A 55,990-nucleotide genomic window follows, 5' to 3' on the forward strand; every position below is an offset into this window, starting at 1 on the left:
CATCGCGGTTCTGTTGCCGGCACCAGCCCCAGTTCCGGCTGGACTGCTCGCCGCCTACCACGCCTTTTTCGATCAGCGCGACTTTGACGCCGCGCTTCGCGAGAAACCACGCTGTGAATACGCCGACAATGCCCGCGCCTATCACGACGACGTCGGCGCTCTCGGGTAGCGCCGGGGTGGAATCAATGCGGGTCAACGGTACGCGCATCTGTGAAAGCTCCTTCGTGAGTCGCGTGTCGGGTGATCGTCTGTCGGCAAGTTTACCTGTCGCAACGCCTAGAACATCGCCTGGCTAACGAGCCCGTACAACCGGTAGACCGGATCGGGGGCGCCTTGATGCGCGACGGCGGGTGCGTTGCGGACCATCTTCACTATGCTATCGACGCACTTCAGTCCTTGTGCAACCAGCCATTCGGCCAGACTCGAGCCCGAGGGCACGTCGATTCGAATGAATTGACCTTCGCGGCCGTTCAGCCAATAGCCGATCAAGGCTTTTGCGCGAAGATCGTCGGGTGAGCGCATCGCGACCATCGGACCGATCACCAAGCCTCTGCCGAAGCGTCGAAGGTTCGAGAAGCCAATGATCTCGCCGTCACGTTCGAGCACCACGTTTTTGCCCATTTCCAGCAATGCCGACAGCATCGGTTTTCGTTCAAGGCCCGAAGCGCGCGTCGCGAGTTCGATGAGCGCGGGGAAATCGGCGGGAGTCGCGGCACGCAGCCGTTCACCGTCGGGCAGCGTGACAGGCCGAGTTTCGCCGACGTTGCCCTGAAACTGTTGGAGCGTATCGCACACGTTGAAGCCGAGCTTTTCGTAGAGCGGACGACCTGCCGGCGTGGCGTGCAGGAACGTAATGCGCGGTCCCAATTCTTCGAGCAACAGCTCCATCAGCTTGCGGCCGATGCCGCGCCCCTGATGTTCCGGCGACACGATCACGAGACCGAGCGAGCCGCGCTCCGTGCCGTATTTCCAGCACAACGCCGTGCCAACCACCACGCCGTTTTCTTCGGCGGTAAATCCCGTTCCCTGCTCGGCGGCGAACTGCCAGTCCTCTGGCCGGTGCGGCCAGCTACATGCCAGCGACAGAGCATGAGCCGTCGGAATATCCGCCGCGGTGAAGTTTCGATAGTGAAGCGCTTGCGATGAAGGCGTAACGTTCACGGCACCAGTATTGTTCATTGAATCTCCTTGCCAATCCTGCGCTTCAGATCTCGGACTTCAGCGAGCCAAGATCAATCACAAACCGATATTTAACGTCGCTTCTGAGCATCCGGTCGAAGGCTTCGTTGACCTGTTGAATATCGATCATTTCTATTTCGCAAGTGATGCCATGCTTGCCGCAAAAATCGAGCATTTCCTGCGTTTCTGCAATCCCGCCGATAAACGAGCCCGCCACAGTTTTGCGTTTGGACATCATCGGCGAAGAGTTCAGCGCCGGTTCGACGGGACCGAAATATCCCACCAGCACCAGCGTGCCGCCGGAATCGAGCGTGGCGACGTAAGGGTTGAGGTCGTGTTGATACGGAATGGTGTCGATGATCAGATCAAAGCGGCTCTTTGCCGCCGCCATCTGTTCGACATCGCCCGATAGCACGACATCACGGGCGCCCAGCGCGCGGGCATCTGTTTCTTTACCCGCCGATCGCGTGATCAGCGTCACGTCCGCGCCCATGGCGCTGGCCAGCTTGATGGCCATATGACCGAGCCCGCCGAGTCCGATGACGGCAACCCGCGACCCTTCACCGACATTCCAGTGGCGCAAAGGCGAATACGTGGTGATGCCGGCACACAGCAACGGTGCCGCGCCCTTGAGATCAAGGTTATCCGGCATTCTGAGGACGAACTTTTCCGACACGATGATCTGGTCGGAATAGCCGCCTTGCGTGCGGGACTGATCGTGGCGGTCGGTATTGTTGTAGGTCGAGGTCGCGCCGCTTTCGCAATACTGCTCGAAGCCATTCCGGCATGTCTTGCAATGCTGGCAGGAATCGACCATGCAACCCACGCCTACATGGTCTCCTACCTTGAAGCGCGTCGCTTCGGCGCCGAGCTCCTTGACCCTGCCGACGATCTCATGGCCCGGCACGATAGGATATTTGGCGTTGCCCCAATTGTTGCGCGTGGTATGCAGATCCGAATGACAAACACCGCAATACAGCACCTCGATCACGACATCATCGCTTCTGAGGCTGCGGCGCTCGAAGTCGAACAGACTCAATGGCGTCGTCGCCGATGTGGCAGCGTATCCTCGTGCAGCCCGTACCATCTGTCTGTCCTCGATTAATCCGTCTTGAGCCTGCTGGTGTCGAGAAGCTTGCGGTCGGCTCGAAGAGCCCACGGATCAGCAAGATTTCACGGGCGCTACACGGCCCGATAGAGTCTTATGTTACGTGAGCGAGGTCACACTACGACGTTCGAAAAAAATTTGAAAAGAGTACGAAAACCGCGTTTGGCGTGCCTCGCGCAGCATTTTATGTGGCGCGCTCATCGGCGCGACTCGCTGGAGCGGCGAATGACCAGCCGTGGCAGCCCGCGCCGTTGCTTGCTCAACCTGGTACAACAGCGTTTCTGCCGCCGCGTTTAGCCGCATACAGCGCGGCATCCGCCTTATTTGTCAGCTCGGCAAGCGATCGAGGATATGCACGTCGGCCAGTGGCGCAGCCGATGCTTACCGTAAACCGCGCCAACGATTCGGAAACATCGATTGGCCCGGTTTCGACCTCATGGCGTATCGCTTCAGCGACCTGCATCGCTCCAGTTTCATCGGTGTCGGGCAACACGACGACGAATTCCTCGCCGCCGTACCGCGCGGTAAGGTCGCCACGGCGACACGCATGCCGTCTGATACACGTAGCTAGATGTTTTAATGCGAGGTCGCCTTGTGCGTGGCCGTAACTATCGTTGTATTGCTTGAAATGATCGGCATCGATGAAAAGCACCGACAGGCAGCTCTCGTTGCGACGAAGCCTCTCCCACTCGTTTTCCAGAAACTCATCAAGGGCGCGGCGGTTTCTGACACCGGTCAGCGGGTCTGTCTGGGTAAGTTCGGTCAGCAGGACCTGTGTCTTCACATGCTCGCGGAGCGCAAACGCAAGCAGCCATACGACTACGCAAAACGCAATGCCTATGGTTGCAGTGGAGACGCCGACCATCCAGGCCATGCGTCTGGAGCCGGCCAATATATCGATTTCCGCGGGTGCGACGACGGCGATGAGGGGCGTGCCGGGAATACGCTGAAAGGTATATAAACGAACTGTTCCGTCGATAGACGATCGCGCGGCATAGAAACCGGAATCGTGGTTCACCATACGCGAGAAAAAAGTCGCCGATTTGATCGTCTGAGCCGTGCTGAGAGGGGGATTTCTTGCTATCACCGTACCGTCGGTACGGACGATCGCGGTTACTCCGTGAGGGCCCACATCGAGCTTTGAAAGAAGCTGACGGAAGTAGGCAAGATCGATCGCCACCATGACGACACCGCCGAATGAGCCATCGGGCTGGTTGATCCGTCTGGACAACGCAATGGCTTCCACTCCGCTTCTTGAACGTGCACGGTAAGGTGATGACAGATAAAGCCCCACGTTTGCCGACTCGCGGTGAACCACGAAATAGTCCCGGTCACTAAAATTCCAGTGATGGGAAGTCCCGCAGCAGCCATCGATTAACCAACCTTTACCGTCTGTGACGCCCGCACCGGTCAAATACCTGGCTGAGGTGCTGTTAAAGAATATTTGATGCCGTACTGCGGAGTCCATGCTTTGCACAGCTGGATTCTGCCAGGCTGCGATCAAGGTCAGAAGGGCGTTGTCGGACGTTTCAAAGGTCCGCTCGATGTTGCTGACGAGGACGGAGGTAACGTTTCCAGATGTGTCGTGTGCATGGTCCAGTGCCTGGTTCCTTGCGGCCTGAAGCGTGGCGAGGCTGATCGCTGTCACCGCGAGTGCCATCAAAGTGCCCAGAACGCCGACGATCAAGGAATGTCGGCCTGCCCATACAGCGAGCTTTCCGTTGGAAATGGAAACAGACACGGTAAGGTTCTTATGAATGTGCCCGGTTCAACCGTCGCGACATCAGGGCCTTTTCGACGAAGGCATCGGGGATAGTCTGGCGATTGCGGTGAGCCGTTCGAAGCTGGAAAAAATTGCCACTAGCTGCGATAACGGCATCGCCGGAAATAAATGTAGGGCGTTTGCCCGACCGATTGCGGGCCGGTCGAACGCCTCGAACGTTTACTTCGTATCGATCTTCGCGAGGGCCGAGCGCAAAGCGAGGAGATAGCTCTGCAATCCGAATCCACTAATCTGTCCTTTGACGATTCCCGCGAAAACCGAATGATGCCATGTGTTCAATCGAGGGGAACGGTAAGCTGGTCGATGAGGGACCGCGTCCCGGGCCGGATGCCACGCCACCATGCGAATGCTTCTGCCGCCTGTTCCACCAGCATGCCGACACCGTCCGCGATGCCCAGCACGCCCGCATTGCGCGCGAGGCGCAGGAAGGGAGTCAGTCCCTTGCCGTAGGCCAGTTCGTAGGCCGCTCCTTTCGGGTTGAACACATTCGGGGGAACCGGCGGTAACTCACCGGTGAGGCTGGCCGACGTGGCGTTCACCACCAGGTCGAAGCCGCTCATCGCTGCAAGGTCTTTGTAGCCGCAGGCGATAAGTGAGGCGCGCGCTCCGGCTTGCGCCACCAGCGCCTCGGCTTTGGCCACGTCGCGGTTTGCAATGACCAGTTCAACGGGCCGCGCCGCGAGGAAGGGAAGCAACGCCCCGCGCATCGCGCCACCGGCGCCAAGAACCAGCACGCGCTTGCCGGTCATCGGCAGGTCGAGATTGACTTCGATATCGCGCACCAGTCCCACGCCGTCGAAGTTTTCCGCCACGATCCGGCCGTCTTCGAACTTCAGCGCGTTGGCCGCTCCGGCCAGTTGCGCTCGCTCACTGCGCTCATCGGCCATCGCGAACGCCTTCAGCTTGAAGGGCGCCGTGACGTTCATTCCTTTGCCGCCCGCGGCCCTGAAAGCGTTGACGGTTTCGGCAAACGCCTCCTGCGGGCTCAATGGACCTTCGATGGCCGTATAGGACATGTCCTGCTGCGTCTCTTGCGCAAAGAGACCGTGAATCAATGGGGATTTCGTGTGGCCGATCGGGTTGCCGATCACCGCGTACTGGTCAGTCATCTTGGCCTCGCGTTTGAATACAGCACGCCGTCGGTCTGCATGGCGTCGATTTCGGCAGCGCCGAAGCCCAGTGACCGCGCGACCTCCGCGTTGTGCTGGCCAAGGTCGGGCGCGACCTCGCGGATCGTCGTATCGCAGTCGGAGAAGCGAAACGGCAGGTTCGGCAGACGCAGCGTGCCGTAGCGCGGATGCTGCTGCTCGACCACCATGCCCCGCGCGACGATCTGCGGATCGGCGAGCACTTCGTCGATGCGCTGTACCTTCGCGCAAGGCACGTCGATGCCATCGAGCAGTTCCAGCACCTGGGCCACCGGCCGGCTGGCAACCCAGGGCTGGACCACGGACAGAATCTCCAACCGGTTGGCATTGCGTCCCGCGCCGTCATGGAAACGCGTGTCGGCTCCGAAGCCGGACGGTCCGCCATGGGCCTCCACAAGGCCGGCAAAGCGTTTCCACGCGTCGTCCACCTGCGCCGCGATGACGAGGTCGCCATCGGCGGCACGGAACACGCCATAGAGCGTCGAAGTGGGCATGTCGTGACCAGTCTGTTCTGGAACGACGCCTTGTAGCGTGTAGCACTGCACCGCGTATTCGTGCATCGACACCAGCGTGTCGTAGAGCGCCATGTCGATGTGCTGCCCCCGGCCGCTCTTCACGCGACCCAGCAGCGCCGCGTTGATGGCCGCTACGGCGTGGATGCCCGTGTACATATCGCCGAGCGAGATGCGCATCAGCGGCGGCGGCTCGCCGGGCGTGCCGATCATCTGCATGATGCCGCTCTTCGCTTCGGCAATCAGGCCGAAGCCGGCGCGATGCGCATCCGGTCCCGTATGGCCATAGGCCGAGATCGAGCAGTACACCAGTTGCGGATTTCGCGCGGACAGCTCCGCATAGCCCAGCCCGAGCTTGTCCAGAGCGCCCGGCCGGTAGTTCTCGACGAATACGTCCGCCGAATCGCACAGGCGCTGCATGAAGTCCTTGCCGCGCGGGTCCTTCATGTTGACGCTGACGCCACGCTTGCCCATGTTGAGTTGCAGGAAGTAGCCGCTTTGTTCGTCATCGAGCACGGTGGCATGCTGGCGCCCCGCGTCGCCGTTGCCGGGGCGCTCCACCTTGATGACTTCGGCGCCGAGCGCTGCGAGACACCGTCCCACGTACGGGCCTGCCAGAAAGTGGCTGTAGTCGACGACGCGAATACCTTCTAGAGGACGGGCTTGCATCAGAACGCTCCTGGTCGGCGCGGCACCATCAGGCGATGCTCACCGTGCTGGACGACCTGGCCGTCCTCATTGATCAACTCGGACGGCAACACAACGATGCCCCAGCCGGGTCGGCTCTTGCTCGCCCGCATCGCGCCCACGCGGAATTTCACGTGCAGCACGTCGTTGACCTTGATGGGCAGATTGAAGTCCCAGGTCCAGCCGAGCGACATCCCCGGAAGGAAGCGGTAGTCGCTTTGAGTCTTGAGCCCATCGGCGATGGACAGTCCAAACAGGCCGTGTGCCACGATCGAGCCGAAGTGGCTCGCGTTCGCGTATTCCTCGTCCACATGCACTGGCGTGTGATCGCCAGTGAGATCGGCGTAGGCCAGAATGCGTTCTTTAGTCACCGTGTAGGTCGGGCTCACGCACTTGTCGCCTTCGCTGGCGTCGTCCCAATATTTATCGATGATGGTCATGTCACACCTGCGCGCGTGGGTCGATCTCAAGTGCCCGCGCGACGCACGAGGCCGGCTTCGCCTGGATCAGTTCGACGGCGAGGCCGTCCGGCAGGCGCAACCAGTTGCGCCCCTGTGGCATTTCGCTGACGCCGTACCGTTGTGCGGCGGCCAGCGCGGCCTCCATGTCTTCACACATCACGCCGAGGTGGCCGAGCCGGCCCTCAGGCGCGTCATAGTCCGGGTTATGGATGAATTGCAAACCGCCAAGCGTCCAGTACTGCCGGGGTTCCTCGCGCGTGCCGTCGACCTCGCGCATCGTCATGCCGAGCACGTCTTCGAAAAAGCGGATGTGCCAGTGAATGTCCTTCACCCAGATGGCGACATGTTCCAGATAGGCCTTGCTGCCGTTCATGCGGTTGTCTCCTTGGTCCCATGCAACTCGTTGCTGTGTTGTCGGTCGGTCATGGCGCGCTCGATGCCCTTGATGCAGGCCACCAGCGTCGCGTTGACCGGGGTCGGCACACCGTGCCGTTGTCCCCAGCGCACGACCGCGCCGTTGATAAAGTCGATTTCGGTGATGGAGCCTTTTTCGAGGCTTTGCAGCATCGAGGTCTTGAAGGCAGGGGACAGTCCTTCGCCGGCGAGGGCCCACGCTCGTTCGGGGTCCGTGGTGGACAGCGTCACACCAGCGGCCCGGGCGACGGCCATCGCTTCGGCGACTGCTGCGAGCGCGGTCGCCTTCAGAAGCGGCTCGTCGTAGAGCTGGCCGTAGGTCAAACCCGTGGTGCCCGTCAGCGCGCCGGTCGCCACATTGACGAGGAGCTTGTCCCACATCGTGCCGACGATGTTGTCGCTGACCGTGGTGGCCAGTCCGGCGGCAGTGAAGGTTTCGGCAATCGCGATAGCGCGGGAAGTGACTTCACCATCGAGTTCGCCAATGTAAGTGGCCTTGCCGGCGACGCCCGACTCGATGTGTCCCGGGCTGCGCATTACCCCGCCGACGTATGTCTTGCCGGCCAGCACCCGCTCCCGGCCCACGATGTCGGCGAGAACGTCCTCGTGTCCAAGGCCGTTCTGCAGCGAAAGGACCCGCGTTTCGGGTCCGATCAGCTCCATTGCGCCGCGCATCGCGGCTTCGGTGTGGAACGACTTGACCAGCACGACGACCAGATCCACGGCGCCAGCCTCCGCGGCCCGCGTGGTGGCCCGGACGCTTAGCTGGCGGGAACCATTGGGATCGTCCACCCGCAGACCATCGCGTCGCATGGCCGCCACGTGCGCCACCGACCGGTTCAGCAGCCAGACCTCGTTGCCGCCTTCGGTGAGTGCCGCGCCAATCGCACAGCCCAGTGCGCCTGCGCCCAGAATCGCAATCTTCACTGCCGTCTCCTTAATGTGGAGACGAAGATACGATCCGGCGTTCATATCGGCAATGCAATGGATACAATGACGTCATTGCGCGAGACAATACAGACATGGATTCGACTGAACTCCCCGATCTGAAGCTATTGCAGCTGTTCGATCTGCTCTACGACGTGCGCAGCGTCACCCGCGTGGCCGAGCAGCTTGGACAGAGCCAGCCAACCATCAGCATCTGGTTAGGTCGATTGCGGGAGCATCTGCAGGACCCGTTATTCATCCGCACGCCGGGCGGCATGGCGCCGACGCCGCAAGCCGATGCGCTCATCGGGCCATGCCGGGAGATCCTCGAATCGCTCCGGCGCTTCGTGGCGTGGGAGATCGCCTTCGATCCGGCCACCGCAAAACGGCGGTTTCGTATCTGCATGACCGACGCCAGTCACATCACGTTGCTTCCGCGGATGCTGGCGCATGTTCGCGCGCAGGCACCGGGCGTGCGTCTTGAAGCCGCCAGAATCGACGGCAATACGGAACGCGCGCTGGAATCGGGTGAAGCCGACCTCGCGATCGGTCACGTGCCCTGGCTGGGCGGCGGGATTTATCAGCAGCAGCTATACACGCAGGATTGGGTGTGCCTGACGAATCGCCATCACCCGCGGCTGCGCGCGAGGTTGAGGCTGAAGCAATACAGCGCGGAGGGGCATGTCGCGATTACGGCGGGGACGGGCGCGCAGCTGTTGGAACAAGGGCTGGCGCGCGCCCACGTCGAACGCGATGTCGTGCTGGAGCTACCGGGTTTTCTCGGACTCGGAGCAATTATCAGGAGCACCGACCTGATCGCCACGTTGCCGCGACACATCGGCGAGACGCTGGCGAAGGTCAATGATCTGGCGGTCCATCCGTGCCCGGTTCCCGTGGACGGTTTTGCCGTTCGGCAGCATTGGCACGCGAGGTATCACCACGAAGCGGGCAATCGCTGGCTCCGCGCCGTGATGGTGCAATTGTTTGGAGCCTCGGGTTGATCAGGCACCTACCTCGAAGGGTCTCGAATCGATCTATTACCGATGCGCCGGCTCGTGAACGGAGGTCCGCTTTACTGAAGATCGCACGTTCCGTTAGCTGCAAGCACGGACAACTTCGGTGGGAGCATGTCGTCCAACTGCTTGCACGTTCCTTCCAGCCGCCTTTGCAGTTCGATGATCGCGGGCAGTTGAAAGTCATGCACATCGGGGACGGCGCTGCCTCGACGTCGACAGACCTGAATCGCCACGTCCAGCGCGCGCGAGCGCGTGTCGATCAGCAGTGCAAGCGCTTCGTCAAGCAGGCGTCTCTGCGACGCTGACAGGCGGAAGTCTTTCACGCCATCCTGCGGCGTTGCTTTGGGTGCGTTTGTGTCCATGGGAAACGGTTCCTGATCCCCTCGGGAGTCTGAGATTCCTGCGCCGCGTCGGCCTTTCAATCGGTTGCAGCAAGCCGGGCTTGTTACATGATCGCGCCGCGCAGCCAGGGCACGAACTCACGATCGCCCATGCCGTTCTGTTCGCTGTGGGTCTTCGTACCCGACGCGATGTCCAGCATGAGTTGAAATACCTGCGCGCCGGCCTGTTCGACGGTAAGCGGACCATCTACGATCTGACCGCAATTGAAATCCATATCCGCGCGCATCCGCTCGAACAAGCCCGTGGTTGTCGCGAGCTTGATGGTTGGCACCGGCTTCGAACCGAACACCGAACCGCGCCCGGTCGTAAAGCAGACCAGATTGGCACCGCCCGCAATCTGACCGGTCGCGGACACGGGGTCGTAGCCCGGCGTGTCCATGAAGACCAGGCCGGATTCCGACACCCGCTCGGCATATTCGTAGACCGCATTGAGCGCGGTACTTCCGCCTTTCGAAACCGCGCCCAGCGATTTCTCCAGAATGGTCGTGATGCCGCGCCTTGTTGCCGGGCGAGGGGTTGTTGTTCATGTCGCCGCCTGCTTCGGCGGCATACCGCTCCCACCAGCGCAGCTTGTCGAGCAGTCGCCCGGCGACGTCGGACGATACCGCCCGTGCGGTCAGCAGATGTTCCGCGCCATAGATCTCCGGCGTCTCGGAGAGGATCGCCGTGCCGCCATGGCGGACGATGAGATCGACGGCTGCGCCGAGAGCGGGGTTCGCTGTGATTCCCGAATAGCCGTCCGAGCCGCCGCATTGCAGCCCCACTTTCAAACGCGCGGCAGGGACCTCGATGCGCCTTATGCGGCTGGCCGCCGACAGCATCTCCCGGACGATGGCGATACCGCGCGCCACCGTCTCGCGTACGCCGCCTTCATCCTGTATGACAAGGGTTTCGACACGGGCGGGGCTGCCGGCTTCGAGGGACTTCGTGAGACCGCTGACCTGATTCACCTCGCAACCGAGGCCCACGAGCAGCACGCCCGCGAAGTTCGGGTTGCAGGCGTAGCCGGTCAGCGTGCGGCGCAGCAAGGCCATGCCGTCACCCGTGGCGGACATTCCGCATCCGCTCTGATGGGTAATCGCGACGACGCCGTCCACCGTGCTGAACGGGCTCATGGCGTCGCCCCTGAAGGCGTCCGCGATCGCGTGACAGACGCTCGCGGAACAGTTGACGCTGGCGATCACCCCGATGTAGTTGCGTGTTCCAACCTGTCCATCCGCGCGCACGAACCCCTGAAACGTTTCCGGCCGCTCCATGGGTGCGAGGCCGTGAACCCCGTCGTTATGCGTGGCGCGATGCGGATGATGCTCCGGCATGCCGACGTTGTGGACGTGCACATGCTCGCCCGGCTCGACGTCGACGAGCGCGATACCGATCGTCTGCCGGTATTTGGTCACGGCGCTGCCGCGCGCGATGCGCCGGATAGCCAGCTTGTGGCCGGCCGCAATGGAATCTCTGACGACGACCCGTTGCCCGCCCGCTTCAACCGGCATGCCCGCCTCGAGCGCCCGCAATGCCACCGCCACGTTGTCGTCGCTGTGAAGAATGACGACCGTCTGATCTGTCATGATGCGTCCGCCCTTTGCGTTGAGGACGTCAGTCCATGCCGTGCGAGCGTTTCGCGCAGACGCGTCTGACCGGATTCGACCGACAGCGAGTCGGCGAGCTCTAACAGTGGCAGGATTCGCCGCCGGACCTTCTCGCCATGGTGATTGGCGATGTCCGCGATGCGGTGATCGAGGTACGGATTGAGAAACCGTTCGCGCACGCTCGCGACGTACTGCGTGGCGCGAGCGCGCAAATCCATCGCAATGAAGACGGGCAACACTTCGTTCTCCCACACCGCCTCGATGCCGTCGCGCAGCGACCCATCGTTCATTGCATCGAAGACCGTCTCGGTGGCGCTTCGGCGCTGCGCGAGCCATTGGTCAGCGAGCCACGTATGCCCGAGGTTGAGAAAGAACAGCTTGAGTCGCTCGTAGCTGCGCAGGTCGTCAGTCAGTGCGATGTTTTCATGCATACACGGCAGTTCCATGCCCGCGCGCCGCTCGATCGCCCACAGCGCATAGGGTTCGGCCACCGCGCCTACCGGTTCGATCGGTTCCGATACGATGCGGTCGACCAGCGAGTTGACCCAGATGCATCGCTGCGACAGATAGGCGACAAACGGCGCCGGCAGCGCCCATTGTCGAGCCAGGCCGATCACCAGATCGCGTAGCGTGTCCCCGTTGCTGGCGACGAGTTCGCACGGAAAGATCGAGATGCCTGAGTCAGGCCGTTCACGCCACCGTGCATGAAGGAGCGTGAGCAACTTCGCGGGATAGCTGAGCGGTGCCTGTTCCTCCAACGCCAGAAGGGCCGGCGAATCACGCTCGTCGAGGCGATAGCCCACGTCGCCCGTGTTCGACACGATCACGCGTACGTCGTGAATCGCCGCGTGCCGTATCGTCGCCCAGTCGCGATTGGCAATCCAGGCAGCGCGGATGGCGCGGCAATCGACGACCGTGTCCACGATCGCGCCGCCCTCCATGCCGCGGATTTTCACCGGATAACTGGCTGCCTGGGCCAGTGCGGCGATGCGCGCCTGGCTGGACGGGTTGTCGGTCGTCTGCACCACGCAGATGCCGCCGATTGCGTCGCCCCGCTCAAGCGCCTGCGAAACGAACAGTGCGACATGGGCCTGGAGGAACCGGCTGGTGCCAAACTGAAGAATAGGTTCACTCATCTCGAACGATTCCACCACGAGGTTCGGTTAGCACTCGACCAGCGCCTTGACGACGGTTTGTCCGGGCTCCATCAGTTTCGGGAACTCGGTGGGTACGTCCGAGAGGCTCATGCGGTGAGTATTGAGCGCCTTGTCGGGGATGCGGCCCGCGCGCATCGCGTCGAGGACCGTTTCGAAGTCTTCCGCGGTCGCGTTGCGGCTGCCGAGCAGGGTCGCCTCGCGCTTGTGGAACTCCGGATCGGAGAATGCGATCTCGCCCGGGACGATCGAAATCAGCACATATTTTCCGCCGTGGGCGATGAACTCAAAGCCGCGGTTCATCGCCTTGATGTTGCCCGTCGCATCGAACACCACGTCGAAGAACTCGCCATCGGTGAGCGCCGACAATTCGTCGACGTCATTCGGCCCGATCTGAACTGTCGACACCGCAATGTGCTCGCGGCAGAACGCAAGACGATCGGCGCGCGTGTCGAGGCAGGCGACGTGTGCGCCGCGCAGGTTCGCGAACAGCATGGCCGCCATGCCGATTGGTCCGGCGCCGACGACGAGAACGCGCTGGCCGGCCGTCACATCGGCGCGGCGCACCGCGTGCGCGCCGATGGCGAGGAACTCGAGCATTGCCGCCTGATCCAGTGTCACGCCGTCGGCCTTGTGCACGAACTGCGCGGGCACCGACAGATATTCCGTCAACGCGCCGTCGCGATGCACGCCGAGCACCTTGATGTTGACGCAGCAGTTGGTTTTACCCTGTCTGCAGGCAATGCATTTTCCACACGACAGATAGGGCATCACATAGACCGCATCGCCGGGCACGACGTGCGCGCCGGGATCAGCCTCGGCGACGATGGCTGACAACTCGTGCCCCATGACTCTCGGGTATTGCAGGTAGGGCTGATTGCCCGAATAGATGTGCATGTCCGTGCCGCAGATACCGACGCGGCGAACCCGCAGCAGCACTTCACCTTCAGCGCGGCGCGGCGGTTCGCGTTCTTCATGGCGCAGTACGCCGGGCGATTCGCAAATGACGCTAAGCATTTTGGCATCCTCTCTATTGGAATTGTCGATCGTCGGACGGATGATCGATTCTGTAAAAATGGCATGCATTGCCGCCAAAAACGCTGGCGTGCGCTTCGGGACCGAGGAAGCGGTCGCAGCATTGTTCGCACCAGGCGAGCCAGTCGCCGTAGCCACCAAAATGACTGGCAAGTCTGGACACGGGCCAGTCGCTGCCCCACATCAGCCGTGACGCCCCGAACCACTCACATACGGCGCGCACGTACGGCTCGACAAGCGTGAGGTCGGGATGGGGACCGGCTTCCGTCCAGAGTCCGGAGAGCTTGCAATGGACGTTGGGCAGTTCGGCAAGGCGGCTCATCGCGACGCGCCACGGTTCAGACTGGCTGGACACGATCGGCGGCTTTGCCGCGTGGTCGATCACGATGCGCAGGCGAGGGTATCGGCGTGCGAACGCGAGCAACGCGTGCAGATGGCGAGGCGTGACGAGCGCGTCGAAACTGAGATCGTGTTCGAGCATCGCCTCAACCGCAGGTTCGACCATCGCGTCGTCGATCCAGCGGTCATCCTCGAGATCCTGCAGCATGGGTCGAACGCCGCGAAATTTTGGCTGCCGGGCCAGCGTGGCAAGACTGGCCGACGCCCCGGCGGACTTCAGGTCCACCCATCCGACGACTGCCGCCACGACGCTCGATGCGCACGCGATGTCGAGCAGATAGCGCGTGTCTTCCGGCGTCGGCAGTGACTGGACCAGCACTGTGCGCTGAATGTTGGAGCGCGCGAGGATAGGCTCGAGGTCCTGCGCACCGAAGTCCCGGTAGATGGCATCCAGCGTGTGCGGCGGCCAGTAACCGTCGCGACTCGCAATCCGCCAGAAGTGCTGGTGGGCGTCGATTCGGAGCGTCACGCGCAGACCTCCGGGATCGGGGCCGCTTCTGCGATTAGCCCCTCGCGCTGCAAGGCCTGCCACAGTTCCGGCGGAAGCGGCGTTTCGAGCCATGCGATGTTCTGCTGCAACTGCGCAATACTGCTCGCGCCGATTACGCAGGACACCACGGCCGGATGCGCCAGTGGGAACTGGAGAGCCGCGGCAGCGAGCGGAACCTCGAACCGGCTGCAGACGGCGGCGAGACGCGCGACCCTGTCCGCTACTTCGACCGGCGCGTCGGCATAGTTGAACTTGCCGTTGCCCACGAGTACGCCGGAGTTGAACACGCCGCCGGCGACGATCCGAGTGTCGTTGCGCGCACATCGATCGAGTAATGGAGCGAGCGCTTCCTGTTCGAGCAGCGTGTAGCGGCCCGCCAGCAGGATGAGGTCGAGATCGGCTTCCTGCATCGCGTCGACGGCGACCTGCCATTCGTTGATGCCGAGCCCGATCGCGGCAACGGCCTGGCACTCGCGCAGTTCGGCGAGCGCCCGGAATCCGCCGCCCCGGGTCAGTTGTTCCCAGTAGCGTGAATGCTGATCGCCATGCGTGGCAACGCCGATATCGTGGACATAGAGGACGTCGATCGTCCGCATGCCGAGACGTTGCTGACTATCTTCGTACGAGCGCATGATGCCGTCGAACGTATAGTCGAAATGAGGCCGGAAAGGCAGGGGGTGTGCCCACCCGCCGTCGCCGGGCTGGACGGTGGCATCGGGCCGCATGAGCCGCCCGACCTTGGTGCTCAGTACGTAGCGCTCCCGTTCACGCCTCTGCAGCGAATGTCCGACTCGCCGCTCGGAGAGCGTATAGCCGTAGAACGGCGCCGTGTCGAAATAACGGATGCCGGCGTCCCACGCCCAGTCGACCAGCGCGGTGGCCTGTTCGGCCGACATAGGCTTGTAGAGTCCGCCGAGTTGTGAGCAGCCGAGGCCCAGCGTGGTCATCGCCAATCCGCTTCGTGGCAGCGCGTGCGTTGCAATGGCTTTCATCGAGGGTATGTCTGAATGGAGGAGGTGCCGGCGGACGGCCGCAAAAGACGCCACGCCGGCGTGTTCATTAGTAGAGAACGTTCTTTGCTTCGGATGAGTCGAGATTCTGTTTTTCGACCATCATGACGCCCGTGTCCACCTGCTTCGAGACCGGTTTGCGCTCGATCACATTGACGAGGGTCTGGATGCCCTTGTAGCCCATCTGGTAGGAGCTCTGAACCGCGATTGCCTGAATCGTGCCGTCGCGAACGAACCCTTGCAGGTCCTGGTTGCCGTCGAAGCCGATCGCTATGATCTTGCCGCTTTTACCGGACTGGGTCAGCGCGCGCCCCATCCCCACGGCGGTCGGCTCGTTCGCGCCGAAAATGCCCTTGAGGTCCGGATTGGCCGACAGGACGTCGGTCGTCTGATTCAGCGCGGTTGCCATCTGCGATTGCGAATAGAACGGTCCGACCACCTGCAGCTTCGAATGCGCCGTGATGTACTTGCGGAATCCGCCGACGCGGCCGATTTCCGAGCCTGCGCCCGGCACGTACGACATGATCGCGACCTTGCCGGTTTGTCCGACACGATCGATCATCGCCTGCGCACAGAGTTCGCCGGCTTTCGTGTTGTCGGTCGACAGGAACGACTGGTAATACTGCTTGCCCGCGTCGGACACGGTCGAGTCGATCAGCACCACGGGAATATGGGCTTCCCACGCTTTCTTCATGGCCGGAACGAGCGCATCGGGGTCGGACGGCGCCAGCACGATGCCTGCGACATGCCGGTTCACGGCGTTCTCGACCATGTTGACTTCATCCGCGATGGCGGACTCGGCCGCGGGGCCCTGGAAGGTCATCGTGTATCCCTTCGCATCGGCCATGGCGGCCGTGGCGCCTTTTTGCACGTTCTGCCAGTAGTTGGAGTTCGCCGTTTTCACGATCACGGCAATTTCGCCGCCCGCCGCCTGCGCGTACGCGCTGAACATTGCACACATCGCCGCGGCCGCAGCCAGCACGGATAACTTTTTCATGTCTCGCTCCTTGATTGTGGTTGGGACTTCGTCTTCTGATTACAACTTCCGGTTTCGGAGTTGATCGATCCATACGGTGCCGAGAATGACGACACCAATGATGATCTGCTGGATGAAGCTCGATACGCCGTTCATATTCAGACCGTTGCGCAGCACGCCGATCACGAATGCGCCGATGGCGGTGCCGGAGATCGTGCCGACGCCCCCCATCAGGGACGTGCCGCCGATTACCGCGCTTGCGATGGCGTCGAGCTCGTACATCACGCCCTCGTTCGGCTGCGCGGTGACGAGGCGCGACATCAGTACGCAGCCGGTGGCGCCGGCGAGCAGTCCGGAGAGCACGTAGGTGAAGAGCTTGACGCCCTGCACGTTGACGCCGGAGAGTCGCGCGGCTTCCGCGTTCGAGCCGACGGCGTAAATGTGACGGCCCAGCGACGTTCGCGAAAGCAGGATGGAGACAGCTGCGAACAGGACCACCATGATCACGACGGGGTACGGAATGCCTGGAAAGATGGTGTCCGGAAAACCGTCTGCGCCGATGTGGGAGATCCTGAAGAGGGCGCCGTTGCCCAGTTCGCCGAACGCGTCGCCGAGCCCCGAGACCGGTCTTGCGCCGGTGATCTGCAGGGCGAGACCGCGCGCGACCAGCATCATCCCGAGCGTCGCGATGAACGGCGGCAGCCCCATGCGCGTGACGCAGATACCGTTGACCCATCCGCAGGCGGCGCCGACGAGCATGCCGCCGAGCATCGCGACAGGTATGGGTACGCCTGCCTTGACCAGCAGGGCGGCCGCGACGCCCGCGAGCGCCAGCACCGAGCCGACCGACAGATCGATACCGCCGGTGATGATGACGCACGTTGCGGCCACGCCGAGATACGCGATGGACGTGACCTGAAGCGCAACCGTCATCAGGTTGCCGACCGAGAAAAATGCCGCGCTGGTCAACGAAAACGCGACGATCAGCACCACGAGGCTGCCCAGTGCGGCGAATTTCTGGATCAGGTCGCGGCGTCGCTGCTGTACCTGCCTGTCGAGAGCCTGGTTAGGGCCCGATGTGATTTCAAGCATGACTTCTCCCTGATGCATGGTGCAAGATCTCCTCCTGACTGGTCTGTCTGGTCTCAAGGACCGCGGTGATACGCCCTTCGTGAAACACGGCGATACGATCAGTCATGCCAAGCAATTCGGGCAGCTCCGAACTGATCAGGACGACACCGACGCCGTCCGCCGCGAGTCTGTCCATCAGGCCGTAGATCGCGTATTTCGCGCCGACGTCGATGCCGCGGGTCGGCTCGTCGAAAAACAGAATGCGCGAACCGCGATACAGCCATTTGCTGATGACGATCTTCTGTTGATTGCCACCGGACAGATTTCTCGCGATCTGCCTGACCGTCGGTGTACGGATGCCGAGTTCGCGAACGTAGCGCTCGGCGATGGCCGTCTCTTCGGAGAAACGCAGAAAGCCGCGCGACGAGATGGCCCGCACGTTGGCCAGTGTGATGTTTGCGGAAACCGGCATCGAAAGGGCGAGGCCGTCTTTCTTGCGGTCTTCGGAGAGGTATGCGATTCCGTGGCGAATGGCCTCGCGCGGTGAACCGATCGCGACAGGCTCGTCGCCCAGCATGATCGAACCGGAATCGGGCCGCTCGGCGCCAAAGATCGCGCGGGCGGTTTCGGTGCGCCCCGCGCCCATCAGACCGGCGAAGCCGAGAATCTCGCCCTTGCGCAGTTCGAACGAAAGCGGGCCGAAAACGCCTGCCCTTTGCAGATCGCGCACGCGCAGCAGGATCTGATCCGAGGGAGTGGACTGGCGTGGCGGATAGGCATCGTCGAGCGGGCGACCGACCATTCGGGCCACGATTTCGTTGACCGTGGTCGAGGCGAAATCGCTCGTTGCAATGTGACGGCCATCGCGCAGCACCGTGACGCGGTCCACGATTTCAGCCATCTCATCGAGCCGATGCGAGATGTAAAGAATCGCCACCCCGCCAGCGCGCAGTTCCCTGATGATTCGGAACAGCTGGACCGTTTCCGATTCGGTCAGCGAGGACGTGGGCTCGTCCATGATGAGCACGCGCGCATCCAGAGACAGCGCCTTTGCAATCTCCACCATCTGCTGTTGCGCAAGCGAAAGCGCGCCGACGAGCGTGTTCGGCGACACGTTCAGCCCGATGCGTTGCAGACACCGCTGTGCGTTGCTATTGAGCGTGCGGTAATCCACGAACGGGCCGCGTTTGGGTTCGCGCGCGAGGTAGATGTTTTCCGCGACCGACAGGTGCGGGACAAGGTTCAGTTCCTGGTGAATGATCGCAATGCCTGCGGCCTGCGCGTCGGCGGTGGACGAGAACTGCACGGGCGCACCGCGGTAGCGGACCACGCCTTCATCCGCGCGATACTGGCCGCTGATGATTTTCATCAATGTCGACTTGCCCGCGCCGTTTTCGCCGCACACGGCATGGACTTCGCCGGCGCATAGATCGAGGTCGATGCCATCGAGGGCGACGACTCCTGGAAAGCGCTTGCTCACACCTTTGAGTTGCAGGATCTCGCGGGATGCAGGCGGCTCAGGCGCAGGACCGGGCCCGCGCTGCGTGGCATTCGTCAATCTCGTCTCCATTTCGTCAGGATTTGCGGCAGATCGCCAAACCGCGGGCGGTTCAACTGGCCAGTCCAATTTGACGAAATTAAAGCGCAGAATTGAGCGAATGGTCAAGCCAATATCATATTATCGCACTGGCCAGTCCAATAAGGAAAACCCTTGTATGGGCTCAATGCGAAGACAGTATTGGCTTCTGCGGCTATGCTAGACTCTGTCTGGTCCGTTTTTTTGCAGGCTAGCGACAGGAAAAAATCCCGGAATATGAAGCAGACAGAATCAAAGCGGCTTTACCAATCTGTTGCCACGCAGATTCTTGCGCTCATCCGCGAGGGCGAACTTGCGCCCGGCGCGCGTCTGCCACCGGAGCGTGAGCTCGCCATCCGGTTGGGCGTATCGCGCCCTTCGTTGCGTGAGGCGTTAATCGCACTGGAGATCGGCGGGCAGGTTGAAATACGTGTCGGGTCCGGGGTCTACGTCCGAAATCCAGGCGACGGCGGCGAAAACGTGGTTCCAGCCCTTGGAGAAAGCCCGTCGGAATTGATGCAGGCCAGGGCGGCAATCGAGGGGACGGTCATCGTTCTGGCCGCCGGTAAGTTTTCGGCTGCCGCGCTCGACAAATTGCGCCGCACGGTCGACCGGATGAAACGACTGGCAGTGGAAGGAAAGTCACCCATCGATGCCGACCGGCAATTCCACATGCTGATCGCAGAGACGGCGGGCAATTCGGTGCTTACCCGGTTCGTCGCGGAAATGTTCGACAGCCGGCACGACCCGATCGCCGCGGCGATTCGTGGCCACGCGGAAAGCACTGAGACGTGGTCGGCGGCGGTGGGAGAGCACGAAGAAATTCTCAAGGCGCTGCAGGCCGCCGATCCACTTGCCGCGCAGGCTGCCATGCGGACGCATCTCAAGGCATCCGAGGAGCGCTGGATAGTCGGTGCGTTGCAGCAAAGGCGCGTTTAGCGTTTGGGTTGTGGCAGTTGTCCAACCCGGCCTGAATCGGTGAAGGAATGTGCCGATCGATCAGGTCGTAGAACTGATTAATCCGGCGTTACGCGGCTGGGTGAATTACTTCGCCGGTTGAAATCAAAAAACTGTAACTGACCTACTGGATGCCAGACGTTGAGAGACTTCTCGCAGGAACAAGTGAAGCTTTGGCGAGCCGCAGTAGGCGACGTTGAAGCGAAACCAGACTGTCTCTAGCGGTTGCTCGAGCGAAAAAAGTTCTCCGCGAGATAGCGCAATGCCGGCTTCCAGGCCTAGAGCCGTAATAACCTCACCATTGAACTGTGGCGACGGTTTTACGCGCCAGCCCGCGCTGACAAACAGGCCGTCTCGAGGCGTCGCCAATGGCGTCATTCCGACGTCGGAGAGTATCGCAAGGAACTGTTCGCGCTCGTTTGAAAGGCGCAGCCGTAACCTCTCAATGTAACGGCGATGGCCCGGATCGGACAGAACCTCGTATATGCAACGCTCGTTTAGTTCCGAGGTGGTCAGGCCGCACGTCATCTTGACACGAACGATCTCCGACACAAGTCGAGCAGGGCAGAGGATATACCCAATACGCAGGGAGGGCGCGACGGTCTTTGAGAAGCCGCCGAGACAGACCACCCTGTTAAGGCCGTCCAGAGACGCGAGGGATGGGTCAGTCGGCGCAGCCAGATCTCTGAAGATGTCGTCCTCTATGATGAGGAAATCGTATTGTTCAGCCAGTGCAATGATTCGGTAACACTGCGACGGCGTCAGGGTGGTGGACAACGGGTTGTGTAACACCGTGTTGACGAAAATGGCCTTGGGGCTATGCATCGCCGCCAACGCGCCAAGCTGCTCGACATCCAAGCCGTCTTGCGTTCGCCGTACCGGGACCATCCGGATGCCACAGTTCTGCAGCAAGTGGTGAATGTTGAAATACGTCGGATCTTCCACCAGAACCGTGTCACCGGGCTTCAAAAAGCTTCTCACGACGAGGTCGAGGCCATGCGACACTCCGTTCGTCAGTATGACCTGTTCCTGCGCGACGGCGCAGAATCGTTCCGTGAATCCACGGGAAAGCAGCTGTCTCAGACGCTGAAAGCCCAACGGGTGACCGTAGCCCACAAGGCGCTCTGCCGGCATTTTGATCGCTTGCCTGACCGCCTGAAGAATCAGACTTTCGCTGCACCATTCAGGAGGCAGGACGCCAGATCCGGCGGCAAGTAGCTCCGGGTTCTGATTCCAGACGAGCAAGGGCAGCCAGGCGTCCGCCGAAACCTCGACCAACTTCGATGTTTCTTCGGACAAGCCCGGGGCCTGGACGACACGTGCATTGACGAAATAGCCCGCTCCCGGTCGGGAGCTCAAAACTCGTTTGGAAACGAGCACGTCGTAAGCCTCGGTCACCGTAAAGGTGCTTACGCCTAGCTGCTTTGCAAGTTCTCTGACGGAAGGCGTCTTGGTACCGGCCCTTAAACGGCCCGACTCGACCATTTGTTCCAGTTTGCAGACGATTTGATCGACCAGGCTGATGCCACGCTGGCGCTCGACACGCAATTCTTCCAGAAGTGTCGAGTCGCGAGCACTTGAGGCCGGCGTATTTGTCGCACTCGCTCTGAACTGACTTTCTGGCATTTTGTCCCTCACAGGAACGTTTCGATTAGCGGTGCTGCACCGAAGAGCAGATGTATTGATCGAGTCGACGGAGTTAGCAGGTTGCTGAAATACCGTTGTCAGTGTGACGGGAAGCAGTTTTTAGGGGTGGCGAGCCCTTACCGGAATCGCGCGAGCGGCTTGCAGGACTTCCTATGAGGTCGATAATTTTTTGTGAGTTCCAACCCGAGGTATACCTCGCTTTTTTTCAAGTCAATTTTCCACGTGGTAAAAACTTTGTCAATCCGTAGAACGACGGCCGCGGCCTATGTCACATGGGGTGCGCTAATTGAACGCATGCTTTGCGAAAACCCGGTGCAGTTCTGGCCCACCAACGATACGACATACGTTTTGCGATATGGTTAAACGCAATTCGACCAGAACCCTGGAGCCTGGCGATTGGCTGGACGAGCGAAATGCAGCGCGGGTTGACGAGATTCCGGAGCTTGTCGTCGGCGCGAGCTTCGCGGTCTTCACCATCGTTGCTCTCCCTCGGCACAGAGCGCAGTAGCAAGAAATCGGCAATACGATTGGAAACTCAACGGAGCGAAATCATAATCTGTAATCCTCTCTAGTTGGTCGGTTATTGTCGATCAATCTTATTCGGCGGGAGGGAGCAGAAACAGTGCTGACTCGCAGAATTTGTTAGTCGGTCGTCTGAGAGACTACTGGCACTATGCGCCTTCAATATCTAACTTTTTGGCCGTGCGCTGAACCGCCGGGTGCATCAGGCTAGTGTAGATCGCAATTGCAAGAAAGACCCCAACAAACCACGCGTAGTTGTAGATTTCCCTGAAACCGGCCGGTACCCAGCTGAACGAGACCGGGAACGCCACGGCCAGAAAGCCGGGAAGATTGGGCAGCACTGAAATCACCAGCGCGATTAGCGCGGCTGGATTCCATCCGTTCTTGAAGCTATATCGACCATTCTCCTTGAACAGATCCGCGACGTCGATGTGGTTGCGTCGAATGATCCAATAATCGGCAAGCATGATTCCGAGTACCGGTCCAAGCAGCGCGCTGTAACCGATCAACCACGTAAAAATGAACCCCTGGGTAGATGCAATCAACTTCCACGGCATTAGCAGGACACCGATGACGGCGGTAAGGTAGCCGCCGCCGCTAAAATTGAGGTATCGGGGGAAGATTGCCGCGAAGTCGTAGGCGGGGCCAACGGTGTTCGCAGCAAGGTTCACGCACAACGTATCGAGCGTGATTATTGCGAGACCGATAGCAACAGCGATTCCTTGCAGTCTGCCGGCGAGATCAACAGGATCCCAGATTGCCTTTCCATATATGGTGACGGTGGCTGAGGTGACTGCGACACCAATGAAGGCCAAGCCAGCCATTGGAAGGGGAAGTCCGATCGCCTGGCCGAGACACTGGTCGCGTTGACTTTTCGCAAACCTGGTAAAGTCGGGGATGTTCAGGGCTAGCGTCGACCAGAATCCGATCATCGCGGTGATTGACGGCCAGAAGACAGACCAGAACTGACCGGCCTTTCTGCCGCCTTGGACAAACTGTGAAGGTGCGGAGAGGATCGGACCGAAGCCGCCCGCACGGTCATACGCCCACCATAACAGCGCGAGAACAATGATAATTTTGACCGGTGCAGTAACCGTTTCGATCCATCGAATTGACTCCGGGCCACGGGAAATAAAGTAAAGATGCATTGCCCAGAACATTAGGAAACAGATCAGGTGTGCCAGGTCAATGCCGAGCGATTCGATTACGGGCCCCGCTAACGCCCCGTGGAAAAGAATGTTGCCGATCGCATAGATCGCGCTTCCACCCACCCAGCATTGGATGCCAAACCATCCGCAAGCGACCAGTGCTCTGAGAAGAGCGGGAAGCTTGCTGCCCCGCGTGCCGAATGACGAACGCACCATTACGGCAAATGGGACTCCGTACTTTGCGCCGGAATGGCCAATCAGCAGCATCGGAATGAGAACAATCGCGTTTCCGAGCAGTACAAGCCCTACGGCTTGCAAAGCAGACATTCCCTGCTCAATCAGACCGGAGGCCAGGATGTAACACGGTATGCACATCACCATTCCCGTCCAGAGGGCCGCGTAGTGCCGCCAACGCCACGAACGCTGTGCAACGCTCGTCGGCGCTATATCCTCGTTCCATAGATCGGAGCGTTCGTTCGTTGTATTCGACATACTCTGTATCTCCATGTTGAATCTATTTTTGACGCATCGGCGACTGTCAGCAGCAGCGGGGCTGCAAGTCCGGACCAATGAGCTGTATCTGCAAAAAGTCGCTTCGCGCCAGCGCAGTCTTGACGCTTTCGTCTAACGGAAACCAAGCATTGCACGACCTCTGCCTGAGAAAGATCGTCCATGTCTAAAAATGCCGGGAACATGTGCAGGAGGCAGATTAATCGCGCAAGCGTCATGTGGATCTGGACAAACTGTCGTGCCCGAAATCTCTTGACAGTGTGGCGCCGACATGTGGCGGGCGATTGAGGGCTGCAAGGTTCGATGAACTGTGTCGGTCTCGGCACTAATACAGTTCGACTCGAAGACATTCACGGTAGCTCCAGAAAGCCGCGTCCGTCTATTTAACGAATTGACCTCATGCCTTAATCTGCCTTGGTGAAAAACGGCTTACCGCGGTTCAGGAATGAAAAATGGGCGACAAATCTTTGTATTTGCGTGCGGCGAACGAGAAATTAGCTGCGCCACCGCGCTTGCATGTATTAGGCAACTCACGGTGTTCGCGGGGCACGGCGTGTTTGTCGAATCACAAATCGTTGATTGGTCGCAGATCATTTTCTTTTCCATCACCGTGACGGCGCGTGGCGAATGTATCCCGCCTGATTGCTGACTCACTTGCGCGGATGCCTACTATGGTGGCTACGGCGCATTACGGTGGGGACGCGCGTTCGAACCGGATTGCATGTCCAATGCGCGGCGGTGAAAGGTCCGGCAATCTCTCAAGCAACAGGGTGGACATTGAAGGAACGCGGGAAAAACACCGGAATGTGTAAGGGGTAACTCGAATGAAATTAAAGCGAATCATGGTGGTTGGAGGTAATGTTGCCGGACTCAAGGCAACCGAAGCGCTTCGTCACAAGGGCTTCGATGGCGAGATCTTCTTTGTAAGCGCTGAGCCTCACTTGCCCTATGACCGTCCGCCTCTCTCCAAGCAGATACTCACCGGGGAATTGCAACCGGAAGCACTGCCTTATAGGGACATGAAATGGTTTGCCGATAACAAGGTCGAACTGTTGTTCGGAAAACCGGCCACGTGTCTTGATTTGCACGAGAAGAGAGTGACCGTCGATGGCAGTGACATCGGTTTTGACGGAATGGTTATAGCCACCGGGGCGCGCGCCCGTGAACTGCAGTTGGGGCGAGCGTTGCGAGGCATCCACACATTAAGGACGATTGACGACGCATTGAAGTTGAGGGAAGAGTTAGTGCCGGGCGCACATGTGGTCGTTATCGGTGCAGGCTTTATTGGCGCTGAAGTCGCATCCAGCGCGCTTTCCCGGGGATCGAAGGTAACCGTGCTGGAAGCCGCGAGCGCGCCCTTGACGCGCGCACTGGGCTCGCGACTAGGCAAACTTTTTGGGGAAATCCACGCACAAAATGGGGTAAAGCTAACGTGCTCCGCGCAGGTGTGCGGCTTTCGCGGGACAGACAGAGTCACGGCGGTATCCCTTGCAGATGGCAGCGAAATTCCTGCCGACGTAGTAGTGATTGGTATTGGCATTACCCCAAATACCGAATGGTTAGCACAGTCGGGCCTCAACATATCGGATGGACTTGTATGTGACATGAAGTTAAACACAGGTCACGAAAATGTCTATGCGGCAGGCGACGTTGCGCGCTGGCCGAACGAATGGACTCAGACAACGATGCGAAGCGAGCAGTGGACCACCGCTGCCGATCAGGGAAAGCATGCGGCGCTGAATCTGCTGGCCGGCCGAGAACATGCCAAAGCGTTCTCCTGCGTTCCGTATTTCTGGTCAGATCAATACGGTGCCCGTATCCAATCCCTAGGACGCACTGATTCTGACGTGATAATGATCAGCGGCTCTCCGGATGCTCGTCCATTTATCGGCGCATATCGTGACAAGCATCGGCTAGCCGGCGTAATAACGGTAAATGCGCCGCGAGCATTCGCGATCCTGCGGAAAAAATTAGCCGAAAACTCATCGTTTGAAGACGCAGTGAGAAGCGTTGAGCAATATCCGGCGACCGCGTAATTATTGAACTTATGAGTACCGGGTCGGGCCGGTTTGTTTTGCGAAAAACTAACTGGGACAGGATCGATCGCGATACGACAGGTTTGTTTGCCAGCCATCACCTGCCGGAACTGCTGTTGGATGCGCGGTGCCGGGTGGTAACATTTGTTGTCATCCTTATCGACCGTTTGCCCGGTACCTCCGCATGCCAGACAGTTTCGACCAGCTCGCCGCCCTGATCCGGGCGCGCTTTTCCGAACTGAGTCCGCAGTTCCAGATGGGAGCGGGTTTCCTGCTCGATCATCCCGACGAGGTCGCGGTCTCGTCCATGCGCAAGGTGGCGGAAAGGGCGCAAGTGCAACCGGCTTCGCTGGTGCGCCTGTCGCAGCAACTCGGTTTCCCCGGCTGGAACGAATTGCGTAACCTGTTCGTCGCGCGCGTGCGCACGCGCCCCGAGCCGCTCACGAGCCGCGCCCGCTCGCTCGTCAAATCGAAAGACGCGCTGGCGAACGACCTGCTGGTCGCGCAGCAGCACAACCTCGAAGTTACCGCCGCGCATAACGGCCGCGTGATCGTTGAAGCCGCGCGTTTGTTGCGGCGCGCGCCGCACGTTCACGTGGCCGGCTTCCGGTCCTGTTACGCGGTGGCGTTCGGTCTCGTGTACGGTTACCGGCTGTTCCGTTCCTCGGTGTCCTTGCTCAACGGCGAGGCCGGCACGCTGGAAATGCAACTGCGCACCATCGAGCGTGACAGCGCGACCATCGTGATCAGTTTCGCGCCGTATTCGGTGGAGGCCGCGCGCGTGGCCGAAGCCGCGCTGGAAAAAGGCAGCAAGCTGATTGCCATCACCGACAGCGCCGTCTCGCCGATCGCCTTGAACGCCGACAAGGTGCTGATCTTTTCGCACGAGAGCCCCTCGTTCTTTCCGTCGCTGGTGGCGGCTACGGCGCTGGCCGAGTCGCTGGTCGCGCATCTGCTCGCGCTGGAAGGCGCGGATGCGGTCGAACAGCTCGCCATCGCGGAGCAGTCGCTGCACGCGAAGGGCGCATACGTGCCTTGAACTTTCCTGTTTGATTGGGCCGCGGTCTTCTGCGAAAGCAGGACCGCTCCATCTGGATCGGTGTTGCATCGCTTGACAACAAATGTTGTTTTGACGTATAAATACGTACCGATTGTTGAGCCGGTGCGATGGTGACGTCGAGGCAGGTGTGTCGATGAAACTTTGCCGGCAAAGGCAGTTCGCATTCGACACCTTCATCGCCCGCACGGCATCTGAACGAGCCGGCGCTCAAGCGCTTGCCGCCATCACAGGAAACCGAAACACCATGTCCACTGTTTTTCATCGTTCGCCTAAACAGTCGCTGCCGGTCGCCGTCGCGGGCGACGGCATCGAGATCATCGATTCCACCGGCAAGCGCTATATCGACGCGTCGGGCGGCGCCGCCGTCTCGTGTCTCGGCCACAGCAACCAGCGCGTGATCGACGCGATCAAACGGCAAGCGCAGCAGTTGCCGTATGCGCATACGTCGTTCTTCACCACCGCGCCTGCCGAAGAACTCGCCGACCGGCTGGTCGCGAGCGCGCCGCAGGGGCTCGAACATGTGTATTTCGTGTCGGGCGGCTCCGAGGCGGTCGAGGCGGCGCTGAAGCTCGCGCGCCAGTTTTTCGTGGAGAAGGGCGAGCCGCAGCGCCGCCATTTCATCGCGCGTCGGCAGAGTTATCACGGCAACACGCTCGGCGCGCTGGCGATCGGCGGCAATGCATGGCGCCGCGAGCCGTTCCTGCCGATTCTGATCGAAGCGCATCACGTGAGTCCGTGTTACGCGTATCGCGAGCAGCACGCCGATGAAACCGAAGAGGCCTTCGCGCAGCGTCTCGCCGACGAACTCGAGCAAAAGATTCTCGAACTCGGCGCGGACACGGTCGCGGCCTTCGTCGCGGAAACGGTGGTCGGCGCGACGGCCGGCGCAGTGCCGCCGGTGAGCGAGTACTTCCGCAAGATTCGCGCGGTGTGCGATCGCTACGGCGTGCTGCTGATTCTCGACGAGATCATGTCGGGCATGGGCCGCACCGGCTACCTGTTCGCCTGCGAGGAAGACGGCGTGGCGCCGGACATCCTGACCATCGCCAAAGGGCTCGGCGCGGGCTATCAGCCGATCGGCGCGACGCTCGTGAGCGACCGGATCTATCAGGCGATCGTCGCCGGCTCGGGGTTCTTTCAGCACGGTCATACCTACATCGGCCACGCCACCGCCTGCGCCGCGGCGCTCGAAGTGCAGCGCGTGATCGAGGATGACAAACTGCTGCCCAACGTGCTGGCGCGCGGCGAACAATTGCGTGGCCAACTGCGCGAGCATTACGCGCAGCATCCGCATATCGGCGACGTGCGCGGCCGGGGGCTGTTCGTCGGCGTGGAACTGGTCAAGGAGCGCGCCGGCAAAACGCCGTTCGACGCCCGGCTCAAGCTGCACGCGGCAATCCGGCGCGAGGCGTTCGCACGTGGTTTGATGGTGTATCCGATGGGCGGCACCGTGGACGGCCAGATCGGCGATCATGTGCTGCTGGCGCCGCCGTTCATCTGCACCGAGCGCGACATCGACGAGATTGTCAGCCGGTTCACGGATGCGGTCGGCGGCGCGCTCGCCGCCGTTTGAACACTCCGACACCACCACTCACGAGAACGATCATGACCGAGCGTTTGCCTCACTTCGACCCGTCCGCCGCCACGCCCGAGCAGAAAGCGGTGCTCGACGAAATTCTGTCCGGTCCGCGCGGCAATCTGAACGGGCCATTTCTCGGCTGGATTCATAGTCCGGAACTGGCGCAGCAGGCGCAACGTCTGGGCGCGTTCTGCCGTTATCGGACGGGTTTGCCGCTGCGTCTGTCGGAGTTGGCGATTCTGGTGACCGCGGCGCGCTGGCAGGCGCAGGCGGAGTGGTACATCCACTATCCGATCGCGTTGCAAGCCGGCGTGTCCGCAGCGGATGCCGAGACGATTCGCAAGGGAAAGCGCCCGGATTTCGCGGACGCCGACGACGCGTTGATCCACGACTTCGCGAGCGAGCTGTACGACACCAAACGCGTTTCGGACGCGATCTATGCGAAGGCGGTCGAACGCTTCGGACATCAGGTGGTCATCAACCTGGTGGGTCTGCTCGGCTATTACGCGTTGGTGGCCATGACGCTGAACGTGTTCGGCATGCGCGCGCTCGGGCAGGAGAGCTTGCCGTTCGCTGAGTAGGCGGGCGGCATGGCGGCGCCGTTGCGCAATTGCGCGCACGCTGCCAGAGGCAATTTCGGCGCGGCCGGCGTCGGCTTCCATCGCCGCTTCTTTTACAACGGTCGCCCCACTTTTCCGCTGCACGGTAAGCACAATACAAAGCGCCCCGGTTTGCGAACTTCGCAACCGGGGCGCTTTTTTACTGCGACTACACCTTCACCTTCCATTCACTGCCTGCACTAGTAAGAGCCGCATCGCGAACCACGCGGCCTACCAGCTTACTGACCGCGATACGTCGAGAACAGGCCTTGCTGCACCGAATCCCGCGCGCCGGCATCCGATGAAACCGCCTTCACGCCGCCGACGTCCTGCGAACCCTGCGCCACAGCGGCCACGGTCGTTGCGTTTTGCGGCACGGTCTTCGGATAGTCGGTGTCGTTCTGGTTCAGGAGGCCCGCTTTTTGCGCGGCAACCAGTTCAGCGCGCACTTGCGCGCGGGTCACCGGACCATTCGCCTGCTGCGCGAACGAAACAGCCGGGACAACCAGCGCCGAAGCGATAACGACTGCGGAAATAAGCGATTTCATGATGACCTCCAGTATTCGAGTGTTGGTGAGATCGGTTGACTGCTGTGTGCCGATCCGTTGAAGCGAGTCTATTTCTTACGAGGTCGGTGAAAAAGCTGCTTTCCGAGTAAAGATTATTACCGTTACTGAAATAGTTTCCGAGGCCGCTTCTGTTTTGCCGATTGCCGGCATCGTCACGACGCTGGCACACGGAAGCGCCTATGATGAAGTTCGGTCCACGCCCGCGCCGGCGACGCCGCGCGACACTCGCGACCGATGCCGAAACCGCAAACCACCCGGGCGGGACCGTTGCGGCAGGCATCAGATTCGGTCGTGCAGCGCGCGAAGCAGGCACAAACAGGAGAGAGCGATGAAGCGCAAGGCATCAGCAGTCTGGCAAGGCGGCCTGCAAGACGGCAAGGGCTCGATTTCCACCGACAGCGGCGTCCTCAAGGAGACCCAATACTCGTTTTCGACACGCTTCGCGGACGGCATCGGCACGAATCCGGAAGAGCTGATTGCGGCTGCGCATGCGGGGTGTTTCTCGATGGCGCTGTCGGCGGAACTGGGCAAGGCCGGCATCACGCCCGAACGCATCGGCACGACGGCCACCGTCACGCTCGACAAGGACGGCGGCGGTTTCGCGATCACCGCGGTGCATCTCGACGTGGCCGTGAAAATCCCCGGTGGCGACAAAGCCGCCTTCGACAAAGCAACCGCCGACGCCAAAGCCGGTTGCCCGGTGTCGAAAGTGTTGAACGCCACGATTACGATGGACGCGAAGCTCGAAACCTGAGTTCGCGACTTTCCCTGGTGATTGACAAGCGGTAACGCCGGCGCACGGGTCGAACCCGGCGCCGGTTTTTGTTTGTTGGCCTTGAAGCGGGTCGCCTCTGCGGTCACGCCTTCGCCTTCCCGCACCGCTACGAAGCAAAGCTCCAGCGCGAAGACGAGCCGACTTCATCAAGCTCGATCAGATAAAGCGCCTCAAACCGTTTTCCCCTCGGCCTGCTGAACGGTGCGCATGGCGGCGGGCGTTCCCTTGACCCGGTTCTTCACGAGCTTGTCGAGATCGAAAGTGGAAGTCTTGCCGACGCTCGGCAGGCAATCGCGCACCCATGTGTCGGCGGCGGCGTGCCCCGCCTCGCGCAAGGCGCGGAAAAATTCGATGGAGGGCGTGTTCTTCGAGGCAGCGCCGATTTCGTCCATGAAGCGGTCGGCGCGAATCACGTGAAAGCGCTTGGGCAAGTACGGCTTTCCGTGATGCACGAGGCCGGGGTTTTCGGCGGCGAGTTCGTTGATCAGCTGGATCTGACGGACCTCCGCGACCCACGACGCGCCGAAGCTGATTTCGTTGATCCGGTTGTTGATCTCGCTGGGGCGTTCGGGCGGCCCATGCTTCGTGCAGAGCGGATCGATGAGAACGCTCAGAATATCGTCGGCCCACTCGACGAGCGGCGCGAGCGCCGGATTGGCCATGTAGCCGCCGTCCCAATAGAACTCGCCGTCGATTTTCACCGCCTCGAAGAGCGTGGGAAAGCAGGCGGAGGCCATCAGCGCCTTCGCTGAAATTTCGCCCGGACCGAAGATGCGCAGCGCGGTCAGATTGACGTTGGTCGCCGCCACGTAGAGTTGCGGCACGGCGTTTTTCGGATGATTGACGACAGCGAAATCTGGTATCACCGCTTCCATGATCGAGCCGAGCGAATTGGTCAGCCACGGCATTGCGTACGGCGAACTGAACGGTTCCAGCATGCTTTGGGCGAGCACCACCGGATTGAGATCCACATTCCAGCGCTCGGGTGACTTCAGCGAATTCGTGGGGAAGTTGTAGAACGGCTGCCATTTCGACGCGGCGCCCACTAGTGTCCAAAGTTGTTCGAGCGCCCGTTTGGCATCGGTCGGACTTCTGCTCAGGCCGTACGTGCAGGCCGCGGCGTTGAGTGCGCCGCCGCTCGCGCCGCTGATCGCAAGAATCGACAGCGTTCCGCGCTCGACTTCGTCGAGCAGGCGGTCGAGCACGCCCCACGTGAACGCCGCGTGCGCGCCGCCGCCCTGGAGGGCGAGACCGATCGTGGGAATGTCTTTTGTCGTCGCCATTCTGAGCTCCGTTGTGCGGTCGCGCGGCAGTCGTCGAATTCATAGGGGAAAACGAAAGTGCCGACGCGGTTTTAACCGTTGTACTGCACCGCACGAATTTTCGCCATGGTGCTTTCTGGACGCGCCTTTGCGCCGCCTCCTACGGAAACTCATCTTGCTTTCTTGAACGATTGGTCATAATATCCGCTGCATGAAGCAATCAGGCGATTCGAAACAATCCGCGAAGAAAGCCGGCGAGGTCTGCTCGCGGGGCCGGCCGCGCGAGTTCGACACAAACACGGTATTGGCGAGCGCAAGCCAGGTGTTCTGGAACCACGGCTACCACGCCACCTCGATCGACGACCTGTGCAAAGCCACCGGCCTGCTGCGCGGCAGCCTGTACGGCGTGTTCGGCGACAAGCACGGCATCATGCTGGCCGCGCTGGATCACTACGCGGAAGGGTCGGTCGCGCGGCTCGCCGAACGGCTGAATGCGCCCGTGCCGCCGGAAGAGTCGCTGCGCAACGCTTTGCTGCATTACGCTCGGGTCGCGTGCGCGCTGACCGGCCAGCGTAGCTGTTTCATCACCAACACCACGCTTGAAATGCAACCCGGCGACGAAGAACTGCGCACCCGCGTCGCCGCGATTCAGCGCCGCATGGCCACGCTGCTGGCGGCGTCGGTGATACGCGGGCAGGCGAGCGGCGCCTTCAACTCCACGCTCGACGAAAAAGCCGTCGGCGATTTTCTGCTCTGCGTCATGCAAGGTCTGCGTGTACTGGGGCGGGTCGCCCACAAAGAAGACGCGCTGACCGGAATCGTGGACGTCGCCATGCGTGCGCTCGTCTAAATTTTTTTGCCGAATTTTTGAACGATCAGTCATGAAAAGTGAAGCGATCAAGTCCGCTCCGGCGGCATGCGTTGGGCCTCAAGGCGCCGCCGCCTCAGCGGTGATCTGTCCTCGCTCTGCGGCCGCGAATCTGGCGACGGGCGTGGCAAAGAGCGTGACAACATCGGCCGACAAACCCCAACCGCGCTTCGAACGTCAAGGGCTTGCGCTGGCAGTGCTGTTCGTCGGTGCCTTCCTTGCGCCGCTCGACTACTTCATCGTCAATCTCGCGCTGCCCTCGATCCACACCGGCCTGAACGCCACCGACGCGCAATTGCAACTCGTCGTCTCCGCCTATGCGTCGGCGTACGCGGTGCTGCTGATCACGGGCGGGCGGCTCGGCGATCTGTTCGGCCGCCGCCGCATGTTCATGACGGGCATGGCGGCGTTCGTGGTCGCCTCGGCGCTGTGCGGCTTCGCGACCAGCGGGCACATGCTGGTGATCGCGCGGATCGTGCAGGGCATCGCCGCCGCCGTCATGGCGCCGCAAGTGCTCGCCACGATTCGCGCGGTGGTGCCGCTGCATCAGCAGACCAAGGTGATGAGCCTATATGGTTTCGTGTTTGGCCTGTCGTCGATCGTCGGGCAGTTGGGCGGCGGCGCGCTGATCACGTATCACCCGTTCGGACTCGACTGGCGCATCATCTTTCTGATCAACATTCCGATCGGCATCACGGCGTTTCTCGGCACCTGGAAGTTCGTGCCGGAAAATCAGCCGGCCACGCGAACCGGCATCGACGTTAAGGGCGTGGCGCTACTGTCGGCCGTGCTGCTGCTGGTCATCTACCCGATGACGCACGGGCGCGAAGCCGGCTGGCCGGCGTGGACCTTTGTGATGTTCGCGCTCGCCGTGCCGGTGTTCGCGCTCTTCGTGACGACCGAGCAACGCGTGGAGCGCGGCGGCGGCCATCCGCTCGTGGACCTGCAATTGTTCCGTAACCGGGCATTCGCGCTGGGTCTCGTGCTCGCGTTCCTGTTCTACTGCAATAGCGCGTTTTTCCTGACCTACGGGATCTTCCTGCAAACCGGTTTGCACTGGACGCCGCTCGCCTCGGGCATGGCGATCATGCCGTTCGCGATCGGTTTCGTCGTCGGGCCGCTGACCTCGCCGGCGGTGGTCAAGCGCGTCGGCGGCCATGTGCTCACGCTCGGTTTTTCGATGATGACGGTCGGTTTCACCGTCACGGGTTGGTCCGCCACGCAGTCAGCCACGCCGGATCTGCTGTTCTATTGCGGGCTGGTGTGCGCGGGCGTCGGTCACGGCCTGCTGCTGCCGTCGATCATGCGCATCGTTTTGCTCGAGGTCGTACCGGAGAAAGCCGGACTTGCGTCCGGCGTGGTGTCGTCGACGCTGCAGATCGGTTCGGCGTTCGGCACGGCCGCCATCAGCGGTGCGTTCTTCGGCGCGATCGGCGCTCGCGCGACGTCGGGCGACTACGCGCACGCGTTCCAGATCAGCCTCGCGATCAACGCAGTCCTGATGTTCGTATGCATCGGCTTGAGTGTGCTGCTCGTGCGGCACCAGCAGCTCGCGCTGCGCCGCCCGGCGCAGCCGGTTTGAAAAATCCCGCGGCGGCAATCGTTTTCAACAAAGGTCGCCGGAGTTATTGGGCATTTTTTTAAACGAGAGCGATTTTAAGCATGCCGCATTTACCGGTGAGTGTGTTATTCACAGGTAATTCTGCTATGGCGGATCGGAATAAACCCTGAATAGCTGTCTGCCGGCACATTAGATATGACGAAACCGGATTCGCATTTTCGATCTGGTTGGCCGGGCATTCCGCAGTAAGTCTGGCGATCGTGCAGTGCGGCATGAAGAGGCGGCCAGGCGGCGCATTGCAGGGTTTTCCCGATTTTCATTCCGTACAGCCGGTAGCGGAAGCCATTCCACTGCGGATGAAAACGGTATCAATAAAAAGCGCTTGCAGGCATTAATTTCGATTGTTAATCTTGCCTAACCTTTTAGAGTTTTCCTTCAGCAGGTCTAAAGTCGAAAAAACCGGCGCAATGACTTAAATACCGTTCAACGGTTCCGTAGGGGGATGAATATGCTGACCGCTACCATTGACGCATTCCAGACACCGCTTCCCACCCAGTTCAACACCGGCGACGTCGTCACATTGAAGGAAGGCGGCTCGCGCATGACGGTAACCTACGCAGGCCCCGTGGCGCTCAATCCCGGCGACTGGCTGATTTGCGAATGGTTCGATGAACACGGCGAACTGCGCCGTGAGATGTTTTCACCCGCGAGCGTGCGCGTCGAGCCGCGCTCGATTCCTGCCGGTTCCGTCTTGTGGAACCGCATGAGCCGCGCGGCCTGAACGCCCCGCGGCATGGTTGGCCGGCGCGTTAGCCGATCAACCCGTTTTCCGCTTTGCCACAGCACGCCTGATTTATCTGTCAGAGCGATCCCGCGCGCTCGCGCGTCGCTGCACGCGCACCAGCAGCGCGGAAGAAAACGCCCGCATCCTCACGAGCTTGCGCGTTTCCGCGACCTCGCCCGCGAGGTTCTTCGGCGGGTTCGGTTGCAACGACCAGTAGAGCGCGAGCAGCCAGCCGAACACGGTCCAGCCGAGACAGGCGTTAAAGAGCGCCAGCGTCAGCACGTCATGACGCTTGCGCCGGTCCGCCACGACGGCCGGCAAGAAATAGAGCGCCAGCGCCAGCACCGCGGCGATGGTCTGCACGACGACGTTGCCTCCCATGAAGCGGCTCCTTCCCGATAGGCGACCTATGTCTCGATTGTCGCGCGATTGTTGTGTTTGCGTAAGCTCGCCGAGAAGGCGTTGCGCCGCGAGTGAGATGGCCGCCGCCGGCGGTTCGCGCCAATCTTTCAGCGAGCCCGATGCACTGCGAGGGGTTCAGCCAATCCCGCATCGGGACTATGATGATCGTTTCGACAGAACAGATCCCCACGGACCGCCATCATGATCTCCGACGACACCCAGCAGGCTCAACGCATCAATCCCGAGACGCTACGCGAATTCGTGGACCGCAAGTGGAACGACGAGATCGTGCCCGCGTTGACGGACTACATCGCTGTGCCGGCCAAGAGCCCGGCGTTCGATCCCGAGTGGGTCAAGCACGGCTATCTGGAGCGCGTGATCACCGACGCGGCGCAATGGGCCGAACAGCAGCCGGTGCGCGGCCTGAAACTCGAAATCATTCGCTTGCCGGGCCGCACGCCCGTGATCTTCTTCGAGTCGCCGGCGACGCGTTCGGGCAGCGAGGAAACCATCGTGCTGTACGGGCACCTCGACAAGCAGCCCGAGTTCGACGGCTGGCGCAACGACCTCGGACCGTGGACACCCAAGCTCGAGAACGACAAGCTCTACGGCCGCGGCGGCGCCGACGACGGTTATGCGATCTACGCGAGCATCACCGCGCTTGCCGCGCTGGACGCACAAGGTGTCGAGCGTCCGCGTTGCGTCGGTCTGATCGAAACCTGCGAGGAGTCGGGCAGCTATGATCTGCTGCCTTATGTCGATGCGCTGCGCGAACGCCTCGGCAAGGTGGGTTTGGTGGTGTGCCTGGATTCGGGCGCGGGCAACTACGATCAGCTGTGGCTCACCACGTCGTTGCGCGGGCTGGTGGCCGGCGATCTCGAAGTGCAGGTGCTCGACGAAGGTATTCACTCGGGCGGCTATGGCGGCATCGCGCCGTCGAGCTTCCGGATCATGCGGCAACTGTTCGACCGTCTTGAAGATTCGGCGAACGGCACGCTGCTGCCGAAGGGTTTCCATATCGACATCCCCGCGGACCGTCTGCGCGAAGCGGAAGCCACCGCCAGGATTCTCGGCGACGACGTCTGGAAGAAGCTGCCGTGGGCGTGCGGCCAGGACGGCCGCCAGGTGCTGCCCACCACCACCGATCCGAAGGAGGCCTTGCTCAATTCGACGTGGCGTCCGTCGCTCTCGGTGACCGGCGCGGCCGGCTTGCCCGCGCTCGCTGACGCCGGCAACGTGCTGCGTCCGCGCACCGCGTTCAAGCTGTCGCTGCGTCTGCCGCCGATGATCGAAGCCGAGAAGGCCGTCGCCGAACTGAAGGCGCTGCTCGAAGTCGATCCGCCGTACAACGCCAAGGTCACCTTCAAGCCGGACGCGGGCGCGGCGAGCGGCTGGAGCGCGCCCGACCTCGCCCCGTGGCTCGCCACCGCGCTCAACGACGCGTCGCGCCAGCACTACGGCGCCGACGTCGCGTATATGGGGCAGGGCGGCACCATCCCGCTAATGAACGTACTGAAGGCCGGCTTCCCGAAATCGCAGTTCATGGTGTGCGGCGTGCTCGGACCGAAGTCGAATGCGCACGGCCCGAACGAGTTCCTGCACGTGCCGTACGGCAAGAAGCTCACGGCCGCGGTGGCCGAGGTGATCGCCGCCGCGCCCTGAACGTTTCCTTCCACTATCGCCTGCCCTGAATCCGTCACGTCCACCGACCTTGTGAATGACCGATAACTCGACCGCTCAACCCGTCACGCCCCGGATTCCGGCCGATCAATTGCACGCCTATGTGAGGGCGATCTGGGAGAAGGCGGGCAGCACGCCACGCGAAGCGGAACTGGTCGCCGATCATCTGGTGGCGGCGAACCTGACGGGTCACGACTCGCATGGCGTGGGGATGATTCCGCGCTATGTGGCGTCGCTCGCCGACGGCGAACTTCAACTGAACCTGCACGCCGACGTGGTGAAAGACGCGGGCGCGGTGCTGAGCGTCGAAGGCGGCAAAGGCTTCGGCCAGGTGGTGGCGTTCGAGGCCATGGAGCAGGGCATCGAGCGCGCCAGACGCCTCGGCATCTGCGCGGTCGGCTTGCGCGGCGCGCATCACATCGGGCGCATCGGGCATTGGGCCGAACAGTGCGCGCGGGCGGGGCTCGTGTCGTTCCACTTCGTCAACGTGGCGGGCGATCCGCTCGTCGCGCCGTTCGGCGGCGCGGACCGGCGCATCGGCACGAATCCGTTTTGCGCGGCTTATCCGCGGCCCGGCAAGCCGCCGCTCGTGCTCGACTTCGCGACCAGCACGGTGGCCTATGGCAAGACGCGCGTCGCCTATAACCAGGGCAAGCAGGTGCAGCCTGGCGCGCTGATCGATCACGAGGGCCGCGCCACGCTCGAACCCAAAGTCATGCACGAAGCGCCGTTCGGTTCGCTGACGCCGTTCGGCGGACATAAGGGCTTCGGGCTCGCGGCCATGTGCGAGATCTTCGGCGGCGCGCTGTCGGGCGGCTTCACCACGCACTCCACCACGCTCGGCACGACCAACGCGATCATCAACTGCATGCTGTCGGTGATCATCGATCCCGCCGCGTTCGACGCGCCCGATGCGCAAGCCGAAGCCGACGCGTTCATCGACTGGGTGAAGGCTTCGCCGCTCGCGGCGGGCGCCGGCCGTATCTACGAGCCCGGCGAACCCGAGCGCGTGACGCGCGCGCAGCGCGAAGCCGAAGGTATTCCCGTGGATGCAGCCACGTGGGCGCAGATTCTCGCCGCGGCGCTCGCCGTCGGCATGAGCGCGGAAGAAGCCGGACGCTGGTCCGCGCGTTTGCAATAAACCACTTTGATGTAAAGGCGCGGGCGCGATAAGACGCCCGCGTTTCGCGTTCGATCATGCATAACGGATACACCGTCTGTTAGCCCACCCTTCACAGAAAAAATCATTTCGGCAGTCATCATTTTCGATTGCATTTTCTAATCGAAGACAATTCCTTTATTTTTGCCGGTCCGGCAAGAAATTCTATCTTCGGCCTTGCGCAAATTGATCGCCGCCGCGCACTGTTTGTGGGTCAATTTCGCCCATCTTCGGTGCGCAAGCGTTTGCGTCGATGCGACATGCCGCCGAGCGTTCTCTTTCCCGCAGAACGCCTGCTGACGGGCTTTTGAACGCGGCTTGCATTCATCTGTTGGTTACCCCGCTCCCATCCGATTCCGGTCTGCTTTAGGCTCGCATAGCAATACCAGTGTTTAACCTTAAAAGGACCGTTCAAAATGAATCTGCATAACCATCACGCCTGCCGTCCGTTCCTCGAAGCCGGCAATCTTTCGCAAATTTCGGCTTACTACGAAGAAGGCCGCAACGTCATGTGGATGATGTTGCGGGCGCAGCCGCGTCCCTGTTTCAATCTCGACCTGGTCCATGACATCCTGGAACTCGCGCAGGCAGCACGAGAGTCGGGATTGCCGATCGATTTCTGGGTCACCGGTTCGCTGATTCCGACCATGTACAACGTCGGCGGCGATCTGGACTTCTTCGCGGAGGCGATCCGCGCCGGCAAGCGTCAGGCGCTGATGTCGTATGCGCGCGCGTGTGTGGATTGCGTGCATGCGGCGTCGCGGGGATTCGACACGGGGGCGATCTCGATCGCGATGGTGGAGGGCACGGCACTCGGTGGGGGCTTCGAGGCCGCGCTCGCGCATCACTTTCTGCTCGCGCAGAGCGACGCACGCATGGGCTTTCCGGAGATCGCGTTCAATCTGTTCCCGGGCATGGGCGGTTATTCACTGGTGGCGCGCAAGGCCGGCATGCGGCTCGCGGAGGAGTTGATCGGGGTCGGCGAATCGCATACGGCCGAATGGCACTACGGCAAGGGTCTGGTCGATCAACTGTTCGAACCCGGCGAAGCCTATATGGCGACCCGTACTTTCATCGACACGCTCAAGCCGAAAATGAACGGCATCCGGGCGATGCTGCGGGCGCGCCAGCGCGTGCTGCAACTCTCGCGTGCCGAGCTGATGGAAATCACCGAGGATTGGGTCGACGCCGCCTTCACGATCGAGGAGAAGGATCTCGCCTTCATGGAGCGGCTGGTGATGCTGCAGAACCGCCGTACCTCGAACCTGCGTCAGACGGCCAGCGCGGCCAATTTCGCCTGAACTGACCGGAGGTCGGCCACGGTTTCGGCCGCGTGCTTGCCCACCAGTTTGACCGCGATAAGCCGCAAGGGGGGCGGCGCCGGAAGCTCAGGCAATCAGCCTGAGCTTCTGTCTATCCTGCAACCAGCGTTCGAATTCAGCCGCCGGCATGGCCTGACCGTACAGGAAGCCCTGCACGTAATCCACGCCCAGGCCCTTCATGAACACTTCTTCCGACTCGGTCTCGATCCCTTCGGCGACCACCTTGAAATTCAATTCTTGCGCGACGGCCACCATGGAGCGCACCAGTGCCTGCGCTTTGGTGTCTGCGTTGATCGAGCGCACGAAGCTGCGGTCGAGCTTGATGACGTCGAGCGGAATCCGGCCGAGCTGCGAGAGCGACGAATAACCCGTGCCGAAATCGTCCAGATGAACCTGCGCGCCGAGCTGGCGGAACTGCTTGATCAGATCGATCGCGGCCGTTTCGTCTTCGATCAGGCAGCTCTCGGTCAGTTCGAGATCGATCAGGCAGGGGTCGAGCCTGGCGTTGTGCAGCGCCTCGCTGAAATGGCGGACCACCGCCGTATCGACCAGTTGCCGCGCCGACACGTTGATCGCGATGCGCAGGTTGTAGCCATCCGCCTTCCATTTGGCGGCCTGCTTCGCAGCCGTTTCCATGACCCAGCGGCCCAGCACGCCGATCAGCCCGGACTCTTCCGCGTAACGGATGAACTCGCTCGGCATGATCTGCCCGCGCTCCGGCGAATTCCAGCGCACCAGCGCTTCGACGCCCTGTACCACACCGGTGGCGAGCGACAGTTTCGGCTGGTAGTGCAGCGTCAGCTGGCCTTCTTCGAGCCCGCGCCGCAGGTTGGTGTCGAGCCACATGTATTCGGCGACGCGGCGGTTCATTTCCGGCGAAAACACGCGGTGCGTGCGCTTGCCTTCGTCTTTGGCGACGTACATGGCCGTGTCGGCCGAGCGGATCAGCGACTCGAGGCTGTCGCCGTGTTCCGGATACAACGCAATGCCGATCGAGCAGCCCGTGTAGACCTCCACGAGCCCGAGGGCGAACGGCGTGCGCATGCGTTCGAGAATGCGTTGCGCGGTGGTTTCGAGTTCGTGCGCCGTGCCCTTGGCGGCGAGCACGATGAATTCGTCGCCACCGAGCCGCGCGAGCGTATCGCCTTCGTTCAGACACTCGCTGATGGCCGACGAGACATCGCGGATCAGGCGGTCGCCGAAGACATGGCCGTAGTGGTCGTTGACCTTCTTGAAGTTGTCGAGGTCGAGGAACAGCACGCCGACGGTTTCGCACGGCGCGGCGTCTTCGATGGCGGCGCGGATCTTGTCCTGGATCGCGTTGCGGTTCGCGAGGCCGGTGAGCGAGTCGGTGTTCGCCAGTTCGGTGAGGCGTTCCTGCGCGAGCCGTTCCTCGGTGATGTCGGTGCCGGAGCAGATCAGGAATTGTTCGTCGACGCCGCTGCCGCTCTGCACGAACTTGTTGCGGAACAGAAAGAGCCGCTCGCCGTGCACTGTTTTGACGCGCCGCTCGACTTCGTACGACACGCCGCGATTGAAGAAGCCCGCAATGTTCTGGCTGGAGGCCGCGCCGTCTTCGGTGGACATGAACAACGCCCAGACGTTGCGGCCGACGATGTTCTCTTCCTTGACGCCCGTGAGTTCCTCGGCAAGACGGTTGAAGCGCTGTATTCGACCATGCCGGTCGACGATCACGACGACCGAATTCACTTCGGACACCACTTGTTCGGCAAACGAGAGGCCGTGGACCAGATCGCGGGCGACGGATTCGGTGTCGTCATAGGCCGACGCGGTGCCGGCCCAGCTGTTGCTGCTGAGCTTTTTGCCGACCAGATGCAAACGCAACGGTTCGCCGAACAGCCGCACGTCGAGCACGAGATGCGAGGTCACGCCCGTGAGGCAGCGGATTTGCGAAGCCTGCTGAGGATTCAGCGGAATGGCGACATTGGCCGGCACGTCGCCGGTTACGGGCGTGAGTTCGAGCGCGTTGCTGTCGTTCGACAGACGCCAGCATGGGCTGCTTGTGCCGAACTGGGCAAATAGCACCTGCTCGTGTTGGTCGTCGTTCATGAGATCCCCGGGCGGTGTGTGCCGGTGGCCGCCTTGCAGGCGGAGTCGGCAAACAGTCTTCATCATACTTAAGACTGTCCCCATTGTAGCGAAGCGATTGGAATTAAGGCTTATAAAGATTAACGGTTAGTAAGCCTTCTGCCTTTAGCCTTTTCTACATCCTTTTTCACATGCTCTTTTTCGGCCATACGCAGGCAATTTACGGCGATCGGCGCGCATTCTTAAAGCTAAAACCGCCGCGTCAGCCACGCGCGAGCCTTCTCCCTTTCGACGGGAACCGTTTCCAGTGACGCGTCGAACCAGAAAGTCCCCGCTGCGAGCGTGGCCGCCACGACGCCGTCGCGATACAGAATCCGGTTTCCCGCGACTGCGGGCACCCGTTCGCCGACCAGCAGAGTGCCCGCGAGATTTAACGGATCGGTCCCGGCGACGCAGACAAAAGCACCGTCGTTCGCATGCCGCCGAACTTCTCGCAGCACGGGAATCGCTTCGGGCAGCGCAAATTGTTCGCCGGCGAGACCATTCACAAATCGTCCGCCGCGAATCACGCCGCGCGCTTCGAGCCGCTGAAAAACGCGCAACAAGTCGCGCCACGGCGGAAGCCACTCGGCTTCGCGTTCGAGCAGGCGCCAGAACACCACGCCATAACGGCGCAACAGCGTCATCGCGACATGTTCGAGCACTTCAGGCGGCAATTGCCGGCGGCGCTCCGGCACATTCTCTGCCGCAGCTACCGTGGAGGGCCGGTTGACCAGCGCCCAGCGTCCGGCGTCGTCCATACCGCCGATCAGCGCGCTAGAGCGCGCGCGCCGGTTGCTGGAAAACGCGTTGCGTTTGGCGACGGGCTTCAGCAAGGCGCGCAAGCCCGCGAAGCTGTCGGAGTTCACGAGACCCGCAGCGACCAGTTCGCCCAGCGCGCTCTCCAACTCCATACGCAATACGCGAACTTCGGTGAGCAATTCGTCGAAGAACATCGCGCCGTGTTGCACGAGCGTTTCATACACGCTTTGCGCGCGCGCCGACAGCTCCGGTTGTTTCGAAGGATCGAGCAACGCGCTCCACACGCGCACCTGCGCGCGCGGCAGCAGCACGATCGGCGTACTGCGGATCGGCCCGGCGGCGCCGCGCGCGCGTTCCGTCAGGCGCGTCCAGACTATCTTGCCGGCCCGGCATAGTTCGTCGAGCGAAGTATTCGCGTAGGCCTTCACGCGCGCGGGCAGGATGTCTTCCTCCCAGGCGGCCGCCGCGGCCTGGAAGCCTTCGAGCTGTTCGAGGACCGCGGCCAGCGCCTCGCGCCCCTCGCTGCGCGTGTCCGGCGTCAGATGCTGCCACTCGAACAGAAAGCGCATGAAGTCGTGCCGTTCCACCGGCTCGATCTCGCGCCGCAAGCGTTTCACGGTGTAACGGTGAATCCGCGCGAGCAGATGCCGTTCGCACCATTCTTCTTCGGCGGCTTGCGGCGTGAAGCGGCCGCGCATCACGTAGCCTTCGGCTTCGAGGCGCGTCAGGCTCTGTTCGACCGATGCGGCCGGCAATTTCAGCGCTTCGGCAATCGCGCCGACAGGCAGCGGGCCGAAGCCGGTCAGACGCGCACGGAGCACGTCGAGCAAGGCGTCGTCAGCGTTCCAGGTTTCTGTGTAGCCTTTCGGCGCGGCGAGCGGCGGCGCGAATTCAGCGCGCGGATAGAGCGCCTGAAGACAGGTGACGCGTTCGACCGGCAGCCACAGGGCGCAATTGTGGGCGAGCTGCAAGCGGGTGGCGCGCCCGGATTCGGCCAACGACGCGAGCCAGGCCGGCCAGCCTTCGTTGCGGCGCGCTTCGCTCTCGGTGAGGCACGCGAGTCCGGTCAACGCTTCGTGCATTTCATCGGCGTTGCGCGCCTGCGGCCACGCCTCGTCGCGCACGCTTTCGATCGCTTCCGCGTCGAGCGCGCCGAGATCGTCGGCATTCGACGGGTCGGTCCAGCGGCGGTTCAGCACGGCCTGCGTGCGGCGCTCCTCGATCGGCGCGTCGTCGAGATAGGCGTACGGTTTCGCGTTGAGGATTTCGGCGGCGAGCGGCGAGGGCGCCGGCAAATCGCGCGCGACCAGTTGCACGTCGCCCTGTTCGATACGGCGCAGCAGCCCGAGCCAGCGTTCACTGTCCATCGCTTCGTGCAAACAGTCGTCGACGGTTTGGTCCACTAACGGATGGCGCGGCAGTTCCCGTTCGCCGACCACGTTCTCGAGGCACGCGGCCTGTTCCGGAAACACGTTCATCAGCAGATCCTCGCTGCGCATGCGCTGCAATTGCGGCGCGGTCTTACGCCCGCCGGTGTAGCGCGGCAGGCCGAGCGCGGTGGTCGCGTTCCAGCGCCAGCGCACGCCGAACAGCGGCGCATCGAGCAGCGCCTGAATCAGCAGGTGCTCGGCGCTGTTCGAATGCAGATAGCGCCATACTTCGTCGAGCACGAAGGAATGGCTGCCGGTCAGCGACAGCACGATCGCGTCTTCGGTGGCGGCGGCTTGCAGCTCGAAGTTGAAGGTCCGGCAAAACCGTTTGCGCAGCGCGAGGCCCCACGCGCGGTTCACCCGGCTGCCGAACGGCGCGTGGATCACGAGCTGCGTGCCGCCGGATTCGTCGAAGAAACGCTCCATGACCAGCGTATTCTGCGTGGGCAGTACGCTGAGCGCGGCGCGCGCGCGGGCGAGGTAGTCGACGATCTGGCGCGCGGCGGCTTCGTCGAGCTGCAGGTTGTCGACCAGCCAGCCGATCGCGTGATCGATGCGGGCGGCAAGCGTTTCGGCTTCGGCGCCGTTTTCGTCCGCCGTGTTTTTATCGTCGAGAAGACGCTCGATCTGTTCGCGCAAACGCGCGACGCCGAACGACAACTCGTCGCTGCGCCCTGGCGCTTCGCCGAGCCAGAACGGAATGTTCGGCGGCTGCCCTTGCGCGTCCTCGACCCGCACGCGCCCGCTTTCGATCCGCAGAATCCGGTACGACGCGTTGCCGAGCTGAAACACGTCGCCGGCCAGACTTTCGACGGCGAAATCCTCGTTGACGGTGCCGATATTGATCGCCTGCGGTTCGAGCACGACGGCGTAGTCCGCGTTTTCGGGAATCGTGCCGCCCGAGGTGACGGCGACCAGCTTGCCGCCGCGCCGGCCGCGCAGCGTGCCGCTTACCACGTCGCGATGAACGTAAGCGGCGCGCGGACCGTTGCGGCTCGTGTAGCCCTCGGCGAGCATGCGCAGCACGGCGTCGTACTGCTCACGCGTCAGGTCCGCGTAGGGGGCGGCGCGCCGCATGAGTTCGAACAGCGCGTCTTCGTTCCACTCGGCGCTCGAGACTTCCGCGACGATCTGCTGGGCCAGCACATCGAGCGGCGCGCGCGGAATGCGCAGCGCGTCGAGTTCGCCGCGCCGCACGCAATCGAGCAGCGCGGCGCATTCGATCAGATCGTCGCGCGAATTCGGAAACAGCCTGCCTTTCGGCATGCCGCCGACATGGTGGCCCGAGCGTCCGACGCGTTGCAGGAACGGCGCGATTGCGCGGGGCGAACCCATCTGGCAAACCAGATCGACGTCGCCGATATCGATGCCGAGTTCCAGCGAAGCCGTGGCGATCAGCACGCGCAGTTCGCCGCGTTTCAGGCGCTGTTCGGCATCGAAACGATGTTCTTTCGCGAGGCTGCCGTGGTGCGCGGCGACCGCGTCCTTGCCCAGCCGTTCGGTCAGGTGACGCGCGGCGCGTTCGGCCATGCGGCGCGTATTGACGAAAATCAGCGTGGTGCGATGCATCGCCACCAGTTCGGCGAGGCGATCGTAGACGCGCTCCCATACTTCGTTGGGCATGACCGCTTCGAGCGGCACCGGCGGAATCTCGAGCGCCAGATCGCGTTCGCGAATGTGACCCACGTCGACGATCGCGCAATCGGCGGGAATGCCGCTGTCGATACTGCCGCCGCCCACCAGAAAGCGCGCGACCGCGCTCACCGGCTTTTGCGTCGCCGACAGACCGATGCGCGGCAAACGCCGCTGGCAAAGCGCATCGAGCCGCTCCAGGCTGAGCGCCAGATGGCTGCCGCGCTTGCCGCCGGCGAGCGCGTGAATTTCATCGACGATCACCGTGCGCACGGTAGAGAGCATGCGGCGGCCGGAGTCCGAACCCAGCAGCACGTAAAGCGATTCCGGCGTGGTGACGAGAATATGCGGCGCGCGCTTTTTCAACGCGTTGCGTTCCTGCTGGGTGGTGTCGCCGGTCCGCACGGCGGTGCGGATATCCAGCGGCGGCAAGCCGCGCGCGTGGAGTTCCGCCGTGATGCCTTGCAACGGCATTTGCAGATTGAGGCGGATGTCGTTGGAGAGCGCCTTCAGCGGCGACACGTAGACCACCAGCGTTTCGTCCGGCAATGCGCCGCCGTTGGCGAGGCCTTGCTGGACCAGATCGTCGAGCGCGGACAGAAAGGCGGTGAGCGTCTTGCCCGAACCGGTCGGCGCGGCGACCAGCGTCGAGCGGCCACAGCGAATCTGCGGCCACGCGGCGGCCTGGGCGTCGGTCGGCGCGGGAAAAGTCTTGAGGAACCAGCTCGCGACCGCGGGATGGAAATCGGCAAGCGCGCCGGCCGTCGAGAGCCCGACAGCGGGCGTCGCGACGGATGGCGCGGCGGGTGCCGCGCCCAAGGCAGCAGTGGTGGAGGAAGCCGAAGTCATGCTTGCATAGTTGGGGGCGGGGCGTGCCATATCCAGAGGGCGGCGAAAGCAGCCGGTTGCAAGGTTCAGGAATCAGTCTGGCAGGTTTACTCCGGTTTTGCCGAGGGCTACATGTCGGCATTTATGTCGCAATCGGCAGCCGCGTCGAGGGAATATTTGCCGCGTGGCGCGCGCCTGGTTCTCGCGCTGCCCGATTCCGCCGATTGCAGTACTCTCTACGCCTCACCCATCCACGAACCACGTTGGAGTCTCGGCGATGCGATACAACCAGTTGGGCCGTACCGGAGTTTTTGTTTCAGAGCTATGTTTGGGCACGATGACCTTCGGCGGCGGCGGGGGCATCTGGAAGCAGATCGGCGATCTGCAGCAGGCCGACGCGGAGCGGCTGGTCGGCCGGGCGCTCGACGCGGGCATTAATTTCATCGACACAGCCGACGTCTACTCGGAGGGCCTGTCCGAACAGATCACGGGCCAGGCGTTGAAAAACCTCAAGGTGCCGCGCGACAAAGTCGTGGTGGCCACCAAGGTCTTCGGCCAGACGGGCGAGTTTCCCAATGCGCGCGGCGCCTCGCGTTATCACATCATCGACGGTGTGAAGGCGAGTTTGAAGCGTCTGCAACTCGATCACGTCGACCTGTATCAGATTCACGGCTGCGATCCTGCCACGCCCATCGAGGAAACCGTGCGCGCGCTCGACACGCTGGTGCAGCACGGCCATGTGCGCTACGTGGGCGTGTCGAACTGGGCCGCGTGGCAGATCGTGAAAGCGCTCGGCATTTCCGAGCGCCTCGGGCTCGCGCGCTTCGAAACGCTGCAGGCGTATTACACGCTGGCGGGCCGCGACCTCGAACGGGAACTCGCGCCGATGCTGCACAGCGAAGGCCTCGGCCTGATGGTGTGGAGTCCGCTCGCGGGCGGCCTGCTGAGCGGCAAATATGGACGTGAGCAGCAGGGCGAGGCGGGCAGCCGCCGCACCACGTTCGATTTTCCGCCCGTCGATCTCGAGCGCGCGTATGACTGCATCGACGTGATGCACGGCATCGCCGAGGCGAAGCAGGTGTCGGTCGCGCAGATCGCGCTCGCGTGGCTGCTGCATCAACGGGTGGTGACCACGGTGATCGTCGGCGCGAAGAAGGTCGAGCAACTCGACGACAACATCGCCGCGACCGCCGTCTCGCTCACCGCGGACGAGCTAGCGAAGCTCGATCAGGTCAGCGCGCTGCCCGCGGAATATCCGGGCTGGATGCTGGAGCGGCAAGGCGAGCCGCGCCGCAAGCAGCTTGAAGAGGCTCGGCATCCGGCGGCGTAGCGGCAGCGGCTGGCGAAAGCGGCGCCGGTTGACCGGGCACGCCGCTTCGGCTACCCCAGGCATCTCGCGATGCCGCCGCTCATTGCGCGGCGGCCTGCGCTGCGCCGTCCGCCTGCGCGGTATATGCGGCGGCGGCATCGATTGTGCGAGCCGAGTACACCATCGCGGCTCCGGCGTTGATGGCGACCGCCACGCCCAGCGCTTCGGCGATTTCCTCGCGCGTCGCGCCGTGCTTGAGCGCTTCGGCGGTGTGCACGGTAATACAGCCGTCACAACGCAAGCTGACCGCCACCGCGAGCGCGATCAGTTCGCGCGTCTTGGCGCCGAGCAGGTCCTTCTTCTGACCGGCGCTCGAGAGCGCCTGATAGCCCCTGACGGTATCCGGCGACAGCTTGGCGATCTCGCCGATACGGCCGACCAGTTCTTGACGGTAATCGATCCAGTTCAACATGGCAGTGCTCCTTGGTCTGATGCGCGTCGGCGGGTGCCGGCGTCGTGAGACAAGTATTGCGCCGCGCCGCGATATCCTGAATACTCGATTCGCTCAACTTTTAGCGCGTTCGTCTCATGGATACGCTCAGCCGACTGATCGACCTCGCCCGGCCTCAGGCCAGTCTTGACCTGCGTTGCCTGCTCTCGGGCGCGTTCGATATCGACCATGCCCCGCTGGAAGCGGGCATTGCGCCATTTCATCTGGTGCTGGACGGCGCATGCGTCGTCGAAACCGCCGACGGCACGCAGCGTGAGTTGCGCACGGGCGACTTCATGCTGTTTCCGCGCGGCGCGGCGCATCGTGTGCGCGATGTGCAGCGCTCGGCCGCCACGGCGCCGTTGACGCAAAGCCATGACGGCATGCTGCCGTTGCGACGCAACGACGGCCATGGCGGCCATGGCGGCCACGGCGGCCACGACAGCGCGCGCATCCCCGCCGACCTCGATCTGCTTTGCGGCCGCTTCGTCTATTCGCCGGGTTCGTCGGCCTTGCTGCTGAACGCGCTGCCCGATCCGTTCCATGTCTCGCTGAGCGGCATGGAAACGCTGGGCTCGCTGCAAACGGTGATCGCGCTGATGCGCAGCGAAGCCGAACGGCGCCAGGCGGGCGCGCTCGCCATCGTCACCGCCTTGAGCCACGCGCTGCTCGCCATCGCGCTGAGGGTGCACGGCGAGCAGAATGCGGCGGCTTCAGGCGTGCTCGCATTGCTTGCCGACGCGCGCCTCGGCGCTTCCGTGCAGGCCATGCTGAGCGCGCCCGAACGGGCGTGGACCATCGCCGAACTGGGCGATCTCGCCGCCATGTCGCGCGCCACTTACGCACGCCATTTCAACGAGCGCGCGGGCATGACGGTGATGGACTTTCTCACGCAGATCCGCATGACCATCGCGTGCGATCTGCTGCGCCGCACGCAGCGCAGCGCGGCCGAGATCGGCGAGGCGGTGGGTTATCAATCGGAAGCCGCCTTCGGCAAGGCGTTTCAGCAAAGTGTCGGCGTGCCGCCGGGACGCTACCGGCGTCGTCCGCAAGAGAACGATGGGGCGGAAACTAGCTAAGGCTTGCCTGGTTTGCCGAACCAGCGATGCTCGATCCACGACATCAGGAAGGCCACCAGCAACGCGCAGATCGTGCCGAGCGTCACTTCGCCGAGGCGCATGAGGGCTTTGTCCCACGCGGGCCCCATGCCCGGCACCAGCAGCATGATCGTCGCCGTGATGCCGCCCAGGCGCGCCGCGCTGCCGACGTTCAGCACCCAGCACAGCGCGATCGCCACACCCACCGTGGCCGCATAGGCCGCGAAATAGCCGGCGCCGAACGTGGCGCCCAGCAGCCCGCACAAGCCGCCCACCATCGCGCCGATGAATTGATCGCGCGACAGGTTGCGGGTGTCGACATAGCTGTGCTGGCTGACCGCGATTGCGGTGATGGCGGCCCAGAAGCTCTGCTCGGTATGCAGCAGGCGGCCGATGGCGACCGCGAGGCTCGCGCCGGCGACCGCCTGCACGGCCATGAAGCTGCCTTCGATCAGGCGCTCGCCGAGCGGCAACGACTTTAGGAAGGCAAACAGCGAGTTGGCGGCGCTCGTCCGTGCCGCGCGGCGGGAATCGTCGGGTGGGGTCATCGAATGGGAGCAGCGTTGTTGCAGTATGGAGGTCCCGTATTCTAGCGACTCCAATTGACGGTCGAGCTAACCTTCTGGACTGCGCAGCCGGCGATACCAGCTCATCAACGGTGTCGCCGAAACGCCGTGAATCACCACCGACGCCGCGATCACCGCCAGCGTGAGCGGCACGAGCGGGGCGACGTCCGCGGTAGCGCGATTTTCTAGCGCGTACGCCAGGTAGTAAAACGAACCGATGCCGCGTATGCCGAACCAGCTCATCAAACGGCGCTGCGTCGGCGTCGCGCTCGACCCGAGCAACGACAGCTCCACCGATACCGGCCTCACGAGCACGAACAGCGCCGCCGTCAGCGCGACGGTCTGCCAGGTGAAGAGCGGCGCATGTATCGTGGCGAGCACGTTGCCGACCATTGCCATGACGGCAACCTCGGCGATGCGTTCGAGCTCGATCGTGAAGCCGAGCACCGACTCCGTCATATACGCGTGCGCTTTGCTTGGATTGGCCGCGGTCGCCTCGACATCTTCGGAATCGACGGTGCCGATGGTTTCGCGAGGCGACTGGCCGCCGCTCGCGCGGTGTTCGACCCGGCGCATCGCGACGCCGGCCGCGAACACGGCCAGAAAACCATATGTATGCGCGAGCTGCGCGGCGCCGAAGGACAGCACGATCAGACCCAGCGCGAAAAACCCCTCGAGTCCGAGTGCCTGAGCGTGGCGAGTGCGCAGCCATGTCACCGCGTGGGTCGTGGCCCAGCCGAGCGCTCCGCCGATCGCGATTGCGCCCGCCACGCCCCACACGATGCCGCCCACGAGTGCCAGGTTGAACAGATCGCCCGCTTGGGCGGCGGGTGCAGCGCATAGCGCGAGGCCCAGCATCGCGAAGGGCAGCGCGATGCCGTCGTTCAGTCCGCCTTCGCCGGAAAGCGCGAAGCGCAGCAGATCGTGGTCGCCGGGGTTGTGCACCTGCACGTCGTGGGCCAATACCGGATCGGTCGGCGCGAGGATCGCGGCCAGCAGCAAGGCCGGCCCCCAGCCGAGATGCAGGACGTACACGCCGAACAGCATCAGCAGCGGAATGGTCGCGAGCATCGCAAGAAAGCCGAGACGCAGCGGCACGGTCCAGAGTTTTTCGAGCATGCCGAGCCGAAGCCGCAGGCCGATGGCGAACAGCGAGACGAGCAGCGCGACTTCGGTGACGATACGCAGCAGATGCGCGTCGGCGATCATATCGAGGCGCAACAGGCCGACACCGGGCGGCCCGAGAAAGTAGCCGAACGCGAGATAAAACATGGCGGCGCTGACAGGCAGCCGCTGCAGTGTCGTTGCCGCGAGGCCCATAAAGACGAGCACGGCGCCGACGATGAGAAACCACAAAGTTTCGTGCATGAACATCCGGTGAGGGCCCGCCGCGCCTGCCGCGTGCGTGGCCGGTTGAAGAAAGGTGCGCCCGGACGCGTCACACTGACGCGTCACTTCAAGGCGCGCGTCCGAACGCTTCGCGCAGCTTGCGCTTGGCCTGCTGCAAGGTGTCGCGGCGCGCTTTCGGCAGGTTCCTGCCGGCCCGATTGATATAGAAGTTCAGCATCGACATGGCCGACTGAAACGGCGTGCCTTTGCGGCGGCGGCTTTTCGTGGACGACCGTTTGAGCGATTGCGCGATCGACTCCGCGCTGCCGGTCTTGAACACATCGTGCTCGATATCCATCGCGTCACTGGTTTCCATTACGTGATGCGACCATTTCTGCGGGCTTTTGGCGCGATGCGCCGCGTGAGCCTGGGCATGCCGCTGGCGCGGCGGCCGGCCCGACTTGCCGCGCGAGACCGGGTGCTTGGACTTGCTGGTGGATTTTTTTCGGGTGGCCATGCTGCGCCTCCTTATTGGGTCGTGCGCGCGCTGAATGCGCTTATTGTGCGCTCAAAGTTAAACGCGCCGGCTGCCGCGATGGCGGCATGCCGGCGCATCGGTGCCGGGGCGCGTGGGGGCTCATGGCCACGCGCGCCCGCCGTGAGCAAGCGTTACAACTTCAACCCGCCAGCCTCCGGCGCGTCCGACGACGCGGGCGGAATGTCGCCCACGCCGTAGTCCTCGCGACGCACAATCGAGTCGCGGCCCCAATAGGGTTCGCTGCCGTAGTACTGGTGCACGGAAGTGGCCCACGTCTGGTCCGCCATGGAGGGCCAATGGTCTTTGTCGAAGCCCGGTGCGTTTTTCACGCGTTCCGCGGTCATGTTCAGCACGAAGCATTTGCGGCCGGTATCGAGCGTCAGTGCGTGCCATGGAATGGCGAGCAGCTTGTCGCCGATGCCGAGAAAGCCGCCGTTCGAGAGCACGGCATACGCAACGCGGCCCGAGCTGACGTCGAGCATGATGTCCTTGATCTTGCCGATATCTTCGCCGTCGCTGCTGAGCACCTTGTTGCCGTCGAGCGTGGCGGCGGCCATCACGTCCGGGCCGGGGCCTTCCGCGGTCGCGCTGCCTTTTCCGACGATCCGGGCGCCCTGATCCTGGCGCATGCCGGATTGCGTTTGTGTCTGGTTCACCATGATGAGGCTCCTCTACAGGTTGGGTGTGTGAAGCGTTGAGCAACCAGCGTTCCTTCATGAGCCGGAGGGAATGCGCGCGGATATTGCGGCGGGTGATCCAGGCATCGCGGGTGTGTGCGTCTCGCGCGAAGCGCGTGCGCTGAGTCGCGCTGATCCGCGTAAAGCGTGCTGACGCGATTGAAAATATTTCGCCAGTGAGAGGAGGGCGACGAGGACGACATGCCCTCGTCGTGAGGCATAGGCCTTGCGGGACGTTCGACCAGCAGCGCGATCAATCACTTGCGTGCGCTGTCCATCTACCCTCGGAGAATTTGATGAAACATACAAAAGCATTGCTGGTGTCGGCACTCGTTGCCATGTCGGGCGCAGCGTTCGCACAAGCGGGCGGCGGCAACGGTAACGGCGGCAACAGCGGCTCCGGCGGTTCGGGTAATGCTCACGGCGCGGCGACCGCGGCGCCCACCACGGACGGACAGCCTACGTCCGGAGCGATGAGTTCAAGCGGCTCCAAATCGCATCACATGTCCAGGTCGAAAATGAAGAAGCCGAAGACCGATTCGACGAATATGCCGGGTGCGGATGCGAGCAGCGATACGAAAGGTCAGTGAACGCGCCGTGAAGCGGCGGGGCTAACGCGACAAGTCAAGAAGCGCGAAGCGCCGTGAGCCGCAATCTCTCCAGCTTCTAATTTCCAGGCTTTAAGGCGCGGTCTGTTTCACTGCACGTGATGCACCCGCCGCGCGCGTGCCCGCAACCCGCGGCGCGGCCGCTCGCCGCGCGGCTTGCGCACCAGACTTCGCATCGACCTTTGCGGCCGCCGCCTTGCGCACCACGGGCGACTTCTTCAGCAAGCTCGTGATCGAATCGTCGATGCTTTCCGCCACCGCCGATTCACGCGCTTTGCGGCCTTTCGCGCCGGCCTGCCGCGCGAGCTTTGCCGCGCGTTTCTCCGCCTGCGCGAGCAGCGTGGCCAAGGCGACTTCATCCACTTTCAGCCCGCGGCGCGATTGCCCGGGCGCCAGACGCTGCAATTCGTCCGCTTCGAACGAACTGATCACAGCGGGATGGATGTAGCAACGCCTGCACACGGCCGGCGTATTGCGCAGTAACGCCGCCACGTCCTTCACGGTCGCGACGATATGACGGCGCGCTTCCGCCGCACTGCTGCACATCAGACGACGCAGCGCGGCCAGCGCATAGACGCTGCCGGCCCACGTGCGATAGTCCTTGGCCGTGAAATCCGCGCCGCTCGCGCGGCGCAGATAGTCGTTGATGTCGGCGGAGCCGACGGTGCGGCGCGTGCCGTCCTCGTCGAGATACTGGAACAGGTCGTGGCCCGGCAGTTCGGCGCAACGCCGCACGATGCGTTTGATGCGCGGATTGTTCACTGTCACGTCGTGCTCGATGCCGCTCTTGCCGCGAAACTTGAAGCGCAACTGGCCGGCTTCGATCTTCACGTGCTTCTTGCGCAGCGTCGTCAAACCGTATGACTGGTTATCGCGCGCGTATTCCACGCTGCCGATCCGGATCAGCGTCGTGTCGAGCAGCTGCACGATCGCGGCGATGACTTTGTCGCACGGCATGCCCGGCAGATTCAAATCGCGCGCGACACGGGCGCGAATTTTCGGCAATGCATGGCCGAACTCGGCCATGCGCTCGTATTTGTCCGCGTCGCGCGTTTCGCGCCAGCGTGGGTGATAGCGGTATTGCTTGCGGCCGCGCGCATCGCGGCCCGTCGCCTGGATATGGCCGCGCGCATCCGGACAGATCCACACGCTTTCATACGCCGGCGGGATGGCAAGCGCGTTGATGCGTTTGATTTCGTCTTCATCGTCGATGCGTTTGCCCGACACGTCGAAATACGCGAAGCCGTCTTTTTCACGCTGGCGTGTGATGCCGGGTTTCGTGTCGTCGGCATGGCGCAAACCCGGCGGCATGACGGCGGGCGTGAGCTGTTTCGCGCTGTCTTCGTCCGTGCGTTCAGGACGGCGTTGAATCGGGGTGGAGGTGGCAGCCATCGTCGAAAGTAGAAATTTCAAGCGGAAGGCGCGTGGCGCCGGTGACCGTGCCTGCAAGCAAAGGCAGTGCCCAGCGCCGGCGTCGGCGCGGCGGGCAGGGTTGTTTCGGTCGCGTTGGTTGCTTCGGATTGCTTCGCGGCCGAGCGGAACAGTCCTTGCGAACTCTCGCCATGGGTAACGAACGAAACGAATCAACCAAGGAGAGCGCCATGAGCAGCACCCTGAATCCCGATGAAGAGCCGCAACAGGTCGTCAAACAAACCGCCGGCACCACCGGCGCGCTCGGTCCGAGCGATTCGTCGGACAGCGGCAGCGATGTCGCCGGTGCGAAGCGTCATGAGTTCGACGTGGATACCGAACTGGACAATCACGCGCTCGAAACCGGCGACACCGAACTCGGCAGCGATACGGATCGTGCCGGCACAGGCGAGCGCGCCGCGGCCGACGGCGATTCAACCCTCGTTCCGGACGCCGATATCGAGCCCGACCGTGTGATCGATCCGCTGGCTAACGACGATGACGGCCTCGACGACGACTCGCAAGGTCTTTGAACCGGCCCTGGGCAGCTGCCGCTCGACGGGCACGTGAAGCGGGCATAGGCGCAGGCACGTGAAGCGGACGCATGGGCACGTACTTTGCTGACACCGTTCTTAACGAAAAGGCCGACCACGCAGCACAGCCGGCCCGGCAATGAAATGAAGGAGAGTAGGCATGGCAAGCACGCTGAATGGTTACAAGGTGGCGGTACTCGCAGTGGACGGATTCGAGCAGGCCGAACTGATCGAACCGCAACGCGCGCTCGTCGAGGCGGGCGCAACGGTGCATGTCATTTCAGCGAAGCCCGGCAATATTCAGGGTTTCAAGCACGTGGATAAAGGCGACGCCGTCGAGGTGAATGCGACGTTCGACAAAGCCAGCGCGGACGACTACGACGCGGTGGTGTTGCCAGGCGGCGTGGTCAACGGCGACGCGATCCGTCTGCTGCCGCAGGCGCAAGCCTTCGTCAAAGCAGCCGACAACGCGAAGAAGCCGATCGCGGTGATCTGCCATGGCGGGTGGTTGCCAGTGTCGGCTGGAATCATCAAGGGCCGCACGATGACGAGTTGGCCGAGCCTGCAGGACGACATTCGCAATGCGGGCGGCACGTGGGTGGACCGGGAAGTGGTCGAGGACGGCAATCTGATCAGCAGCCGCAAACCCGACGATCTCCCCGCCTTTAACAAAACGCTGATTGCGCAGTTGTCGAAGCGCAAGGCGGCATGAGTGCAGTGAAGAACCGCTCGCGCAGATTGGATGAAGGCTGCGCTCCGTCATATCGGTTCCGCTTCGGCGTATCCGTCGACCTGGGAGAAAATGCATGAAATTCCGGTATTCCCTACAAGCGATGACTGTCGCGCTGAGTTTGAGCGCGGCGTCCATCGGCATGGTGTACGCGCAAGCGAGCGACGCCCCGGCGAGCGATGCGCCGGTCAGCGGCACGAAGCTTTCGCCCGCGGATCAGCAGTTCGTGCAGGACGCCTCGCAGTCCGACGCCACCGAAATCGCGGCCAGCAAGGTTGCGCTCAAAAATTCCAGCGATCCGCACGTGAAGAAATTCGCGCAGCAGATGATTGCGGATCACACGAAACTCTCGCACGCCATGGCGGCGCTCGTCTCCAGGAAGGGCTTCAATTCGACGCCGTCGGCGGATTCGGCGCTGGTCGGCAAACTCCAGACGCTCAAGCGCAAGGAATTCGATCAGGCCTACGTCGAGCAGGTCGGGGTGGAAGCGCACCAGCGCGCGGTCGATCTGTTCCAGCAGGAAAGCACCAGCGGCACCGACGCGCAACTCAAAGCCGCGGCCCAGCATGCGCTGCCCACCATCAAA

General features: G+C 62.4%; 51 protein-coding genes and 1 pseudogene (2 of these 52 running past the window's edge). 21 read left to right on the forward strand and 31 right to left on the reverse strand.

The annotated features are described in order from the left end of the window. The 9 genes from ACFSNN_RS30325 to ACFSNN_RS30365 all read right to left on the reverse strand — a co-directional run. On the reverse strand, positions 1-208 hold the 5' portion of the coding sequence (locus tag ACFSNN_RS30325) for an NAD(P)/FAD-dependent oxidoreductase (protein WP_134464141.1). It extends 1,118 nt beyond the left edge of the window; only the first 208 of its 1,326 coding nucleotides appear in the window; the start codon lies at positions 206-208; the stop codon falls past the left edge of the window. Positions 209-276: 68 nt separating this feature from the next. Beyond that, positions 277-1,179 carry a GNAT family N-acetyltransferase gene (locus ACFSNN_RS30330; protein WP_134464143.1) on the reverse strand — a complete coding sequence of 301 codons (903 nt, stop codon included), beginning with the start codon at positions 1,177-1,179 and terminating at the stop codon, positions 277-279. 25 nt (positions 1,180-1,204) lie between these two features. After that, complete coding sequence (locus ACFSNN_RS30335) at positions 1,205-2,266, reverse strand: NAD(P)-dependent alcohol dehydrogenase (RefSeq protein ID WP_134464145.1); 1,062 nt, start codon at positions 2,264-2,266, stop codon at positions 1,205-1,207. 280 nt (positions 2,267-2,546) lie between these two features. Continuing rightward, complete coding sequence (locus ACFSNN_RS30340) at positions 2,547-4,028, reverse strand: sensor domain-containing diguanylate cyclase (protein WP_134464147.1); 1,482 nt, start codon at positions 4,026-4,028, stop codon at positions 2,547-2,549. A 317-nt stretch (positions 4,029-4,345) separates the two neighbouring features. Continuing rightward, the gene (gene aroE, locus ACFSNN_RS30345) at positions 4,346-5,179 is read right to left on the reverse strand and encodes a shikimate dehydrogenase (RefSeq protein ID WP_134464149.1); all 834 of its coding nucleotides are present in this window, start codon (positions 5,177-5,179) and stop codon (positions 4,346-4,348) included. Next, positions 5,176-6,399, reverse strand: coding sequence for a CaiB/BaiF CoA transferase family protein (locus ACFSNN_RS30350; protein ID WP_134464151.1), 1,224 nt, complete (start codon positions 6,397-6,399; stop codon positions 5,176-5,178). Before ACFSNN_RS30350 ends, aroE begins: the two co-directional genes overlap by 4 nt. Next, positions 6,399-6,857 carry a MaoC family dehydratase gene (locus ACFSNN_RS30355; protein WP_134464153.1) on the reverse strand — a complete coding sequence of 153 codons (459 nt, stop codon included), beginning with the start codon at positions 6,855-6,857 and terminating at the stop codon, positions 6,399-6,401. The genes ACFSNN_RS30350 and ACFSNN_RS30355 overlap by 1 nt, the downstream gene beginning before the upstream one ends. A gap of 1 nt (position 6,858) precedes the next feature. Continuing rightward, positions 6,859-7,251, reverse strand: a complete 393-nt coding sequence (locus ACFSNN_RS30360; RefSeq protein WP_134464155.1) for a VOC family protein — start codon at positions 7,249-7,251, stop codon at positions 6,859-6,861. Then, the gene (locus ACFSNN_RS30365) at positions 7,248-8,219 is read right to left on the reverse strand and encodes a ketopantoate reductase family protein (protein ID WP_134464157.1); all 972 of its coding nucleotides are present in this window, start codon (positions 8,217-8,219) and stop codon (positions 7,248-7,250) included. The genes ACFSNN_RS30360 and ACFSNN_RS30365 overlap by 4 nt, the downstream gene beginning before the upstream one ends. A gap of 95 nt (positions 8,220-8,314) precedes the next feature. Between ACFSNN_RS30365 and ACFSNN_RS30370 the strand changes: the two genes are divergently transcribed. Further along, positions 8,315-9,220 carry a LysR family transcriptional regulator gene (locus ACFSNN_RS30370; protein ID WP_134464159.1) on the forward strand — a complete coding sequence of 302 codons (906 nt, stop codon included), beginning with the start codon at positions 8,315-8,317 and terminating at the stop codon, positions 9,218-9,220. Positions 9,221-9,291: 71 nt separating this feature from the next. Here the strand turns inward: ACFSNN_RS30370 and ACFSNN_RS30375 are convergent, their stop codons facing one another. The 9 genes and pseudogenes from ACFSNN_RS30375 to ACFSNN_RS30415 all read right to left on the reverse strand — a co-directional run bounded on the left by ACFSNN_RS30375 (position 9,292) and on the right by ACFSNN_RS30415 (position 18,931). Beyond that, complete coding sequence (locus ACFSNN_RS30375; protein WP_208949583.1) at positions 9,292-9,597, reverse strand: hypothetical protein; 306 nt, start codon at positions 9,595-9,597, stop codon at positions 9,292-9,294. An 83-nt stretch (positions 9,598-9,680) separates the two neighbouring features. Further along, positions 9,681-11,205 (reverse strand): annotated as a pseudogene (locus tag ACFSNN_RS30380) (UxaA family hydrolase). Beyond that, entirely contained in the window at positions 11,202-12,362 is a 1,161-nt protein-coding gene (locus ACFSNN_RS30385) for a mannitol dehydrogenase family protein (RefSeq protein WP_134464161.1), read from the reverse strand. The pseudogene ACFSNN_RS30380 and the gene ACFSNN_RS30385 overlap by 4 nt, the downstream one beginning before the upstream one ends. Before the next feature lie 27 nt (positions 12,363-12,389). Next, complete coding sequence (locus ACFSNN_RS30390; RefSeq protein ID WP_134464163.1) at positions 12,390-13,397, reverse strand: zinc-binding alcohol dehydrogenase family protein; 1,008 nt, start codon at positions 13,395-13,397, stop codon at positions 12,390-12,392. Positions 13,398-13,410: 13 nt separating this feature from the next. Next, positions 13,411-14,283: an L-fucono-1,5-lactonase gene (locus tag ACFSNN_RS30395; protein WP_134464165.1), complete on the reverse strand. Its 873-nt coding sequence runs from the start codon at positions 14,281-14,283 to the stop codon at positions 13,411-13,413. After that, a complete protein-coding gene (locus ACFSNN_RS30400; protein ID WP_166799367.1) occupies positions 14,280-15,296 on the reverse strand; it encodes an aldo/keto reductase in 1,017 nt (338 codons plus the stop codon). The genes ACFSNN_RS30395 and ACFSNN_RS30400 overlap by 4 nt, the downstream gene beginning before the upstream one ends. A 67-nt stretch (positions 15,297-15,363) precedes the next feature. After that, positions 15,364-16,311: an ABC transporter substrate-binding protein gene (locus tag ACFSNN_RS30405; protein ID WP_134464167.1), complete on the reverse strand. Its 948-nt coding sequence runs from the start codon at positions 16,309-16,311 to the stop codon at positions 15,364-15,366. Between the two features lie 39 nt (positions 16,312-16,350). Beyond that, positions 16,351-17,382, reverse strand: coding sequence for an ABC transporter permease (locus ACFSNN_RS30410; RefSeq protein WP_134464169.1), 1,032 nt, complete (start codon positions 17,380-17,382; stop codon positions 16,351-16,353). Beyond that, entirely contained in the window at positions 17,375-18,931 is a 1,557-nt protein-coding gene (locus tag ACFSNN_RS30415) for a sugar ABC transporter ATP-binding protein (protein WP_134464171.1), read from the reverse strand. Before ACFSNN_RS30415 ends, ACFSNN_RS30410 begins: the two co-directional genes overlap by 8 nt. 243 nt (positions 18,932-19,174) lie before the next feature. Here ACFSNN_RS30415 and ACFSNN_RS30420 point away from each other — a divergent pair, with 243 nt between their 5' ends. Together ACFSNN_RS30420 and ACFSNN_RS30425 are read left to right on the forward strand one after the other, a co-directional pair. Further along, complete coding sequence (locus ACFSNN_RS30420; RefSeq protein ID WP_134464173.1) at positions 19,175-19,876, forward strand: FadR/GntR family transcriptional regulator; 702 nt, start codon at positions 19,175-19,177, stop codon at positions 19,874-19,876. Positions 19,877-19,925: 49 nt separating this feature from the next. Continuing rightward, positions 19,926-19,997, forward strand: a complete 72-nt coding sequence (locus ACFSNN_RS30425; RefSeq protein ID WP_134465608.1) for a group II intron maturase-specific domain-containing protein — start codon at positions 19,926-19,928, stop codon at positions 19,995-19,997. 2 nt (positions 19,998-19,999) lie between these two features. Here ACFSNN_RS30425 and ACFSNN_RS30430 read toward each other — a convergent pair whose 3' ends face one another. Together ACFSNN_RS30430 and ACFSNN_RS30435 are read right to left on the reverse strand one after the other, a co-directional pair. Then, positions 20,000-21,520, reverse strand: a complete 1,521-nt coding sequence (locus ACFSNN_RS30430; RefSeq protein WP_134464175.1) for an aminotransferase-like domain-containing protein — start codon at positions 21,518-21,520, stop codon at positions 20,000-20,002. Between the two features lie 692 nt (positions 21,521-22,212). Beyond that, the gene (locus tag ACFSNN_RS30435) at positions 22,213-23,703 is read right to left on the reverse strand and encodes an NCS1 family nucleobase:cation symporter-1 (RefSeq protein ID WP_134464177.1); all 1,491 of its coding nucleotides are present in this window, start codon (positions 23,701-23,703) and stop codon (positions 22,213-22,215) included. 842 nt (positions 23,704-24,545) lie between these two features. Here ACFSNN_RS30435 and ACFSNN_RS30440 point away from each other — a divergent pair. From ACFSNN_RS30440 to ACFSNN_RS30455, 4 genes are all read left to right on the forward strand, one after another. Further along, the gene (locus tag ACFSNN_RS30440; protein ID WP_134464179.1) at positions 24,546-25,757 is read left to right on the forward strand and encodes an NAD(P)/FAD-dependent oxidoreductase; all 1,212 of its coding nucleotides are present in this window, start codon (positions 24,546-24,548) and stop codon (positions 25,755-25,757) included. A gap of 184 nt (positions 25,758-25,941) precedes the next feature. Beyond that, a complete protein-coding gene (locus ACFSNN_RS30445; protein WP_012427335.1) occupies positions 25,942-26,796 on the forward strand; it encodes a MurR/RpiR family transcriptional regulator in 855 nt (284 codons plus the stop codon). A 265-nt stretch (positions 26,797-27,061) separates the two neighbouring features. After that, on the forward strand, positions 27,062-28,390 hold the full coding sequence (locus ACFSNN_RS30450) for an aspartate aminotransferase family protein (protein WP_134464181.1): 1,329 nt from the start codon (positions 27,062-27,064) through the stop codon (positions 28,388-28,390). 32 nt (positions 28,391-28,422) lie between these two features. Then, positions 28,423-28,977, forward strand: a complete 555-nt coding sequence (locus ACFSNN_RS30455) for a carboxymuconolactone decarboxylase family protein (protein WP_134464183.1) — start codon at positions 28,423-28,425, stop codon at positions 28,975-28,977. Between the two features lie 257 nt (positions 28,978-29,234). On the opposite strand, the gene ACFSNN_RS30460 is transcribed toward ACFSNN_RS30455, so the two are convergent. Beyond that, positions 29,235-29,543 (reverse strand): DUF4148 domain-containing protein, encoded by a 309-nt coding sequence (locus ACFSNN_RS30460; protein ID WP_134464185.1) that lies wholly within the window; start codon positions 29,541-29,543, stop codon positions 29,235-29,237. Positions 29,544-29,892: 349 nt separating this feature from the next. On the opposite strand from ACFSNN_RS30460, the gene ACFSNN_RS30465 reads away from it, so the two are divergent. Then, positions 29,893-30,318 carry an OsmC family protein gene (locus tag ACFSNN_RS30465; protein WP_012427331.1) on the forward strand — a complete coding sequence of 142 codons (426 nt, stop codon included), beginning with the start codon at positions 29,893-29,895 and terminating at the stop codon, positions 30,316-30,318. Between the two features lie 191 nt (positions 30,319-30,509). Here the strand turns inward: ACFSNN_RS30465 and ACFSNN_RS30470 are convergent, their stop codons facing one another. After that, a complete protein-coding gene (locus ACFSNN_RS30470; RefSeq protein ID WP_134464187.1) occupies positions 30,510-31,622 on the reverse strand; it encodes a patatin-like phospholipase family protein in 1,113 nt (370 codons plus the stop codon). A gap of 190 nt (positions 31,623-31,812) precedes the next feature. Here ACFSNN_RS30470 and ACFSNN_RS30475 point away from each other — a divergent pair, with 190 nt between their 5' ends. The 3 genes from ACFSNN_RS30475 to ACFSNN_RS30485 all read left to right on the forward strand — a co-directional run bounded on the left by ACFSNN_RS30475 (position 31,813) and on the right by ACFSNN_RS30485 (position 34,811). Then, positions 31,813-32,451: a TetR/AcrR family transcriptional regulator gene (locus tag ACFSNN_RS30475; RefSeq protein WP_134464189.1), complete on the forward strand. Its 639-nt coding sequence runs from the start codon at positions 31,813-31,815 to the stop codon at positions 32,449-32,451. 31 nt (positions 32,452-32,482) lie between these two features. After that, the gene (locus ACFSNN_RS30480) at positions 32,483-34,051 is read left to right on the forward strand and encodes an MFS transporter (protein WP_134464191.1); all 1,569 of its coding nucleotides are present in this window, start codon (positions 32,483-32,485) and stop codon (positions 34,049-34,051) included. Between the two features lie 487 nt (positions 34,052-34,538). Beyond that, positions 34,539-34,811 carry a YodC family protein gene (locus tag ACFSNN_RS30485; protein ID WP_134464193.1) on the forward strand — a complete coding sequence of 91 codons (273 nt, stop codon included), beginning with the start codon at positions 34,539-34,541 and terminating at the stop codon, positions 34,809-34,811. Between the two features lie 72 nt (positions 34,812-34,883). Here the strand turns inward: ACFSNN_RS30485 and ACFSNN_RS30490 are convergent, their stop codons facing one another. Continuing rightward, on the reverse strand, positions 34,884-35,195 hold the full coding sequence (locus ACFSNN_RS30490) for a superinfection immunity protein (protein WP_134464195.1): 312 nt from the start codon (positions 35,193-35,195) through the stop codon (positions 34,884-34,886). 222 nt (positions 35,196-35,417) lie between these two features. Between ACFSNN_RS30490 and ACFSNN_RS30495 the strand changes: the two genes are divergently transcribed. The 4 genes from ACFSNN_RS30495 (at position 35,418) to ACFSNN_RS30510 (ending at position 39,356) form a co-directional block, all read left to right on the forward strand. Beyond that, entirely contained in the window at positions 35,418-36,878 is a 1,461-nt protein-coding gene (locus tag ACFSNN_RS30495; RefSeq protein WP_012427323.1) for a M20 family metallopeptidase, read from the forward strand. Positions 36,879-36,933: 55 nt separating this feature from the next. Next, positions 36,934-38,037 carry a malate/lactate/ureidoglycolate dehydrogenase gene (locus ACFSNN_RS30500; protein WP_134464197.1) on the forward strand — a complete coding sequence of 368 codons (1,104 nt, stop codon included), beginning with the start codon at positions 36,934-36,936 and terminating at the stop codon, positions 38,035-38,037. Between the two features lie 128 nt (positions 38,038-38,165). After that, positions 38,166-38,366 (forward strand): hypothetical protein, encoded by a 201-nt coding sequence (locus tag ACFSNN_RS30505; protein WP_134464199.1) that lies wholly within the window; start codon positions 38,166-38,168, stop codon positions 38,364-38,366. 105 nt (positions 38,367-38,471) lie between these two features. Further along, positions 38,472-39,356, forward strand: coding sequence for a crotonase/enoyl-CoA hydratase family protein (locus ACFSNN_RS30510; RefSeq protein ID WP_134464201.1), 885 nt, complete (start codon positions 38,472-38,474; stop codon positions 39,354-39,356). Positions 39,357-39,443: 87 nt separating this feature from the next. Here the strand turns inward: ACFSNN_RS30510 and pdeR are convergent, their stop codons facing one another. Together pdeR and ACFSNN_RS30520 are read right to left on the reverse strand one after the other, a co-directional pair. Further along, entirely contained in the window at positions 39,444-41,447 is a 2,004-nt protein-coding gene (gene pdeR / locus ACFSNN_RS30515; RefSeq protein WP_134464203.1) for a cyclic di-GMP phosphodiesterase, read from the reverse strand. Between the two features lie 227 nt (positions 41,448-41,674). Further along, positions 41,675-46,138, reverse strand: a complete 4,464-nt coding sequence (locus ACFSNN_RS30520) for a DEAD/DEAH box helicase (RefSeq protein ID WP_244322990.1) — start codon at positions 46,136-46,138, stop codon at positions 41,675-41,677. Positions 46,139-46,394: 256 nt separating this feature from the next. On the opposite strand from ACFSNN_RS30520, the gene ACFSNN_RS30525 reads away from it, so the two are divergent. After that, positions 46,395-47,447: an aldo/keto reductase gene (locus ACFSNN_RS30525; protein WP_134464207.1), complete on the forward strand. Its 1,053-nt coding sequence runs from the start codon at positions 46,395-46,397 to the stop codon at positions 47,445-47,447. A gap of 79 nt (positions 47,448-47,526) precedes the next feature. On the opposite strand, the gene ACFSNN_RS30530 is transcribed toward ACFSNN_RS30525, so the two are convergent. After that, on the reverse strand, positions 47,527-47,898 hold the full coding sequence (locus ACFSNN_RS30530; protein WP_134464209.1) for a carboxymuconolactone decarboxylase family protein: 372 nt from the start codon (positions 47,896-47,898) through the stop codon (positions 47,527-47,529). A gap of 116 nt (positions 47,899-48,014) precedes the next feature. On the opposite strand from ACFSNN_RS30530, the gene ACFSNN_RS30535 reads away from it, so the two are divergent. Then, positions 48,015-48,995, forward strand: a complete 981-nt coding sequence (locus ACFSNN_RS30535; protein WP_134464211.1) for a cupin domain-containing protein — start codon at positions 48,015-48,017, stop codon at positions 48,993-48,995. Here ACFSNN_RS30535 and ACFSNN_RS30540 read toward each other — a convergent pair. The 4 genes from ACFSNN_RS30540 to ACFSNN_RS30555 all read right to left on the reverse strand — a co-directional run bounded on the left by ACFSNN_RS30540 (position 48,992) and on the right by ACFSNN_RS30555 (position 52,105). Beyond that, positions 48,992-49,561, reverse strand: coding sequence for an FUSC family protein (locus tag ACFSNN_RS30540; protein WP_134464213.1), 570 nt, complete (start codon positions 49,559-49,561; stop codon positions 48,992-48,994). The two genes, ACFSNN_RS30535 and ACFSNN_RS30540, sit on opposite strands and share 4 nt — an antisense overlap. Before the next feature lie 66 nt (positions 49,562-49,627). Continuing rightward, a complete protein-coding gene (locus ACFSNN_RS30545) occupies positions 49,628-50,947 on the reverse strand; it encodes a cation:proton antiporter (RefSeq protein ID WP_134464215.1) in 1,320 nt (439 codons plus the stop codon). A gap of 88 nt (positions 50,948-51,035) precedes the next feature. Beyond that, complete coding sequence (locus tag ACFSNN_RS30550) at positions 51,036-51,425, reverse strand: DUF3175 domain-containing protein (RefSeq protein WP_012427313.1); 390 nt, start codon at positions 51,423-51,425, stop codon at positions 51,036-51,038. A 152-nt stretch (positions 51,426-51,577) separates the two neighbouring features. Next, positions 51,578-52,105 (reverse strand): PRC-barrel domain-containing protein, encoded by a 528-nt coding sequence (locus ACFSNN_RS30555; RefSeq protein ID WP_134464217.1) that lies wholly within the window; start codon positions 52,103-52,105, stop codon positions 51,578-51,580. A 314-nt stretch (positions 52,106-52,419) separates the two neighbouring features. On the opposite strand from ACFSNN_RS30555, the gene ACFSNN_RS30560 reads away from it, so the two are divergent. Then, positions 52,420-52,713, forward strand: coding sequence for a hypothetical protein (locus tag ACFSNN_RS30560; RefSeq protein WP_208949584.1), 294 nt, complete (start codon positions 52,420-52,422; stop codon positions 52,711-52,713). 90 nt (positions 52,714-52,803) lie between these two features. Here ACFSNN_RS30560 and ACFSNN_RS30565 read toward each other — a convergent pair whose 3' ends face one another. Then, on the reverse strand, positions 52,804-54,123 hold the full coding sequence (locus ACFSNN_RS30565) for a DNA topoisomerase IB (protein ID WP_134465609.1): 1,320 nt from the start codon (positions 54,121-54,123) through the stop codon (positions 52,804-52,806). Between the two features lie 209 nt (positions 54,124-54,332). Here ACFSNN_RS30565 and ACFSNN_RS30570 point away from each other — a divergent pair, with 209 nt between their 5' ends. From ACFSNN_RS30570 to ACFSNN_RS30580, 3 genes are all read left to right on the forward strand, one after another. Beyond that, positions 54,333-54,674 carry a chemotaxis protein gene (locus ACFSNN_RS30570; protein WP_134464221.1) on the forward strand — a complete coding sequence of 114 codons (342 nt, stop codon included), beginning with the start codon at positions 54,333-54,335 and terminating at the stop codon, positions 54,672-54,674. A 160-nt stretch (positions 54,675-54,834) separates the two neighbouring features. Continuing rightward, positions 54,835-55,386, forward strand: coding sequence for a type 1 glutamine amidotransferase domain-containing protein (locus ACFSNN_RS30575; protein ID WP_134464223.1), 552 nt, complete (start codon positions 54,835-54,837; stop codon positions 55,384-55,386). A gap of 94 nt (positions 55,387-55,480) precedes the next feature. After that, positions 55,481-55,990: the 5' portion of a DUF4142 domain-containing protein gene (locus ACFSNN_RS30580; protein WP_134464225.1), read on the forward strand. The gene runs 54 nt beyond the window's last position; only the first 510 of its 564 coding nucleotides appear in the window; its start codon is at positions 55,481-55,483; its stop codon lies beyond the right edge, outside the window.

It is taken from the genome of Paraburkholderia dipogonis (assembly GCF_042680985.1).
Classification (GTDB): Bacteria; Pseudomonadota; Gammaproteobacteria; order Burkholderiales; family Burkholderiaceae; genus Paraburkholderia; species Paraburkholderia phytofirmans.

Coding starts and splice junctions, on each gene's coding strand:
- ACFSNN_RS30335 (WP_134464145.1), bottom strand. CDS start 2,266: ATGGTACGGGCTGCACGAGGATACGCTGCCACATCGGCGACGACGCCA.
- ACFSNN_RS30470 (WP_134464187.1), bottom strand. CDS start 31,622: ATGGCGACGACAAAAGACATTCCCACGATCGGTCTCGCCCTCCAGGGC.
- ACFSNN_RS30465 (WP_012427331.1), top strand. CDS start 29,893: ATGAAGCGCAAGGCATCAGCAGTCTGGCAAGGCGGCCTGCAAGACGGC.
- ACFSNN_RS30525 (WP_134464207.1), top strand. CDS start 46,395: ATGCGATACAACCAGTTGGGCCGTACCGGAGTTTTTGTTTCAGAGCTA.
- ACFSNN_RS30450 (WP_134464181.1), top strand. CDS start 27,062: ATGTCCACTGTTTTTCATCGTTCGCCTAAACAGTCGCTGCCGGTCGCC.
- ACFSNN_RS30520 (WP_244322990.1), bottom strand. CDS start 46,138: ATGACTTCGGCTTCCTCCACCACTGCTGCCTTGGGCGCGGCACCCGCC.
- ACFSNN_RS30400 (WP_166799367.1), bottom strand. CDS start 15,296: ATGAAAGCCATTGCAACGCACGCGCTGCCACGAAGCGGATTGGCGATG.
- ACFSNN_RS30540 (WP_134464213.1), bottom strand. CDS start 49,561: ATGACCCCACCCGACGATTCCCGCCGCGCGGCACGGACGAGCGCCGCC.
- ACFSNN_RS30330 (WP_134464143.1), bottom strand. CDS start 1,179: ATGAACAATACTGGTGCCGTGAACGTTACGCCTTCATCGCAAGCGCTT.
- ACFSNN_RS30375 (WP_208949583.1), bottom strand. CDS start 9,597: ATGGACACAAACGCACCCAAAGCAACGCCGCAGGATGGCGTGAAAGAC.
- aroE (WP_134464149.1), bottom strand. CDS start 5,179: ATGACTGACCAGTACGCGGTGATCGGCAACCCGATCGGCCACACGAAA.
- ACFSNN_RS30535 (WP_134464211.1), top strand. CDS start 48,015: ATGGATACGCTCAGCCGACTGATCGACCTCGCCCGGCCTCAGGCCAGT.
- ACFSNN_RS30445 (WP_012427335.1), top strand. CDS start 25,942: ATGCCAGACAGTTTCGACCAGCTCGCCGCCCTGATCCGGGCGCGCTTT.
- ACFSNN_RS30360 (WP_134464155.1), bottom strand. CDS start 7,251: ATGAACGGCAGCAAGGCCTATCTGGAACATGTCGCCATCTGGGTGAAG.
- ACFSNN_RS30480 (WP_134464191.1), top strand. CDS start 32,483: ATGAAAAGTGAAGCGATCAAGTCCGCTCCGGCGGCATGCGTTGGGCCT.
- ACFSNN_RS30495 (WP_012427323.1), top strand. CDS start 35,418: ATGATCTCCGACGACACCCAGCAGGCTCAACGCATCAATCCCGAGACG.
- ACFSNN_RS30510 (WP_134464201.1), top strand. CDS start 38,472: ATGAATCTGCATAACCATCACGCCTGCCGTCCGTTCCTCGAAGCCGGC.
- ACFSNN_RS30455 (WP_134464183.1), top strand. CDS start 28,423: ATGACCGAGCGTTTGCCTCACTTCGACCCGTCCGCCGCCACGCCCGAG.
- ACFSNN_RS30490 (WP_134464195.1), bottom strand. CDS start 35,195: ATGGGAGGCAACGTCGTCGTGCAGACCATCGCCGCGGTGCTGGCGCTG.
- ACFSNN_RS30485 (WP_134464193.1), top strand. CDS start 34,539: ATGCTGACCGCTACCATTGACGCATTCCAGACACCGCTTCCCACCCAG.
- ACFSNN_RS30565 (WP_134465609.1), bottom strand. CDS start 54,123: ATGGCTGCCACCTCCACCCCGATTCAACGCCGTCCTGAACGCACGGAC.
- ACFSNN_RS30370 (WP_134464159.1), top strand. CDS start 8,315: ATGGATTCGACTGAACTCCCCGATCTGAAGCTATTGCAGCTGTTCGAT.
- ACFSNN_RS30385 (WP_134464161.1), bottom strand. CDS start 12,362: ATGAGTGAACCTATTCTTCAGTTTGGCACCAGCCGGTTCCTCCAGGCC.
- ACFSNN_RS30435 (WP_134464177.1), bottom strand. CDS start 23,703: ATGTCGAATACAACGAACGAACGCTCCGATCTATGGAACGAGGATATA.
- ACFSNN_RS30555 (WP_134464217.1), bottom strand. CDS start 52,105: ATGGTGAACCAGACACAAACGCAATCCGGCATGCGCCAGGATCAGGGC.
- ACFSNN_RS30420 (WP_134464173.1), top strand. CDS start 19,175: ATGAAGCAGACAGAATCAAAGCGGCTTTACCAATCTGTTGCCACGCAG.
- ACFSNN_RS30460 (WP_134464185.1), bottom strand. CDS start 29,543: ATGAAATCGCTTATTTCCGCAGTCGTTATCGCTTCGGCGCTGGTTGTC.
- ACFSNN_RS30560 (WP_208949584.1), top strand. CDS start 52,420: ATGAAACATACAAAAGCATTGCTGGTGTCGGCACTCGTTGCCATGTCG.
- ACFSNN_RS30355 (WP_134464153.1), bottom strand. CDS start 6,857: ATGACCATCATCGATAAATATTGGGACGACGCCAGCGAAGGCGACAAG.
- ACFSNN_RS30350 (WP_134464151.1), bottom strand. CDS start 6,399: ATGCAAGCCCGTCCTCTAGAAGGTATTCGCGTCGTCGACTACAGCCAC.
- ACFSNN_RS30405 (WP_134464167.1), bottom strand. CDS start 16,311: ATGAAAAAGTTATCCGTGCTGGCTGCGGCCGCGGCGATGTGTGCAATG.
- ACFSNN_RS30570 (WP_134464221.1), top strand. CDS start 54,333: ATGAGCAGCACCCTGAATCCCGATGAAGAGCCGCAACAGGTCGTCAAA.
- ACFSNN_RS30430 (WP_134464175.1), bottom strand. CDS start 21,520: ATGCCAGAAAGTCAGTTCAGAGCGAGTGCGACAAATACGCCGGCCTCA.
- ACFSNN_RS30500 (WP_134464197.1), top strand. CDS start 36,934: ATGACCGATAACTCGACCGCTCAACCCGTCACGCCCCGGATTCCGGCC.
- pdeR (WP_134464203.1), bottom strand. CDS start 41,447: ATGAACGACGACCAACACGAGCAGGTGCTATTTGCCCAGTTCGGCACA.
- ACFSNN_RS30550 (WP_012427313.1), bottom strand. CDS start 51,425: ATGGCCACCCGAAAAAAATCCACCAGCAAGTCCAAGCACCCGGTCTCG.
- ACFSNN_RS30545 (WP_134464215.1), bottom strand. CDS start 50,947: ATGCACGAAACTTTGTGGTTTCTCATCGTCGGCGCCGTGCTCGTCTTT.
- ACFSNN_RS30575 (WP_134464223.1), top strand. CDS start 54,835: ATGGCAAGCACGCTGAATGGTTACAAGGTGGCGGTACTCGCAGTGGAC.
- ACFSNN_RS30475 (WP_134464189.1), top strand. CDS start 31,813: ATGAAGCAATCAGGCGATTCGAAACAATCCGCGAAGAAAGCCGGCGAG.
- ACFSNN_RS30390 (WP_134464163.1), bottom strand. CDS start 13,397: ATGCTTAGCGTCATTTGCGAATCGCCCGGCGTACTGCGCCATGAAGAA.
- ACFSNN_RS30415 (WP_134464171.1), bottom strand. CDS start 18,931: ATGGAGACGAGATTGACGAATGCCACGCAGCGCGGGCCCGGTCCTGCG.
- ACFSNN_RS30440 (WP_134464179.1), top strand. CDS start 24,546: ATGAAATTAAAGCGAATCATGGTGGTTGGAGGTAATGTTGCCGGACTC.
- ACFSNN_RS30530 (WP_134464209.1), bottom strand. CDS start 47,898: ATGTTGAACTGGATCGATTACCGTCAAGAACTGGTCGGCCGTATCGGC.
- ACFSNN_RS30410 (WP_134464169.1), bottom strand. CDS start 17,382: ATGCTTGAAATCACATCGGGCCCTAACCAGGCTCTCGACAGGCAGGTA.